Source organism: Streptomyces sp. NPDC004266 (genome assembly GCF_042874095.1).
Taxonomy (GTDB): domain Bacteria; phylum Actinomycetota; class Actinomycetes; order Streptomycetales; family Streptomycetaceae; genus Streptomyces.
Genome location: NZ_JBIAMM010000009.1, coordinates 282,502 through 338,665 on the forward strand (window position 1 = coordinate 282,502; position 56,164 = coordinate 338,665).

48 protein-coding genes, 5 pseudogenes and 1 riboswitch (1 of these 54 cut by a window edge) are annotated in these 56,164 nt (G+C 72.6%); of the genes and pseudogenes, 29 read left to right on the top strand and 24 right to left on the bottom strand.

The window, feature by feature from the left end; all coding sequences use genetic code 11:
• Positions 1-252 precede the first annotated feature (252 nt).
• Complete coding sequence (locus ACFYUZ_RS23020; protein ID WP_389312069.1) at positions 253-1,227, top strand: hypothetical protein; 975 nt, start codon at positions 253-255, stop codon at positions 1,225-1,227.
• Positions 1,228-1,289: 62 nt separating this feature from the next.
• Complete coding sequence (locus ACFYUZ_RS23025; protein WP_389312071.1) at positions 1,290-2,819, top strand: amino acid permease; 1,530 nt, start codon at positions 1,290-1,292, stop codon at positions 2,817-2,819.
• Positions 2,820-2,902: 83 nt separating this feature from the next.
• Here ACFYUZ_RS23025 and ACFYUZ_RS23030 read toward each other — a convergent pair whose 3' ends face one another.
• The gene (locus ACFYUZ_RS23030) at positions 2,903-3,655 is read right to left on the bottom strand and encodes a GntR family transcriptional regulator (RefSeq protein WP_389312072.1); all 753 of its coding nucleotides are present in this window, start codon (positions 3,653-3,655) and stop codon (positions 2,903-2,905) included.
• A gap of 182 nt (positions 3,656-3,837) precedes the next feature.
• On the opposite strand from ACFYUZ_RS23030, the gene ACFYUZ_RS23035 reads away from it, so the two are divergent.
• The 3 genes from ACFYUZ_RS23035 to ACFYUZ_RS23045 all read left to right on the top strand — a co-directional run bounded on the left by ACFYUZ_RS23035 (position 3,838) and on the right by ACFYUZ_RS23045 (position 8,567).
• A complete protein-coding gene (locus ACFYUZ_RS23035; protein ID WP_389312074.1) occupies positions 3,838-5,178 on the top strand; it encodes a DUF2252 domain-containing protein in 1,341 nt (446 codons plus the stop codon).
• A gap of 437 nt (positions 5,179-5,615) precedes the next feature.
• Positions 5,616-6,953: an alpha/beta fold hydrolase gene (locus ACFYUZ_RS23040; RefSeq protein WP_389312075.1), complete on the top strand. Its 1,338-nt coding sequence runs from the start codon at positions 5,616-5,618 to the stop codon at positions 6,951-6,953.
• A gap of 15 nt (positions 6,954-6,968) precedes the next feature.
• On the top strand, positions 6,969-8,567 hold the full coding sequence (locus ACFYUZ_RS23045) for an alpha/beta fold hydrolase (RefSeq protein ID WP_389312077.1): 1,599 nt from the start codon (positions 6,969-6,971) through the stop codon (positions 8,565-8,567).
• A gap of 45 nt (positions 8,568-8,612) precedes the next feature.
• Here ACFYUZ_RS23045 and ACFYUZ_RS23050 read toward each other — a convergent pair whose 3' ends face one another.
• Both ACFYUZ_RS23050 and ACFYUZ_RS23055 read right to left on the bottom strand, forming a co-directional pair.
• Positions 8,613-10,010, bottom strand: a complete 1,398-nt coding sequence (locus ACFYUZ_RS23050; protein ID WP_389312079.1) for an NAD(P)/FAD-dependent oxidoreductase — start codon at positions 10,008-10,010, stop codon at positions 8,613-8,615.
• A gap of 23 nt (positions 10,011-10,033) precedes the next feature.
• Positions 10,034-10,411 carry an ArsR/SmtB family transcription factor gene (locus ACFYUZ_RS23055; protein WP_389312081.1) on the bottom strand — a complete coding sequence of 126 codons (378 nt, stop codon included), beginning with the start codon at positions 10,409-10,411 and terminating at the stop codon, positions 10,034-10,036.
• A gap of 130 nt (positions 10,412-10,541) precedes the next feature.
• Between ACFYUZ_RS23055 and ACFYUZ_RS23060 the strand changes: the two genes are divergently transcribed.
• Positions 10,542-12,446, top strand: a complete 1,905-nt coding sequence (locus ACFYUZ_RS23060) for a heavy metal translocating P-type ATPase (RefSeq protein WP_389312083.1) — start codon at positions 10,542-10,544, stop codon at positions 12,444-12,446.
• A gap of 192 nt (positions 12,447-12,638) precedes the next feature.
• Here ACFYUZ_RS23060 and ACFYUZ_RS23065 read toward each other — a convergent pair whose 3' ends face one another.
• From ACFYUZ_RS23065 to ACFYUZ_RS23110, 10 genes and pseudogenes are all read right to left on the bottom strand, one after another.
• Positions 12,639-13,178 (bottom strand): PadR family transcriptional regulator, encoded by a 540-nt coding sequence (locus ACFYUZ_RS23065; RefSeq protein WP_389312085.1) that lies wholly within the window; start codon positions 13,176-13,178, stop codon positions 12,639-12,641.
• A 46-nt stretch (positions 13,179-13,224) separates the two neighbouring features.
• Positions 13,225-15,240, bottom strand: a complete 2,016-nt coding sequence (locus tag ACFYUZ_RS23070; RefSeq protein WP_389312087.1) for an FAD-dependent oxidoreductase — start codon at positions 15,238-15,240, stop codon at positions 13,225-13,227.
• Positions 15,241-15,369: 129 nt separating this feature from the next.
• Entirely contained in the window at positions 15,370-16,242 is an 873-nt protein-coding gene (locus ACFYUZ_RS23075; protein ID WP_389312089.1) for an ATP-binding cassette domain-containing protein, read from the bottom strand.
• On the bottom strand, positions 16,239-16,988 hold the full coding sequence (gene cbiQ, locus ACFYUZ_RS23080) for a cobalt ECF transporter T component CbiQ (protein WP_389312091.1): 750 nt from the start codon (positions 16,986-16,988) through the stop codon (positions 16,239-16,241). Before cbiQ ends, ACFYUZ_RS23075 begins: the two co-directional genes overlap by 4 nt.
• Positions 16,989-16,993: 5 nt before the next feature.
• Positions 16,994-17,638 (bottom strand): energy-coupling factor ABC transporter substrate-binding protein, encoded by a 645-nt coding sequence (locus ACFYUZ_RS23085; protein WP_389312093.1) that lies wholly within the window; start codon positions 17,636-17,638, stop codon positions 16,994-16,996.
• A complete protein-coding gene (locus ACFYUZ_RS23090) occupies positions 17,635-18,333 on the bottom strand; it encodes an energy-coupling factor ABC transporter permease (RefSeq protein ID WP_389312095.1) in 699 nt (232 codons plus the stop codon). Before ACFYUZ_RS23090 ends, ACFYUZ_RS23085 begins: the two co-directional genes overlap by 4 nt.
• A 28-nt stretch (positions 18,334-18,361) precedes the next feature.
• Positions 18,362-18,567: riboswitch (cobalamin riboswitch) on the bottom strand.
• Positions 18,568-18,645: 78 nt separating this feature from the next.
• On the bottom strand, positions 18,646-19,086 hold the full coding sequence (locus ACFYUZ_RS23095) for a PTS-dependent dihydroxyacetone kinase phosphotransferase subunit DhaM (protein WP_389312097.1): 441 nt from the start codon (positions 19,084-19,086) through the stop codon (positions 18,646-18,648).
• The gene (gene dhaL, locus ACFYUZ_RS23100) at positions 19,083-19,703 is read right to left on the bottom strand and encodes a dihydroxyacetone kinase subunit DhaL (protein ID WP_389312099.1); all 621 of its coding nucleotides are present in this window, start codon (positions 19,701-19,703) and stop codon (positions 19,083-19,085) included. The genes ACFYUZ_RS23095 and dhaL overlap by 4 nt, the downstream gene beginning before the upstream one ends.
• Positions 19,704-19,729: 26 nt before the next feature.
• Positions 19,730-20,722: a dihydroxyacetone kinase subunit DhaK gene (gene dhaK, locus ACFYUZ_RS23105; protein WP_389312100.1), complete on the bottom strand. Its 993-nt coding sequence runs from the start codon at positions 20,720-20,722 to the stop codon at positions 19,730-19,732.
• A 657-nt stretch (positions 20,723-21,379) separates the two neighbouring features.
• Positions 21,380-22,179 (bottom strand): annotated as a pseudogene (locus tag ACFYUZ_RS23110) (DeoR/GlpR family DNA-binding transcription regulator).
• A gap of 518 nt (positions 22,180-22,697) precedes the next feature.
• On the opposite strand from ACFYUZ_RS23110, the gene ACFYUZ_RS23115 reads away from it, so the two are divergent.
• The 9 genes and pseudogenes from ACFYUZ_RS23115 (at position 22,698) to ACFYUZ_RS23155 (ending at position 33,320) form a co-directional block, all read left to right on the top strand.
• Entirely contained in the window at positions 22,698-24,143 is a 1,446-nt protein-coding gene (locus ACFYUZ_RS23115) for a Gfo/Idh/MocA family protein (protein ID WP_389312102.1), read from the top strand.
• Between the two features lie 77 nt (positions 24,144-24,220).
• Positions 24,221-25,219: an NEW3 domain-containing protein gene (locus ACFYUZ_RS23120; protein WP_389312104.1), complete on the top strand. Its 999-nt coding sequence runs from the start codon at positions 24,221-24,223 to the stop codon at positions 25,217-25,219.
• Positions 25,220-25,423: 204 nt separating this feature from the next.
• Positions 25,424-25,582: pseudogene (locus ACFYUZ_RS23125) on the top strand (pirin family protein); the annotation flags it as partial.
• Between the two features lie 374 nt (positions 25,583-25,956).
• The gene (locus ACFYUZ_RS23130; protein WP_389312106.1) at positions 25,957-26,616 is read left to right on the top strand and encodes a choice-of-anchor M domain-containing protein; all 660 of its coding nucleotides are present in this window, start codon (positions 25,957-25,959) and stop codon (positions 26,614-26,616) included.
• Positions 26,617-26,692: 76 nt separating this feature from the next.
• A complete protein-coding gene (locus ACFYUZ_RS23135; RefSeq protein ID WP_389312108.1) occupies positions 26,693-28,408 on the top strand; it encodes a choice-of-anchor M domain-containing protein in 1,716 nt (571 codons plus the stop codon).
• A 76-nt stretch (positions 28,409-28,484) separates the two neighbouring features.
• Positions 28,485-30,029 (top strand): anchored repeat ABC transporter, substrate-binding protein, encoded by a 1,545-nt coding sequence (locus ACFYUZ_RS23140; RefSeq protein WP_389312109.1) that lies wholly within the window; start codon positions 28,485-28,487, stop codon positions 30,027-30,029.
• Positions 30,026-31,669, top strand: a complete 1,644-nt coding sequence (locus ACFYUZ_RS23145) for a choice-of-anchor M domain-containing protein (RefSeq protein WP_389312111.1) — start codon at positions 30,026-30,028, stop codon at positions 31,667-31,669. The genes ACFYUZ_RS23140 and ACFYUZ_RS23145 overlap by 4 nt, the downstream gene beginning before the upstream one ends.
• Positions 31,666-32,445: an anchored repeat-type ABC transporter ATP-binding subunit gene (locus ACFYUZ_RS23150; protein ID WP_389312113.1), complete on the top strand. Its 780-nt coding sequence runs from the start codon at positions 31,666-31,668 to the stop codon at positions 32,443-32,445. The genes ACFYUZ_RS23145 and ACFYUZ_RS23150 overlap by 4 nt, the downstream gene beginning before the upstream one ends.
• Positions 32,442-33,320 (top strand): anchored repeat-type ABC transporter permease subunit, encoded by an 879-nt coding sequence (locus ACFYUZ_RS23155; RefSeq protein WP_389312115.1) that lies wholly within the window; start codon positions 32,442-32,444, stop codon positions 33,318-33,320. Before ACFYUZ_RS23150 ends, ACFYUZ_RS23155 begins: the two co-directional genes overlap by 4 nt.
• A 133-nt stretch (positions 33,321-33,453) precedes the next feature.
• Here ACFYUZ_RS23155 and ACFYUZ_RS23160 read toward each other — a convergent pair.
• The 3 genes and pseudogenes from ACFYUZ_RS23160 to rpmB all read right to left on the bottom strand — a co-directional run bounded on the left by ACFYUZ_RS23160 (position 33,454) and on the right by rpmB (position 35,588).
• Positions 33,454-34,609: pseudogene (locus ACFYUZ_RS23160) on the bottom strand (GTP-binding protein).
• Between the two features lie 437 nt (positions 34,610-35,046).
• Positions 35,047-35,352 carry a 30S ribosomal protein S14 gene (rpsN, locus tag ACFYUZ_RS23165; protein WP_389312117.1) on the bottom strand — a complete coding sequence of 102 codons (306 nt, stop codon included), beginning with the start codon at positions 35,350-35,352 and terminating at the stop codon, positions 35,047-35,049.
• Complete coding sequence (gene rpmB / locus ACFYUZ_RS23170; protein ID WP_389312119.1) at positions 35,352-35,588, bottom strand: 50S ribosomal protein L28; 237 nt, start codon at positions 35,586-35,588, stop codon at positions 35,352-35,354. The genes rpsN and rpmB overlap by 1 nt, the downstream gene beginning before the upstream one ends.
• 86 nt (positions 35,589-35,674) lie before the next feature.
• Between rpmB and rpmG the strand changes: the two genes are divergently transcribed.
• The 5 genes from rpmG to ACFYUZ_RS23195 all read left to right on the top strand — a co-directional run bounded on the left by rpmG (position 35,675) and on the right by ACFYUZ_RS23195 (position 38,542).
• On the top strand, positions 35,675-35,839 hold the full coding sequence (gene rpmG, locus ACFYUZ_RS23175; protein ID WP_376630849.1) for a 50S ribosomal protein L33: 165 nt from the start codon (positions 35,675-35,677) through the stop codon (positions 35,837-35,839).
• Positions 35,840-35,895: 56 nt separating this feature from the next.
• Positions 35,896-36,141 (top strand): type B 50S ribosomal protein L31, encoded by a 246-nt coding sequence (locus tag ACFYUZ_RS23180; protein ID WP_376630847.1) that lies wholly within the window; start codon positions 35,896-35,898, stop codon positions 36,139-36,141.
• A complete protein-coding gene (locus ACFYUZ_RS23185) occupies positions 36,141-37,292 on the top strand; it encodes a CobW family GTP-binding protein (protein ID WP_389312121.1) in 1,152 nt (383 codons plus the stop codon). Before ACFYUZ_RS23180 ends, ACFYUZ_RS23185 begins: the two co-directional genes overlap by 1 nt.
• 44 nt (positions 37,293-37,336) lie before the next feature.
• The gene (rpsR, locus tag ACFYUZ_RS23190; RefSeq protein ID WP_389312123.1) at positions 37,337-37,573 is read left to right on the top strand and encodes a 30S ribosomal protein S18; all 237 of its coding nucleotides are present in this window, start codon (positions 37,337-37,339) and stop codon (positions 37,571-37,573) included.
• 288 nt (positions 37,574-37,861) lie between these two features.
• Positions 37,862-38,542, top strand: a complete 681-nt coding sequence (locus ACFYUZ_RS23195; RefSeq protein ID WP_389312125.1) for a DUF6445 family protein — start codon at positions 37,862-37,864, stop codon at positions 38,540-38,542.
• Positions 38,543-38,651: 109 nt separating this feature from the next.
• Here ACFYUZ_RS23195 and ACFYUZ_RS23200 read toward each other — a convergent pair whose 3' ends face one another.
• Positions 38,652-38,873: a hypothetical protein gene (locus ACFYUZ_RS23200; RefSeq protein WP_389312127.1), complete on the bottom strand. Its 222-nt coding sequence runs from the start codon at positions 38,871-38,873 to the stop codon at positions 38,652-38,654.
• Positions 38,874-39,155: 282 nt separating this feature from the next.
• Between ACFYUZ_RS23200 and ACFYUZ_RS23205 the strand changes: the two genes are divergently transcribed.
• The 4 genes from ACFYUZ_RS23205 (at position 39,156) to ctaD (ending at position 43,600) form a co-directional block, all read left to right on the top strand.
• Positions 39,156-39,437 carry a hypothetical protein gene (locus ACFYUZ_RS23205; RefSeq protein ID WP_389312129.1) on the top strand — a complete coding sequence of 94 codons (282 nt, stop codon included), beginning with the start codon at positions 39,156-39,158 and terminating at the stop codon, positions 39,435-39,437.
• A gap of 102 nt (positions 39,438-39,539) precedes the next feature.
• Positions 39,540-40,016: an SPW repeat protein gene (locus ACFYUZ_RS23210; protein ID WP_389312130.1), complete on the top strand. Its 477-nt coding sequence runs from the start codon at positions 39,540-39,542 to the stop codon at positions 40,014-40,016.
• An 872-nt stretch (positions 40,017-40,888) separates the two neighbouring features.
• On the top strand, positions 40,889-41,233 hold the full coding sequence (locus ACFYUZ_RS23215; protein WP_389312132.1) for a hypothetical protein: 345 nt from the start codon (positions 40,889-40,891) through the stop codon (positions 41,231-41,233).
• Between the two features lie 645 nt (positions 41,234-41,878).
• Positions 41,879-43,600 (top strand): cytochrome c oxidase subunit I, encoded by a 1,722-nt coding sequence (gene ctaD, locus ACFYUZ_RS23220; protein WP_389312134.1) that lies wholly within the window; start codon positions 41,879-41,881, stop codon positions 43,598-43,600.
• Between the two features lie 395 nt (positions 43,601-43,995).
• Here the strand turns inward: ctaD and ACFYUZ_RS23225 are convergent, their stop codons facing one another.
• The 6 genes and pseudogenes from ACFYUZ_RS23225 to ACFYUZ_RS23250 form a co-directional block, all read right to left on the bottom strand.
• Positions 43,996-45,144: a PP2C family protein-serine/threonine phosphatase gene (locus ACFYUZ_RS23225; RefSeq protein ID WP_389312136.1), complete on the bottom strand. Its 1,149-nt coding sequence runs from the start codon at positions 45,142-45,144 to the stop codon at positions 43,996-43,998.
• Between the two features lie 167 nt (positions 45,145-45,311).
• The gene (locus tag ACFYUZ_RS23230) at positions 45,312-45,593 is read right to left on the bottom strand and encodes an SCO0607 family lipoprotein (protein ID WP_389312137.1); all 282 of its coding nucleotides are present in this window, start codon (positions 45,591-45,593) and stop codon (positions 45,312-45,314) included.
• Positions 45,594-45,941: 348 nt separating this feature from the next.
• Positions 45,942-46,144 (bottom strand): annotated as a pseudogene (locus ACFYUZ_RS23235) (transposase); the annotation flags it as partial.
• Between the two features lie 254 nt (positions 46,145-46,398).
• A pseudogene (locus ACFYUZ_RS23240) lies at positions 46,399-46,626 on the bottom strand (transposase); the annotation flags it as partial.
• Between the two features lie 263 nt (positions 46,627-46,889).
• Positions 46,890-47,288: an ATP-binding protein gene (locus ACFYUZ_RS23245; RefSeq protein ID WP_389312139.1), complete on the bottom strand. Its 399-nt coding sequence runs from the start codon at positions 47,286-47,288 to the stop codon at positions 46,890-46,892.
• Between the two features lie 940 nt (positions 47,289-48,228).
• On the bottom strand, positions 48,229-49,410 hold the full coding sequence (locus ACFYUZ_RS23250) for a PP2C family protein-serine/threonine phosphatase (RefSeq protein ID WP_389312140.1): 1,182 nt from the start codon (positions 49,408-49,410) through the stop codon (positions 48,229-48,231).
• Positions 49,411-50,129: 719 nt separating this feature from the next.
• Between ACFYUZ_RS23250 and ACFYUZ_RS23255 the strand changes: the two genes are divergently transcribed.
• Both ACFYUZ_RS23255 and ACFYUZ_RS23260 read left to right on the top strand, forming a co-directional pair.
• On the top strand, positions 50,130-50,441 hold the full coding sequence (locus tag ACFYUZ_RS23255) for a hypothetical protein (RefSeq protein ID WP_389312142.1): 312 nt from the start codon (positions 50,130-50,132) through the stop codon (positions 50,439-50,441).
• A 42-nt stretch (positions 50,442-50,483) separates the two neighbouring features.
• Positions 50,484-50,918 (top strand): hypothetical protein, encoded by a 435-nt coding sequence (locus ACFYUZ_RS23260; RefSeq protein ID WP_389312144.1) that lies wholly within the window; start codon positions 50,484-50,486, stop codon positions 50,916-50,918.
• A gap of 167 nt (positions 50,919-51,085) precedes the next feature.
• On the opposite strand, the gene ACFYUZ_RS23265 is transcribed toward ACFYUZ_RS23260, so the two are convergent.
• Positions 51,086-53,356, bottom strand: a complete 2,271-nt coding sequence (locus ACFYUZ_RS23265) for an MMPL family transporter (protein WP_389312146.1) — start codon at positions 53,354-53,356, stop codon at positions 51,086-51,088.
• 175 nt (positions 53,357-53,531) lie between these two features.
• Between ACFYUZ_RS23265 and ACFYUZ_RS23270 the strand changes: the two genes are divergently transcribed.
• The 3 genes from ACFYUZ_RS23270 to ACFYUZ_RS23280 form a co-directional block, all read left to right on the top strand.
• The gene (locus tag ACFYUZ_RS23270; RefSeq protein WP_389312148.1) at positions 53,532-54,704 is read left to right on the top strand and encodes a sensor histidine kinase; all 1,173 of its coding nucleotides are present in this window, start codon (positions 53,532-53,534) and stop codon (positions 54,702-54,704) included.
• On the top strand, positions 54,679-55,341 hold the full coding sequence (locus ACFYUZ_RS23275; protein WP_389312150.1) for a response regulator: 663 nt from the start codon (positions 54,679-54,681) through the stop codon (positions 55,339-55,341). The genes ACFYUZ_RS23270 and ACFYUZ_RS23275 overlap by 26 nt, the downstream gene beginning before the upstream one ends.
• Before the next feature lie 656 nt (positions 55,342-55,997).
• Positions 55,998-56,164: the beginning of a vanadium-dependent haloperoxidase gene (locus ACFYUZ_RS23280; protein WP_389312152.1), read on the top strand. It continues 1,297 nt past the right edge of the window; only the first 167 of its 1,464 coding nucleotides appear in the window; its start codon is at positions 55,998-56,000; its stop codon lies beyond the right edge, outside the window.

Here is a 56,164-nt window from a genome sequence, read left to right on the forward strand (position 1 = left end):
GGGTCAGGGTGCCGCCGCCGGAGGCCTTCGTCAAGGCGCGCCGGTCGAAGACGTCAGGTCGCCACGCATACCTGACAGTAAGTCAAATTCAGTCGTTGGCTTGATGATTACTGTCGCGAAAGAAAGTGGACCGGTCGCGTCCAGAGCCCTCTATAGTGATCGCCGATCAACGGCCGGGACGCCCGCCGGGGGACTGACCACCCCCTCCATCCACCGAGGACCCATGTCACCCACACCACCCCCCACCTCCTGATGGCCGGACACGGATTCCGCCCCGTCTACCACCCCGCCGGCCACGACCACGCCCTGCGCAACGCCGTCCAGGACCTGCGCACGGGCCGCTGGGTGTCCATGGCCCGTCTCCTCGACGAGACCTCCGACTGGGAGGCCTGGACCCGGCGCACCCAGGTCCTCGCCACCGTCGCCGCGGGCAGCGACGTCGTCCCCATCTGGCGCGCCGAGCAGCCCGAGAGCCTCGCCGCCGCCGTGATGCACAGCCGGGTCGCCGTCGAGCGCGCCGTCCGCGCCCACCGGGCCGGCCACACCCGGACCCGTGAGCTCTGGCAGGAGGCCCTGACCGCCTGCCACGAAGCCTCCGACCGGTCGCCCGCCGACCCCGTGCCCTGGATCGGTCTGATCGCCCTCGCCGCCCTCGACGGCCGCCGGCGCATGGCCGAGCACCGGCTCACCCCACCGGCGCCCATGCTGCCGCCCGGCCCCTGGGGCCTGCTCGCCGAGGTGGAGAAGCGGGACCCGCACAACCGCGAGGCCCACCACCGCATGCTGCAGTTCGTCTACGCCCGGCAGTCCGGCCCCCTCTCCGAGGCCGTCAACTACTCGCACTGGGCGGCCAGTTCCGCCCCCGTCGGCTCCGCCCTGCACGCCCTCCCGCTCTACGTCCGCGTCGAGCGCTACCGGCGCGAGCGCGGCCACGAGCGCGCCCTGGACCTCCACTGGGTCGCCGAGGACGCCGTCCGCGACGCCCAGCGCGCCCTCGACACCTGGTTCCTCTTCTGCGCCACCGACGAGGCCTCGCTGCTCGACCTCAACCACCTGGCGCACGCCCTCTTCGGCGCCCTCCGCTTCGCCGACGCGGCCCGGGTCTTCCAGGCCCTCGGCCCGTACTACACGACCCTCCCGTGGGCCTACCGCACCGCTCACCCGGACGACCGGGCCCTCGCCGAGGAGGTCTTCCTGCGCGCCCGGGCCCGCTGTCTCGGCGGCTGACGCGCCACCGCGCCCCCTCTGCTTCCCCCCCACCCCCGCTTCCCCCGTCCCCCGGAGGTCCCATGTCCCGCACCGCCCCCACCGACGCGATACGCAAGCCACCACCGGCGCAGGACGAGGAGGCGAGACTCAGAGAGCTCGGCTACCAGCCCGTCCTCGCCCGCCGCATGGACGGCTTCGGCAACTTCGCGATCAGCTTCTCCGTCATCTCCGTCCTCTCCGGCTGCATGACCCTCTACGGCTTCGGCCTGGGCACCGGCGGCCCCTCCGTCATGCTGTGGGGCTGGGTCGGCGTCGGCCTCTTCGTCCTGTGCGTGGGCCTCGCCCTCGCCGAGGTCACCAGCGCCTACCCCACCTCCGGCGCCCTCTACTACATGGCCGACCGCCTCGGCGGACGCCGCTGGGGCTGGTACACCGGCTGGCTGAACCTGCTCGGCCTGCTCGGCGCCATCGCCGGCATCGACTACGGCGCCGCCCTCTTCACCGGGGCCTTCCTCAACCTCCAGTGGGGCTTCGTGCCCACCCCGGGCTCCACCTTCCTCATCTTCCTCGCCATCCTGCTGCTCCACGCCGGACTCAACCTCTTCGGCGTCCGCCTCGTCAGCGTCCTCAACTCGGTCAGCGTCTGGTGGCACCTGATCGGCGTCGCGGTCATCGTCGGCGCGCTCGCCTTCGTCCCCGACCGGCACCAGTCCGTCGAGTTCGTCTTCACCGAGTTCGTCAACGACACCGGCTGGGCCAACCCGTTCTACGTCGCCGCGATCGGCCTGCTCCTCGCCCAGTACACCTTCTCCGGCTACGACGCCTCGGCCCACCTGTCGGAGGAGACCTCCAACGCCTCCGTCACCGCCGCCAAGGGCATCGTCCGGGCCATCTGGGTCTCCTGGCTCGCCGGCTTCGCGCTCCTCGCCGGACTCACCTTCGCGATCCAGGACTACGCGGCCACGCAGAACAGCGCCACCGGCGTCCCGCCCGCCCAGATCTTCCTGGACGCGCTCGGCTCCGGCGGAGCCGCCGCCCTGCTGCTCGTCGTGATCGTCGCCCAGCTCTTCTGCGGCAACGCCGAGGTGGCCGCCGCCAGCCGCATGGTCTTCGCCTTCAGCCGCGACAACGCCCTTCCCGGCTCGGCGCTCTGGCGCAAGGTCAGCGGCAGCACCCAGACCCCCGTCCCCGCCGTCTGGCTCGCGGTCGTCGTGGCCGCGCTGCTCGCCGTCCCCTCGCTGTACTCGGCCACGGCCTACGGCGCCGTCACCGCCATCAACGTCATCGGCATCACCCCCGCCTACGCCATCCCCATCTACCTGCGGCTGCGCGCCGGGAACCGCTTCGTCCCCGGCCCGTGGAGCCTCGGCCGCTGGAGCAGGCCCATCGGCTGGATCGCCGTCGTCTGGGTGGCCTTCGTGACCGTCCTCTTCTGCCTGCCGCAGAAGTCCCCGGTGAACGTCGACACCATGAACTACGCCGCGATCGCGCTCGTCGTCGTCCTGGTCCTCGCCAGCGTCTGGTGGTACGTCGCCCGCCGCTCGTACGGCACGCCGACCGCGTACGGAACCGCCCGCGAAGAGGCCGAGATCGCCGAGGGCATCGTCTGACGCCGGAGCCCGGCCCCCGGGGGGCGTGTCCGATCCGATCGGACACGCCCCCGTCCGCGTACCGCGGACCGGACGGGGCGGGGTCAGGCGCTGAACTCGTAGGTCCAGGCGGCCGACTGGGCCGAGAAGTCGATGTCCGTGATCTCCAGGGCGTGTCCGTGCTGGTCGCTGACGACCCGGTGGACGACCAGCCGCGCCGCGCCGCCGGCCGTGGCCGGACCGGGCGGGACGCCGACCGACTCGCGGTGGGTGACCCGCAGTCCCGCCTGGTGCATCCAGTGGTAGAGGAGCCGCAGGTCGGGCCGGCGGCGGCAGTCGCCGCCCCGGCGGTAGCGGGAGAGCTGGGGGATCTCGGCGAGGGCCGGCCGGGAGAACCACGAGACCGCCCGCTGGAGCGCCGCCCCGTGCGGTCCGAGGACCGTGTGCCGGTGGACGAGGGTCGGTTCCCCCGGGGTGAGCAGGAGCCGTGACGCCAGGGGAGCGGGCGGCGGCTCCCAGGTGAGCGAGGCCCGGACGAGCGCCTCGGCCGCCCGCGGCCCGCCGGGGAACGTCGGCCGGCGGGCGACGAGGACGGGACCGGCCGGCTCGGGTCCGGTCCCGTCGACGGCCGCGAAGGTGCCGCGCCGGTCGGTGACCACGAGCCTTTCGTCCCTGAGGAGTTGGAGCGCGCTGCGGACGGTCTGCCGGTTGACGTCGTAGCGCTGGGACAGCGCTCGTTCCGACGGGAGCCGGCTGCCGGGGGAGATGCGCCGCTGGGCGAGGTCCTCGCGCAGGGCGGCGGCGACCCGGAGATAGAGCGGCGTTTCCGCCACCGCCTCGGAATCGGGCTCGACCATGATCAACCCTCTCTTTGCTCAGCGTGACGGCGTGGACCGTGTGGGTGATCAATTCCTATCATTGGTCTAAACCATTTATCCAGAGCGGTCCGGCAGAGTGGCCGAAACGGGCGAGGCGCCTTGTAATGAGGTTCAGGTGACCGGGCCGAGAACACATCGGCGGGAAGAGGCGGTGAGGCCGGATGACGACACCGTCGGAACGTGCCGCTCTGGGGAAGGCGGCCCGCAAACGCGTCCCCCGCGCCTCCCACGGACGCTGGATACCCAGGTCGCAGCGCCCCGACCCGTTGGTGACCCTGGAGCGGGAGTCCCTGGACCGGCTGCCCGACCTCGTTCCCCTCCGGTACGCGAGGATGGCGGTCTCCCCCTTCGCCTTCCTGCGCGGCGCCGCCGGCGTCATGGCCGCCGACCTCGGAGCCGAGCGCCACACCGGGCTCACCGTCCAGCTCTGCGGCGACGCCCACCTGCTCAACTTCGGTGTCTACGCCTCACCCGAACGGACGCTCCTCTTCGACGTGAACGACTTCGACGAGACCCTCCCGGGTCCCTTCGAATGGGACGTGAAGAGGCTCGCGGCCAGCATCACCGTCGCCTCCCTCCAGAACGGCAGCGCCAAGCCCAAGGCCCACCGCGCCGCGCTCGTCGCCGTGGAGTCGTACCGCGCGACCATGCGCCGCCTCGCCGGCCTCGGCGAGCTCGACGTCTGGTACGAGCGGATCTCCGCCGACGACATCCTCCGCGTGGTGCGCGGCGAGGACCGCGCCCGCCTCACGAAACGGCTCGCCGGTGCCCGCCGGCGCACCAGCCTCCAGGCCCTGGAGAAGCTCACCGAGAAGGACTCCGAGGGCAACCGGCACATCGTCGACGACCCGCCGCTCCTCGAACGCGCCACGGACGTCGACCGGATCACCCTCGGGAAGATCTTCAGCGACTACCGCAGCTCCCTCGCCGAGGAGCGCCGCATCCTCCTCGACCGCTACCGCTTCGTCGACGCCGCCCGCAAGGTCGTCGGAGTCGGCAGCGTCGGCACCCGCTGCTTCGTCCTCCTCCTCGAAGGACGGGACGAGAGCGACCCGCTCATCCTCCAGATCAAGGAGGCCGGACGGTCCGTCCTGGAGCAGTACCTGCCACCGACCGCCTACCCCCACCAGGGCCGCCGCGTCGTCTACGGCCAGCGGCTCACCCAGGCCGCCAGCGACATCTTCCTCGGCTGGATGACCGGACCCGAGCAACGCCACTTCTACTGGCGGCAGTTGCGCGACATGAAGGGCTCCGCGGAGGTGGAGACCATGTCCCCGGCCACCCTGCGGGACTACGCGCGGCTCTGCGGCCGGGCCCTGGCCCGCGCCCACGCCCGCTCCGGCGACCGGATCGCCATCGCCGCCTACCTCGGCGGCTCGGACGTCTTCGACCGCGCCGTGGCCGATTTCGCGCTCGCCTACGCCGCGCAGAACGCCGACGACTACGCGGCCCTCGGCGCGGCCATCGCCGCCGGCATGGTGACGGCGGCCCCCGGCGCCTGAACTGCTCCGAGTGGAGTCCACGAGTGGTGGGGCGCCCACCCCCGCCGCAGGCTGATGAGCACAGCGCCCGCCCGGACCACGCCGTGGCGGGCCCAGCCACGCGGTGTCGTCCCGGCCCGGGGCGACCGTGGTCCACAGAGAGACCCGAGCACATGACGGAACAAGGCACCGTACGAGCGCGCGCCCGGCGCCCGTACGGTCGACGGCACCCCCGAGGCGCGCGCACCGGTCTCGCGCTCTTCACGGCCGGGCTCGCCCTTCTGGGCGCGGCCGGTCCGGCCGCGGCACGCCCCCCGACGACGGGGAGCACCTCGACACCGGGTGACGCGGCGTCAGCGCCCGCCCGCGGGCCCCACCCGGGAGGCCCGGCGCGGTTCGTGCCCGCCCCCTGCCCGCCGACGCCCGAGCCCGTCCCCGGGCGGTGCGGATTCCTGGAGGTGCCCGAGAACCGCTCCCACCGCGGCGGCCGGACCATCCGGCTGGCCGTCGCGATCGTCCCGGCCGCCTCGGCCGAACCGGCCGAGGAACCGGTGGTGTTCATGGAAGGGGGACCCGGCGGCGACGCCTTCGACAGCATCCCCTTCCTCGTCTCCTCCGGGGTGAACCGGGACCACGACCTGATCGTGATGGCCCAGCGCGGCACGCGCTATTCGCAGCCGAACCTCGCCTGCCCGGAGATCGACCGCTTCAACGTGAAGGCCGTGGGGCTGCGCTACGACTCCCCCGCCACCGGGCGGCTCCTCGTGCGCGCGGCCAAGGAGTGCCGTGACCGCCTCACGCGCGACGGAATCCGGCTGAGCTCCTACAACACCACCGAGAACGCGGCGGACTTCGCCGACCTGCGCACGGCCCTCGGCATCGACCGGTGGAACGTCTACGGCTACTCGTACGGCACCAACCTCGCCCTCACCTACCTGCGCCGCCACCCCCAGGGCATCCGCTCGGTGGCGATCGACTCGGTCGCGCCCCCCACGGTCGTGAACCTGCCGTGGACCTGGGACAGCTTCGCCGAGGGGATCGACGAGATCTTCGCGGCGTGCGAGGCCCAGCCCCGGTGCAAGAGCCGCTACCCGCACCTCCGGCGCACGCTGGACGAGCAGGTCCGCCGTCTCGAGGCGCACCCGCTGAGACTCATGGCGCAGCCGCCCGGAGGCGGGGACCCGGTCGAGGTCGACCTCGACGGGGGCGCGCTGGTCAACATCCTCGTCGCCAACACCGTCAAGGCCGTCGACGTCCCCGCGGCGCTCGACGAACTCGCGCACGGAAACCCGGAGCGCTTCGCGCGAGCCCGAGCGGTCGACGTGGGGACCGTCATCGGCGGATTCGCCCACGGCATGACGCAGTCGGTGGCCTGCGCCGAGTGGGCGCCCGGCTTCTCGGAGCACGACGTGCTGAAGGCGGGACGCCGGAACTTCCCGGGGTGGCCGGACACGGTCCTGGCCCAGCCCCCGCAACTGCCCTTCGAGCACGCCCTGTGCCGGACCTGGAACGTCCCGGACCGCACCGAGATCCAGCGGGTGCCCACCTTCAGCAAGGTGCCGACGCTGCTCCTCGCCGGAAGCTTCGACATGAAGACCGGGGCGAGCTGGGCCCGGGTCGCGGCCCGCACCCTGCCCCGCTCGACCTCGGTCGTGATCCCCGGCATCGGCCACTGGGTGGTCCCCCAGTCGCCCTGCGCGGCGAGCGTCCTCGGCTCCTTCCTCGCCCGTCCGACCGCGCCCGACACCGGCTGCGTGGCCGGACTCAGGCCCGCACCGTTCACCCTCACCCCCTGACACGGAGGCCGAATGATGTCCCTTCCACCAGCCCACCACCGGCGCACCGCGCGACGCCTCCCGGCCGCGCTGGCCGGGGCCACCGCCGGCGTCCTCGCCGCCGGCCTCGTCACGGCACCCGCCCACGCCGAGTCCGGCCCCTCGGCCCCGCTCGGCACGGTGGCCGGGACGGCGGGTCACGCCCGCTTCGAGCCGGGACCCTGCCCGAGGACCGCGGACCCGATTCCCGCCCTGAAGGACGCCCACTGCGGGACGCTCACCGTCCCCGAGAAGCGTGACCGGCACGGCAGGGGGTGGGGGCGCAGGATCACCCTCGCCGTGGCGATCGTCCCGGCGGCCGCGAAGAGGCACGCGGGCGACCCGATCGTGTGGCTCGCCGGCGGACCCGGCGACGACGCGGTGTCGGAGATCCCGATGGCGCTCGCCGGCGGCCTCAACCGCGACCGGGACGTGATCTTCATGTCCCAGCGCGGCACCTACTCGGCCGACCCGCAGCTCACCTGCCCGAACGTCGACGAGTTCGCCGCGGACTCCCTCGGCCTCGTCTTCGGCGCGCCGTCCACCGGGCGCCTCCACGTCGAGGAGACGCGGAGGTGCCGCGACCGGGTGGTGAGCCGCGGGGCCGACCCCAGCGCCTACTACGGCCCCGAGAGCGCCGCCGACTACGACGACCTGCGCAAGGCGCTGGGCATCGGGAAATGGAACGTGTTCGGCATCTCGTACGGCACCGACCTGGCGCTCCACTACATGCGCCTGCACCCGGAGGGCATCCGGTCGGTCGGCATCGACGGCGTCCTGCCGCCGGCCCTGGCCGGCGGGGCCGTGACCTGGAAGGCCGCACGAGAAGGTTTCGACGGCCTGTTCAGGGCCTGTGAGCAGCAGCCCGCCTGCAACACCCGCTATCCGCGCCTCAAGGCCACGTTCGAGCGCCTCGTCGGTCAGGTCGAGAAGCGACCGGTCACCACCACCGTCACCGTCCCGGGCCGGCCCCGGCCGGTGAAGGTCGTGCTGGACGGCGGCGTCCTGGTGAACTGGCTGGCCTCCGCCACCCACGTGGCCGCCGGAGTGCCCCGCTCCATCGACGAACTGGCCCACGGCAACCCGCGGCGGATCGCCGAGCAGTGGGCGGGCGGCAAGCTCAGCCCGCAGGCCATCGGGAGGACCGGGCACGGGCTCGCCTACGGCGTCTTCTGCCGGGAGTGGACACCGTACGAGAGCGAGGCCGACGTGGTCCGGGCGGGGCGGCGCCTGTTCCCCTCGTTCCCCCGCTCGGTGCTGGTCAACGCTCCCTTCCTCGCCTGGCTCCACCCGGACTGCCGCGCCTGGGACGTCCCCCCGGCGGACCCCTCGGTCCGGCGGCGGACGTACAGCGACATCCCGACCCTCGTCCTGTCCGGCGGCTTCGACGCCCAGACCGCGCCGAGCAGCGGGCCGTACGCCGCCCGCACGCTGAGCCGGTCCATCGCCGTCACGGTGCCCTACGTGGCCCACGTGGTGTTCGCCGACTCGAAGTGCGCGCAGACGATGACCGTCTCGTTCTTCGACCGCCCGGACGCTCCGGACACCAGCTGTCTCGCGGGCCTCGAGCCGCCCGCGTTCGAGATCGGCGCGTGAGCCGGGGCGAGGGGCGGTGACGATCCACCACCGCCCCTCGCCCCGCTAGGGCCTGTCCTTACGGCGCAGCGGCGGCTCGGCCGGTGTCGCGTGGACCGGGCCGAAGAGCACCGCCCGTGCCACGGCGGGGGCGAACAGGACCGTCATCGGGGCGGTGAGGGTGATCGCCTTGCGGAAGGCCGCGCCGACGACCGGGTCGCCCGCCGCCCGCTCCTGCAGCCGGCTCATGTACCAGCCGACCGCCTTGTCCAGCACGCCAGGGGCGTCCGTGCCGCCGACGGCGCCGGGCATCTTCTTGTCGGCGCCCGTCGAGACGTCCCACGCCTGCCGGGAGGCGTCGAGGAGGGCGCGCTGCACCTGCCGGGTGGTCGGGGTGCGCTTCGGGTCGGAGAGCGCCCGGCGCAGGGCGACGGCGGAGATCGCCGCCACCGCCATGCCCTGTCCGTAGACCGGGTTGAAGGCGCAGAGCGCGTCGCCGGTGGCGAGGAAACCGGCCGGGCGGCGGCCCGGACGGTCGTACCGGCGCCGGATGTTGGCGGTCTTGCGGAAGCCGTACACCGGGGACACCGGCTCCGCCCCCGCCAGCCACTCGCTGATCAGCGGGTGCGGCATCCGCTTCGCGAACTCCTCGAACGCCCCCTCCTCCGTGGGCGGTTCGTTGCCCCGGAGCCCCGAGAGGGTCACCAGGTGCGTCCCGTCTCCGACGGGCAGCACGACGGCCCCGTACTCCTGCTCGGGGTTGGGCACGATGAAGTAGCCCATGGCGTCGCTGTCCAGCGCCCCGGCGGGGGCGCGGTAGACCCGGGTGCTGTAGGCGAGACCGGTGTCGATGGTCTCCTCGTGCGGTGCCTCGGCACCGATCGCGGCCAGCCAGTCCGCCGCCTTCGTCGACCTGCCGGAGGCGTCGACGACCAGATCGGCCTCCAGGACGCGGATCTCCTTCTCGGCTCCCGCGCCGCGCTCGCGCAGCCGGACGCCGCGGACGCGCGAGGAGTCGCCGGCCAGACCCACCACCTCGTGGCCCCCGACCAGTTCGATCCTGGGGTCGGCCGACACGCGCTGCCGCACGAGCCACTCGAGCTGCGGGCGGGGGCCCGAGTAGAAGTGGACGGTGGCGGGCAGCCGGTGCATCCATCGGCCGTTCTGCCACTGCACCATGTCCTCGGGCACGCCCACCTTGGGCGCGCCGAGCTCGCGCAGCTCCTCCATGAACCCCGGGAGCAGCTCGTCGAACGCCTCCTGCCCGCCCGCGATGAGCACGTGCAGGTGCCGGCCCTGCGGAACGCCCGGCCGGGCGTCGGGCCCTTCGGGGTAGCGGTCGCGCTCGACGACCGTCACCTTCTCGGCGTGCTCGGCGAGCACCCGAGCGGCAAGCAGTCCAGCGAGACTTCCCCCGATGACCACCGCGTGACGCGTCGCGCGGTGCCCCAAGTCGTCGGCCATACCCGCCCTTTCGTTTCGTGGAACTACGACTGACCAGTATCCACGTCGGTGCGGGCACCGTCGCGTGCCCCGAGCCTCAGGTGCTCGATGTGGTAGACGGCCTCGTCGAGGAGCTGGGCGACGTGGTTGTCGTAGAGGCTGTACTCGATGCGGCGCCCCTGGCGGACGCCGGTGACCAGGCCGAGCGCGCGGAGCAGCCGGAGCTGGTGGGAGACGGCGGACTGCTCCATGTCGACGGCGGAGGCCAGTTCGGTGACGCCGCACGGGCCCTGGCGGAGCGTGGTGAGGATCATCAGCCGGGACGGGGTGGCGAGGGCCTGGAGGGTGGCGGCGATGGTGGCCGCGGACTCGGCGTCCAGGTGGGGTGCGGGGGTGGTCCTGCCGTTCGCTCCGTGTCCCATGCGCTCATCGTAGCGGCGCTCGTATGTCAATACGTGAAGACCTCTTCATGTATTCGGGTATGGTGGTTCTCCTCCCCGCCACCGCCGCGTGGCCGTCCCTCCCCGCCATCCTCGAAAGAGGTGTCCTCCCATGGCCCTCCCGGAGCTCGTCACCCCGCAGGCCCCCGCCCCCTCACGCCCGCCCGCGCCGCCGCGCCGCACCCGGGCCACGGCCCTGCCCGAGGTGCGCTGGGCCGCGCTCGCCGCCCTCGCCTTCCTCGTCGCCCTCCCGCTCGACCTGGCCGGCGCCCCGGCCTGGCTCTGGGGCCCGCTCTACGCGGTCTGCTACGCCGCCGGAGGCTGGGAACCCGGGCGGGCGGGACTCCAGGCGCTGAAGGAGCGCTCCCTCGACGTCGACCTGCTCATGGTGGTCGCCGCGCTCGGCGCCGCGGCCATCGGCCAGTACCTCGACGGCGGGCTCCTCATCGTCATCTTCGCCGTCTCCGGCGCCCTGGAGGCCCTCGCCACCCGCCGCACCGCCGACTCCGTCCGCGGCCTGCTCGACCTCGCCCCCGCCACCGCCGTCCGGCTCACGGCCGGGAGCCCCGACCACGAGGAGACCGTCGCGGCGGCCGCCCTCGCGATCGGCGACACCGTCCTCGTACGGCCCGGGGAACGCCTCCCCGCCGACGGCACCGTCCTGCGCGGCACGAGCGACGTCGACCAGGCGGGCATCACCGGCGAACCGCTCCCCGTCCCCAGGACGGCGGGCGACACGGTCTTCGCCGGCACCCTCAACGGCTCCGGGGCGCTCCGCGTCCGCGTCGACAAGGACGCGGCCGACTCCGTCATCGCCCGGATCGTCGCCCTCGTCGAGGAGGCGAGCGCGACCAAGGCGCCCACCCAGCTCTTCGTGGAGAAGATCGAACAGCGCTACTCGATCGGCGTCGTCGTCGCCACCCTGGCCCTCTTCGGCCTGCCCGTCGCCCTCGGCACCGACGTCACCGAGGCCCTGCTCCGGGCGATGACCTTCATGATCGTCGCCTCGCCCTGCGCGGTGGTCCTCGCCACCATGCCGCCACTGCTCTCCGCGATCGCCACGGCCGGACGCCACGGAGTCCTCGTCAAGTCGGCGGTCGTCATGGAGCGGCTCGGCGCGGTCGACCGGGTCGCCCTCGACAAGACCGGCACCCTCACCGAGGGGACGCCGAAGGTGACCGCCGTCGACGGAGACGCCTCCGCCCTCGCCCTCGCCGCGGCCGCCGAACTGTCCAGCGAGCACCCGCTGGCCCGCGCCGTGGTGGCCGAGGCCCGTGCCCGCGGCCTGGACGTCCCCGAGGCGAGCGACTTCACCGCCGAGCCGGGACGGGGCGTACGTGCGGTGGCCGGCGGCCACGAGGTGCGGGTCCGCCGGGCGGTGGGCGGCCACGCCGACACCGCCGTCGAGGTCCTCGTCGACGGGGCCCCCGCCGCCGTCCTCCACTTCTCCGACCGGCTCCGGGAGGGCGCCCCCGAGGCCGTCGCCGCCCTCGCCCGGCTCACCGGGACCGTTCCGGCGCTGCTGACGGGCGACAACGCGGGCGCGGCCGCCCGGATCGCCGCCGAGGCCGGACTCACCGACGTCCGCGCCGGACTCCTCCCGCACGAGAAGGCCGAGACCGTACGGGAGTGGGAGCGGGCGGGCGCCAAGGTGCTGCTCGTCGGCGACGGCGTCAACGACGCCCCGGCCCTCGCGGCCGCCCACGCCGGCATCGCCATGGGCCGGGCCGGTTCCGACCTGGCCCTGGAGACCGCCGACGCGGTCGTGGTCCGCGACGAACTCCGCGCGATCCCGGCGGTCGTGGCGCTCTCGCGCCGGGCGCGGCGCCTGGTCGTCCAGAACCTGGTGATCGCGGGCGTCTGCATCGGCGCCCTCGTCACCTGGGACCTCGTCGGCCACCTGCCGCTCCCGCTGGGCGTCGCGGGCCACGAGGGCTCGACGGTCCTGGTGGGCCTGAACGGCTTGCGGCTGCTTCGGGAGGCGGCGTGGCGGAGGGCGTCGAAGGGGGAACGATGAGCCCGCCCCACGCCCACCGGTGCGGCGCCCCCACCCCGTTGCGGGCTGCGCCCGCGGGGACGGTGTCCACCCCGTTGTGGGCAGTCGTTCCGCTGGGGCGACTGCCCACAACGGCGGTGGGCCGGGGCGCCGCCCCGCAAGGGCGCGGGTCACGCCGGGGCGGCGGAAGCGCGCCGCCCCGCCACGCGCGGGTTACTCCTCCGGCCCCAGTTCCGAGAGCGCGCTCGTCAGCCACTCCACCCAGAACCGCTCCAGCTCCACCCCGCCCCGCAGGACCAGGTGCCGCAGCCGGTCCGGCTCGGTGCGGCGGCGCTCCGCCGGGAAGTCGCGGGCCTCGATGACGAGGTACTCGTCCAACTGGGCCCGGTGCAGGGCGAGGTGTCGCCGGAGCTCGGCCCGCAGCCCCGCCGCCCCCACCATCGCCGCCGCCCGCATCCGCAGCAGCAGCGACGACCGGAGCGGCTTCGGGTCCTCCGCCTTGCCCACCCAGTCGCTCAGCTCCGCCCGGCCGGCGGGCAGCACCTCGTACTCCTTCTTCTGCCCCCGCGCGGGCACCGGAGCGGGCAGGGCGCGGATGTGCCCCGCCTGCTCCAGCTTCCCGAGCTCGCGGTAGATCTGCTGGTGCGTGGCCGACCAGAAGTAGCCGATCGACTTGTCGAAGCGGCGCGTCAGTTCGAGGCCGGAGGACGGCTTTTCGAGCAGCGCGGTGAGGATCGCGTGCGGGAGGGACATGCTCGCATCCTAGGTTCGGCCGGCCACGGCGATCACGGCGCGGCCGTCACAGGGTGGCGGCGAGCCGGGTGCCCTGGTCGATGGCCCGCTTCGCGTCCAGCTCGGCGGCGACGTCCGCGCCGCCGATGAGGTGCGCCGAACGGCCCGCGGCGAGCAGCTCCTCGTACAGGTCGCGGCGCGGCTCCTGACCCGCGCAGAGCACGATCGTGTCGACGGGCAGCAGCTGCGGCTCGCCGTCGATCGTGACGTGCAGGCCGGCGTCGTCGATCCGCTCGTACGACACGCCCGCCACCATGGTGACGCCCCGGTGCTTGAGTTCGGTGCGGTGGATCCAGCCGGTCGTCTTGCCGAGGCCCGCGCCGACCTTGGTGGTCTTGCGCTGGAGCAGGTGCACCTGGCGCGGCGGCGCGTTCCGCTCGGGCGCGCGCAGTCCGCCGCGGTTCTCGTAGGAGGTGTCGACGCCCCACTGGCGGAAGTACGTCTCGGGGTCCTGGCTCGCGCCCTCGCCGCCGTCCGTGAGGAACTCGGCGACGTCGAAGCCGATGCCGCCCGCGCCGATGATCGCGACCCGGTCCCCGACGGGCGCGCCGTCCCGCAGCACGTCGAGGTAGCTGAGGACGCTCGGGTGGTCCTCGCCCGCGATGCCGGGCGTGCGGGGGGTGACGCCGGTCGCGACGACGACCTCGTCGTAGTCCTCCAGGTCGGCCGCGGACGCGTACGTGTTCAGGCGGACGTCGATGCCGCGTTCGGCGAGCTGGACGCGGAAGTAGCGCAGCGTCTCGTCGAACTCCTCCTTGCCCGGCACCCGCTTGGCGATGTTCAGCTGGCCGCCGATCTCGGCGGCGCCGTCGAAGAGGGTGACGGAGTGGCCGCGTTCGGCCGCCGCCACCGCGCAGGAGAGTCCGGCCGGGCCCGCGCCGACGACCGCGACGCGCTTGGCGAGGCGGGTGGGGGAGAGGACCAGCTCGGTCTCGTGGCAGGCGCGCGGGTTGACCAGGCAGGAGGTGATCTTCAGGTTGAAGGTGTGGTCGAGGCAGGCCTGGTTGCAGCCGATGCAGGTGTTGATGGTGTCGGCGCGGCCGGCCGTCGCCTTGGCGACGAAGGAGGGGTCGGCGAGGAACGGGCGGGCCAGCGAGACCAGGTCGGCGCGGCCGTCGGCGAGGATCTCCTCGGCGACCTCGGGGGTGTTGATGCGGTTGGAGGTGACGAGCGGCACGGAGACCGCGCCCATCAGCTTCTTGGTCACCCAGGTGTAGGCGCCGCGCGGCACGGAGGTGGCGATGGTGGGGATGCGCGCCTCGTGCCAGCCGATGCCGGTGTTGATGATGGTGGCGCCGGCGGCCTCGATCTCCTTGGCGAGGGAGACCACCTCGTCGAGGGTGGAGCCGCCGGGGACGAGGTCCAGCATGGAGAGGCGGTAGACGAGGATGAAGTCCTCGCCGACGCGCTCGCGGATCCGGCGGACGATCTCCAGCGGGAAGCGGACCCGGTTCTCGTACGAGCCGCCCCAGCGGTCGGTGCGCCGGTTGGTGGCGGAGGCGATGAACTCGTTGATGAGGTAGCCCTCGGAGCCCATCACCTCGACGCCGTCGTACCCGGCCTCCTTGGCCAGCTCGGCGCAGCGCGCGTAGTCCTCGACGGTCTGCTCGACCTCGGCGTCGGTCAGCTCGTTCGGCACGAAGGGGCTGATGGGCGCCTTGATCGGGCTGGGGCCGACGAGGCCGGGGTGGTAGGCGTAGCGGCCGAAGTGCAGGATCTGCATGGCGATCCGGCCGCCCTCGGCGTGCACGGCGTCGGTGATCAGCCGGTGCTCGGCGACCTCCTCGGCGGTGGTCAGCTTGGCTCCGCCGTCCCAGGGCCGGCCGGCCTCGTTGGGGGCGATGCCGCCGGTGACGATGAGCCCCACGCCGCCCCGGGCGCGCTCGGCGTAGAAGGCGGCCATGCGCTCGAAGCCGTGCTCGGTCTCCTCCAGGCCGACGTGCATCGACCCCATGATCACCCGGTTGGGCAGGGTGGTGAACCCGAGGTCGAGCGGGCTCAGCAGGTGCGGGTACGGGGTCATGGGGGCGTCTCCTCGCGCAGGGGTCGTCGACCTCAGTTCTAGGCGACCCCGCGCGCCTTCTGCAACTAGTTGCAGAAGAATGAGGGGGTGATCTCCACTACTCGGCGGCGCGGGTCCCGGGAGGGCGGCTCAGGAGGAGCGGCGGGGCCCGGCCGCCTCGGCCGCCGTCCACGCCTCCAGGTCCTCCGGCGTCCGGGGCTCCACCCCGTCCGCGCCCAGCAGGCCGTGGGCCCGCAGGAGGCGGGCCACCGACGTGCCCCACGGCCGGCGCAGCCGGGCCGCGGCCAGCAGATCGTCGTCCGCGAGGAGCTCGGCGACCGGACCGGTGCGCAGACCGGCGGGCGAGAGCACCGCGGCCTCGTCGGCCCAGCGCAGCGCCAGGTCCACGTCGTGCGTCGCCATCACCACCGTCGTCCCCGCCTCCCGCAGGCGTCCGAGGGCGTCCAGCAGCCGCTCCTGCCCGTGCGGGTCGAGCCCGGCCGTCGGCTCGTCCATGATCAGCACCCGGGGCCGCATCGCCACGGCGCCCGCGATCGCGGCCCGCTTCCGCTGCCCGTAGGACAGCAGATGCGTCGGCCGGTCCTCCAGGGCCACGATGTCCAGCGCCTCCAGGGCCTCCCGCACCCGGAGCCGCACCTCCTCCTCCGGCAGCCCCAGGTTCATCGGACCGAACGACACATCCTGACCGACCGAGGCCGCGAACAACTGGTCGTCCGGATCCTGCACGACCAGCTGCACGGTGGTCCGCAGCCGGGTCAGCCCCTTCCGGTCGTACGCCACCTCGGCCCCGTCCAGGAGCAGCGTCCCGCTCCCGCACCGCAGCCCCCCGCTGAGCAGCCGCAGCAGCGTCGTCTTGCCGCTGCCGTTGCGGCCGAGGAGCGCGATCGCGCGCCCCTCCGCCACCGGGAAGTCCACGTCCGACAGGACCGCGGGCCCGTCCTCGTAGGCGAAACCCGCCTTCACCAGCTCCACGACGGGGTGCGTCGGCGTCGGAGACGTCACGGAAGGAACCTTTCCAGTACGAGGGTGAGGGCGACGAGCCCCGCGAGGAGCGCGCCCGTCGCCGTGAGGAACCGCCGGGAGACCGCGCAGGCCGGCACCAGGACCCGCAGCGTGCCGTCGTAACCGCGCCCGGCGAGCCCCGACTGCAGGCGCTGCGCCCGGTCGAAGGCCCGCACGAACGTGGTCGCGCCGAGCCCGGCGAGCGAACGCCAGGTCGCCGCCCGGGTGGTGTGCCCGAGCCGGGCCGCCTGGGCCTGCCGGATCTTCGCCAGCGAGTCGAGCAGCAGGAAGATGATCCGGTACATCACGAGCGCCACGTCCACCACGGGTGCCGGGACGCCCGCCCGGACGAGCCGGGGCAGCACGTCGGACACCGGCGTGGTGAAGGCGAAGAGCAGCACCCCCAGCGAGGCCGAGGCGGTTCGCAGCAGCAGCTCGCCCGCGTGCGCGGGGCCGCCGGGCGCGAGGGCCACGAGCCCGCGCGCACCTCCCACCTCGAAGAGCAGCGGAACGGCTCCCGTGACACAGAAACCGAGCGGGATGCGGAACGCCCGCCACAGCTGACGGCCCGGCACACCGGCCGGACCGAGGAGCACCGCGAGCGTGGCCGCCGCCACGAGCACGGCGCCCGGCCACGGCGGCAGGGAGACGGCGCACAGCGTCAGGCCGAAGCCGAGGGCGGCCTTCTCCACGGGATGGCGGCGGCGCCAGCGACTGCTGTGCGCCGCCGCGTCGATCGGCAGCATCGGCGCTACGCGCCCGTACCGTCGAACGGCACGGAACCGTCGGCCTCGGGAGCCTCCGCCCCACCGCCGCCGGACCCGGACCCGTGGCCCAGGGCGCTGAGGTCGGCGGCCCCGGCCCCGGCCCCGGCCCCGGCCCCGGCCCCGGCCCCTGCCCCGGCACGGGCACTGGCTGCGACCCCGGCCCCGGCCCCGGCGGCACGGGGGCCCGGGCCGGAGCGTGCGGCACCGCCGCTCGCGGTACCGGAATCGGGCCCACCCCGTACCCCGGCGGACCCGCCGTCCCCGACGGGGTCGCCCTCCGCCGCCGCGCCCTCGGTCCCCGCCGCCTCGGCGGCTGCCGCGGCCACGGCGCGGGCCGCGCCCTGCCGACGGCCGCGCCGCAGGCCGAAGTAGTACGCCAGGACACCGGCGCCGATCGCCGCCTGGAGGGCGAAGAGCGCCGACTCGATCTCGCCGGACGGCGGCTCGTACAGCGGGCTGAACCACGGCTCGTAGTCCGGCCGGAGCTCCGTGATCGCGGTCTCCGCCTCGCTGTCGGACCCGCTGAACGGCTGCTCCTTGTGGTCGCCGAGGCCCAGCGCGAGCGGCAGGACCGCGAGCGCGGCGACGAGGAGCAGCAGCAGCGTGTTGACCTTCGCGTTCCGGCTCATCGCGCGGCCACCTCCTCGGGCCGCTCCGCCCGCGGCCGGTCGAGGACGCCGAGGCGCGTCAGCTCGCCCTTGCTGGACTGGGTGAGCAGCCTCATCACGAGCACCGTGAGCAGGCCCTCGCTCACCGCCAGCGGAATCTGGGTCACGGCGAAGATCCCGCCGAACTTGGCCAGCGCGCCGGGCACGCCGCTGCCGGGGTCGGGGAACGCCAGGGCCAGCTGCACGCTGGTGACGCAGTACGTGGACAGGTCGGCGACGAACGCGCCGAAGAAGACGGCCACCATCAGGGGCGCGCCGAACCGCCGAAGCAGCCGGTACGTCCCGTAGCCCGCCCAGGGGCCGACGATCGCCATGGAGAAGGCGTTCGCGCCGAGCGTGGTCAGCCCGCCGTGCGCGAGCAGCAGGGCCTGGAAGAGCAGGGTGATCGTCCCGAGGACCGCCATGATCGGCGGCCGGAACAGAACGGCGCCGAGCCCCGTACCGGTCGGATGCGAGCAACTGCCGGTGACCGAGGGCAACTTGAGCGCCGACAGGACGAAGGTGAAGGCACCGGAGGCGCCGAGCAGCAGAGTGGATTCGGGGTTCGACCGCACCTCGCGGGTCAGCGCGCGCACCCCGTGGACGACGAACGGAGCGGCCGCGACGCCCCAGGCGGCGGCGTGCGCAGGGGGCAGATACCCCTCGGCTATATGCATGATCGGGAGACCCTCTCCAGCACCTCGTGGATGGACAACGCACCCTGGCCGGTCTCCTGGCTGACGGTCATACGGCCCGACTCCGCCTTCCCACACCGTCGCGGTCTCCCGCGACGGTCCAGTGGCTTCCCCGAGGTGTTCCCCCGGGGGTGGAGCCGGACCTCCCGATCACAGTGGCGAGGGCCGCACCGGTACTGCACCGGTTTCCCGTACACCAAGGCCCTGCGACATTAGTGGGTTGACCTGCTGGATCACAACACGGCCACCACGCGGCGCGTCCCTCCGGTCACTCCACGCACTCGGCCCCCGTGGTCACTCCTTGCGGTAGGAGTACGCCTCCGAGGCCGCTGCCGCCACCGCGTCGAGGTCCCCGCCGGCGCTCGCCGTCACCAGCGCGGCCACCGCGCCCTCGACGAACGGCGCGTCCACCAGGCGGGAGCCCTCGGGCAGTTCGTCGCCCTCGGCGAGCAGCGCCTTCACGGTGAGGACCGCGCTGCCCAGGTCGACGAGGAGCGCGACCCCGGCCCCCCGGTCGACGGCCTTCGCGGCCTCCCAGATCAGCTCGGAACTCGTCCCGAGGCCACCGTCCGGCGTCCCGCCCGCGGGCAGGACCGGCGCGAGGTCACCGCCGCCCGCGAGGCCGCGGGCCAGTTCGGCGACCGCCGTCGCGACCGCCGCGCTGTGCGAGACGAGCACGATGCCGACGACCGCCGGGGCCGAACCCTCCGGGACCGGACGACCCGCCGGGCTCATCGCGCGCCCTCCGCCCCGGCGGTGTCGGCGAGGGCCGCGAAGAGCAGCGCCGACGACGTCGCCCCCGGATCCTGGTGCCCGACCGACCGCTCCCCGAGATAACTGGCCCTGCCCTTGCGCGCCCGGAGGGGCACCGTCGCCAGGGCGCCCCCCTCGGCGGCGGCGCGGGCCGCCTCGTACGAGCTCCGCAGTCCCTCCACGCCCGGCACGAGCGCGTCCAGCATCGTCTTGTCGCCCACCTGGGCACCGCCCAGCTGCGACACGGCGGCCACACCGGCGCCGAGCGCCTCCGCCAGCCGCTCCCGGGTGACCTCCCCGTCCTCGCCCAGGGCCTTCCCCGCGCGCCGCAGCAGCGTCCCGTACAGCGGCCCCGAAGCGCCGCCGACGGTGGAGATGAGCTGCCGTCCGGCGGCGGTGAGCACCGCGCCCGGGCTCGCGGGCGGCTCCTTCGCCAGGGTCTCCGCCACGGCGGCGAACCCCCGCTTGAGATTGGCTCCGTGATCGGCGTCGCCGATGGCCGAATCCAGCTCGGTGAGCCGGTCCGCCTCCCGGGCGACGTCCTCGGCCGCCGCGGCCAGCCAGCGCACCAGGAACCCGGCGCCGAAGGTCTCCGTCATCTCGCTCCCCCTTCCCGTCCCGGGACTCACCGGCCCCAGCGCAGCGCGGGCGTCCGCACCGGCGCGTCCCACAGGCGCAGCAGCTCCTCGTCGACCTCGCACAGGGTCACCGAGCACCCCGCCATGTCGAGCGAGGTCACGTAGTTCCCGACCAGTGTCCGGGCCACCGGCACCTTCCGCTCGGCGAGCACCCGCTGCACCTCGGCGTTGAACCCGTACAGCTCCAGGAGCGGCGTCCCGCCCATCCCGTTCACCAGGGCGATGACCGGCCCGGACGGGCTCAGGTCCTCCACGACGGCGTCCACGGCGAAGTCCGCGATCTCCCGCGAGGTCATCATGGCCCGCCGCTCCCGGCCGGGCTCGCCGTGGATGCCGATGCCCAACTCCAGCTCCCCTTCCGGGAGGTCGAAGGTCGGGCCGCCCTTGGCGGGGGTGGTGCAGGCGCTCAGGGCCACCCCGAAGGACCGGCACCGCCCGTTCACCCGGCGGGCGATCGACTCCACCCGCTCCAGCGGGGCGCCCTCCTCGGCGGCCGCGCCCGCGATCTTCTCCACGAACAGCGTGCCGCCGGTGCCGCGCCGGCCCGCCGTGTACAGGCTGTCCGTCACCGCCACGTCGTCGTCGACGAGGACCTTGGCGACCTGGATGCCCTCGTCCTCGGCGAGTTCGGCGGCCATCTCGAAGTTCAGCACGTCACCGGTGTAGTTCTTGATGACGAACAGCACCCCGGCGCCGCTGTCGACCGCGGCGGCGGCCCGCACCATCTGATCGGGCACGGGCGAGGTGAACACCTCGCCCGGACACGCGGCCGCCAGCATGCCGGGGCCCACGAACCCCCCGTGCAGCGGCTCGTGCCCGGACCCGCCGCCGGACACCAGCGCCACCTGCCCCGCCACGGGCGCGTCCCGCCGCACCACCACGCGCCGCTCCACGTCCACGGTCAGCTCGGGATGCGCCGCGGCCATCCCCCGCAGCGCGTCGGCGACGACGGTCTCCGGAACGTTGATCAGCATCCTCACGGGTACCTCCTGTAGAGACTGGCCGGCATGTGACTGAACAGGCTTTTCACAGGTCAGAAAGGGTGAGGCGGGTTATCGGTCTTGGCGGTTCGCGGCTCCCAGGGTCGGTTGCGCGCGGTACGGATGCCGACCTGTCGCCGCCTTTCCTGGCCACCCGTCAGGGTCGGCTCGTGCTGCGTGCTCTTTGCATGTGTGCATGATGGCGCAATTATCGGCGTGGGGGGTGGGGTCGCGCACCGGTGCGTCGCGGCCGGAAGCGGCCGATTCCCTGCCGGCAGGCTTTGTGCGGCGCCTTGGGGTTCGGCGGCGACGGACTGGACGGCGAGTCTCCGCAGGGAACCGTCAGACAGCTGAGTGGATGCCTGGACGACAGCCTCCGCAAGTGGCTCACCGGATCGGGGATCCGCCACCCCTTGCTCTCTCTTGACGGAGTCAGGCCCCGGCAGCCGGCCGGGGACAGCAGTACGCTCCATGCCCTGGCGGATACCGAGGACGGGTTCCTGCGGCGCGTGCGGAAGCCGTTCGGGTCGTGGCCGTAGGTGAGGGCGTACGGGGTGAGTGGCACGACCAGCGGGGCGGGAACGACTGTCGGTGCGGCGGGCCGTCAGGGGGCCGACCCCGTGCGGGAGACCGTGCGGACCTCCCGGGGCGTGGCGCTCAGGCGGTGATCACCTTGACGCCCGCCTCCACCAGGCGCGCGGACATGTCGTCCGGCACCCTGGTGTCGGTCACGAGGGCGTCGATGCGGTCCAGGCCGCAGATCCGGGCGAAGGCGCGATGCCCCAGCTTGGACGAGTCGGTGACGACGATCACGCGGTGTGCGCGCTCGGTGAGCAGCCTGCTGATGCCGGCCTCGTCCTCGTGGTGTGCCGTGATCCCCATCCGGGGATCGACTCCGTCCACGCCCAGGATCGCCACGTCCAGCACGACCTCGTTGAGGACGCCCATGGTGAGCGGGCCGACGAGCTCGAACGTCTGCGGGCGGGCCACGCCCCCGTGGTCACGATTTTGATCTGGGGGCGTACCGCGAGCTCGACGGCGATGTTGAGCGCGTTGGTCACCACGGTCAGGACGGGTGCGGGGGCGCTCCCGGGGGCCGTGCGCTGATTGCCGCTGGTCCGCAGCGCGAGTGCGCGGGCAACCTCCGTGGTGGTCGTGCCGCCGTTGAGCCCCAGCACCTCGCCGTCGGCTACGAGGTCGGCGGCCGCGGCGGCGATTCTCTGCTTCTCCGGTGTGTTGCGCGAGGACTTGTAGCGCAGCGGAAGCTCGTAGGAGATCCCGTGAGCGAGGGCACCGCCCCGGGTGCGGACGAGCATCTGTTGTTCTGCCAGCTCGTCGAGGTCCCTGCGGATGGTCGCGTGGGAGACCTCCAGCGCGGTCGCGGCTCCCTCGATCTCCAGCCGACCCTCGGCGGCCAGCAGTTCGAGCAATGCGCCCCAACGCTCTTGCTTGGACATCGTCGGACTCCTTGTCGGCCGGGCTCGTCGTCAGGACGGAGTGCGCTGCTTCCCCGGCTGATCGTGCGCACTGTGATCGTATGCGGGTCCGATGCGCAGGTGACGGCTACCGTCACGGAATTTGCGCTTGGCCATGCTCGAAAAGAGCTTGAATCAAGCAACTCTTGTCATTCTTGATGTCTGTGGCGGCGTGAGTGGCGCAAGCGTCTCGTGCAAGGGTCACGATCGGCGCGTCTCCCGAGGTCCCCGACCCGCGCGAGTGCCTCGGTCCGGCCCGGCCCGCGCGGCCGTCGAGGCCGAGGGGGCCGGGCCGCTCGGATTGCCCGCCGTCGGCTGGGGGAGCCCCGCCCTTCACCGCGGCCCGCCTCGCTGTGCACGAATGTGCAGCAAAGTGCAGTCCGTGATGTTCATTTTTGCGCGCAGGAGCGATTTTTCAATCATGTATTGACATGCAGATGTCATGCCCGTCACAGTCGTCCCGCCAGCCATGCCGACCATGCCGAATCTGGAGTCACGTCATGTCTGAAGTCCCCGCAGTCTCGCGGCGTTCGGTTCTCGGAGGGGCGGTGGCCACGGGCGCGATGGCCGTCGGCTTCGGGGCGGCCGCGTCCGCCCCCGCGGTCGCCGCACCCGGCGCTGCCGGGGAGGTCACGGCCTCCGGACCGCGCCGCCCCGCCGGCCAGACCTCCATGATCAACGTGCCGTACGAGACGCATCGGACCGTCCGGGTCGCCACCGTCGGCCTCGGCAACCGCGGCAACGGCATGACCAGGGGCTGGTCCGTCGTGCCCGGCTGTCAGGTCACCGCCGTCTGCGACATCCGTGCGGACCGCGCCAAGCGCGTCGCGGACGACCTGGTCAAGGCGGGCAAGCCGCGCCCCGCCGAGTTCGGCGGCTCCGCCGACTCGTACGCCGAGATGCTCAAGCGGGACGACATCGACCTCGTCTACATCGCCACGCCCTGGGAGTTCCACTACGAGCAGGGCAAGGCCGCGCTGCTGGCCGGCAAGCACGTCATCGTCGAACTTCCCATCGCCACCCGGCTCGACGAGCTGTGGGACCTGGTCGACACCTGCGAGCGGACCCGGCGGCACCTGATGCTCGCCGAGAACTGCTCGTACGGCCGCAACGAGCTGGCCATGCTCAAGATGGCACACGACGGGGTGTTCGGCGACGTCACGAACGGCCACGGCGGATACCTGCACGACCTGCGCGCGCTGCTGTTCTCGGACACCTACTACACGGACTCCTGGCGCCGTCTGTGGCACACCCGCAGCATCGCGTCCTTCTACCCGATGCACGGTCTCGCCCCGGTCGCCGCGGCGATGGACATCAACCGCGGCGACCGGATGACCACGCTGCGTGCCACCGCGACCGCCCCGAAGGGCCTCGCCGACTACCGCGAGCGCTTCGTCCCCGAGGGACATCCGTCGTGGAACGAGACCTACGTCAACGGCGACCTCGTCACCTGCATGATCGAGACCGCGAACGGCCGGACGATCCGTGCCGAGCACAACGTCAGCTCCCCCCGCCCGTACAGCCGGATCAACAGCATCGCGGGCAGCCGCGGCATCTTCGAGGACTACGCCGGAACCTCCTCCACCGGCGCCCGGGTCTACTTCGAGCCCGACCACGGCGACGACGCCTGGCGGGACTTCGAGTCGTACCGCAAGGAGTACGACCACTGGCTCTGGAAGAAGATCGGCGACGACGCGGCGAACAACGGCGGCCACGGCGGCATGGACTACGTCCTGCAGTGGCGCACCGTGCAGCTGATGCGCGCCGGCCTCGTGCCCGACATCGACGTGTACGACTCGGCGGCCTGGTGCGCGCCGGTGCCGCTGAGCGTCGTGTCCCTGGAGCGCAAGGGCAAGCCCGTGGAGATCCCGGACTTCACCCGCGGCGCGTGGGTGAACCTCCGTCCCGGCCTCGACTCGCGCACGACGGAGATGCCGCCCGTGTGACTCCGGCCCACGTCCGGTCCTGCCCTTTGAGCCCCGGGCGAGCACTGCCCGAACCGTGAGAGAAGGAGCGAGCATCCATGCCCGTACAAGTGACCGCAGCCCGAAGAGCCGTGGCGGCGCTGGCGGTGGCGGCAGCGGCGTTCACGTCCACCCCCGCGGTCGCCGCGCCGCAGGACCCGGCCGCGCCCGAGGCGCGCACCCAGGTGACGATCGACCCCATCGACCTGAACGGCCCCGCCATCTCGGAGGTGAAGGTCACCGTCACCAACGCGGGACCCGAGCGCCTGAACCGGCTCGACGTCACGTTCAACGGCCCCGTCGGCTGGGCCGTGCAGCCCGCGGTGGTCAGCGTCGACGGCACGTACAAGCCGGGTGCCGCGGCCACGGCGGAGTTCCGGATCCAGGTGCCCGAACAGCGCGGGGGCTTCACCATGCGCACGTTCACGGCCACCGCCACCTACAAGGGAGGCGACGGCCGGGGCACCGCCACGGGCACGCGGGTCGAGCGTTCCGGCCCCGTGCTGGCCCGCCTTTCCGACGCGTACAACAAGGTCGCCGTCACCGACGAGAACGACACCCGGGCCGGTGAGTTCGACGGCGAGGGCAACAGCTTCTCCGCGCAGAAGCTCGCCGCGGTCGGACTGACGCCCGGAGCGTCGGTCAGCGCCCTCGGCGCCCAGCTGACCTGGCCTGCCGCGGCCCCCGGCACCAAGAACAGCGTGTCGAGCACCGGACAGGCCGTGAAGGTCGCCGGAAAGGGCAGCAAGCTGGTCTTCCTCGGCTCCGGCGTCGGCTTCGGGGCGGCCGGCACGACGACGGTGTTCTACGCCGACGGGTCGAGCACCACGGGGTCGATCGGCTTCCCCAACTGGTCGTTCCAGGAGCCGACGGCACACGGCGCGACGCTCGTGAAGTCGACGGACGGCCGCAACCGTCCCTATGGGTACGGCAACGCCGGCATCGACTATCGGGTCTTCGCCCACTCCGTCGCCCTGGACCCGGCCAAGGAGGTCGAACTCGTGGTCCTCCCGGCCAATGCCGCCGTCCACGTCTTCGACATCGCGGTGGCTCCGTAAGACCCGCGGACACCACGTGCGCCGGCCGGCGGAGGACCCGTCCTCCGCCGGCCGGCGGCGTCGTCCGGCGCTGTTGTCGACCAACTGCGCGCCGGACTTCGCGCCATGGGACGCGCATGGCCGGAGGCGCTCCGATGCCGTCTCCTGCTCACCTCGATGGACCAGAATGTCTCTGAACCGCGGAACCTTCGGCGGATGAAGTGGTGGTGGAACTTCATCGGCCGCAGCCACGAGGACAACCCCGAGGCCCGCGAGGAGTGGGAGAAGGCCTCCGACCGCTTCGGCGAGGTCGAGGGCTGTCCCGGCGACCGCCTCCCCGCCCTCCCCACCGCCCGGATCGCGCCGCGCAAGAACCCGGCACGCAGCCGGCCTGGGGTTTTCTCAGCTCCTTCCGCAGTCGCGCGGCCGGCGGGTGTGCTTCCCGTGAGCCGCCCGTCCGTCTCGTCGCGTACGACGTCGACCTGGCCGTCGGTCTCCAGGCCGCACGTGTGCTCGTGACCGAACGGTGCTGCCGGGTCATCCGGCCACCCCTGCGCATCACCCCTCATGGCTCGTGCGGAGTCGCCCTCACACTAGATGAACATGAAATCCAAGTCCATCTAGCCCGTCGGCGTGCGCCGTCCCTAGATGGGGTGAGGGTGTGCGCGTCCGACGAGACGGGGTTGCGGCCGGTTAATGAAAATGATTATCGTCCCGGTGTTCATGAGAGCCATGGACATGACCCGTGGGGGGTTCCTTTGCATACCCGTAAGCGCCTGATGACCGTCACCGGCGTCGCCGCCACCGTGCTCGCCGTGGCCGGGCTCAACGGCTCCGCGGTCGCCGCGACCACGCTTTCCACCGGTCACGTCGACCTCGTGGACGCGGACTGGGACGGGGCCGCGCTCACGCTGCACGTGCACGACGAGACGAACGCGGTCGAGCACAACCCGGCCGACGCGGTGCTCTCCGTGCCGGCCGCCGCCAAGATCGCGCGCCCGACCGGCACGCAGTACGCCTTCCTCGGCACCGGCGCCCAGGTCTGGGTCCTGCCGCAGGACCAGGCCGCGGCGACCGCCAAGAACATCCTGTGGCCCGGCATCTCCACCGAGCACCTGGCCACCGGCGTGTTCGCCGGCAACACCGTGCAGTACAAGCTCGGCACGGTGACCCGCGACGGCGCCGCCACCGACGACTTCAGCGTCTACAAGGTCAACGGCTCGACCGTGGACCGCTACTACGACAGCGGCACCGCCACCTCGTACAAGACCAAGACGTTCGCCGTCGGCGCGCACGACCACGCCAACTGGGCCTTCGAGGAGCCCGGCACCTACAAGGTGACCTTCACCGTCACCGGCACCGTGGGCGGCGTCACCAAGACGGCCACCGACACGTACACCGTCACCGTCACCGACTGACCGGCGACCAGACCGCGGTGACCCGCCCGTGCCCGCCGCGCGGACGGGTCACCGCCTCGGCAAGGAAGGCAGGACCATGCGCGTCCTGACACACGGCCGGCGCGCCGTCGCGGCGACCGCCGCCACCCTGGCCGCCGCGCTGCTCGCCGCAGCCGCCGGGCTGGTCGCCGCGGGCAGCGGGACCGCCCACGCCGGAAGCGGGGCCGTCGTGCTGGCCCAGGGCGACGTCGACTTCGCACCGCGGCTCGCCGAGGGCCGGCTCGACCTGCGGATCGCCGACCGGACCGGCAACGGCACGGTCATGCGTGAACCCTCGGAGGTGGTGCTGCGCGTGGGGCCCGAGACGAAGGAGTCGATCCTCTCGCCGGTCAACCCGGTCCTGGGCGACGGACTGTACGGGTGGTTCCTGAACGGCCGGCACGCGCAGGACGTCTTCGCCCTGACACCCGGCTGGACGGGGCTCAGCGGGGCGCAGTCGGTCGAGGTCGCGCTCGACCGCGCCCAGGGGGAGGGGCGCTTCGCGCTCTACACCTTCACCGAAGAGATGGAGTGGTCCGACCGGGAACCCGTCCAGCACCTCAACAGCGACGATCCCGACCACCGTTCCTTCGCGCTGCCCCGGGGAACGGAACGGTTCGCCCCCACGTGGGGATTCGCCGCCGAGGGCGTCCACCGGCTCACCCTCACCGTCAGCGCGACCCTGGCCGACGGCAGCGAGGTCAGCGACACCGAGACCCTCGCCGTCGCCGTCGGTGCCACGGATCCCACCCGGGTACGGCCGGGGGACGGCAGCACCCCGACGGCCACGCCCACGCCGACTCCCACGCCGACGTCCCCCCTTCCGACCCCGACGGCGCCCGCCGCGCACATCATCGACGACGGGCACATCGACCTGGCCGCGCGTCCGGCGGGGGCCGGGAAGCTCGCCCTCCAGATCAAGGACGGCACGCTCCAGAGCCCCCGCCGGCACGAGCCCGACGCCGTCGTCATCCACGTCAGACCCGCCGCCAAGCGTCGTATCAGCGAGGCCTACGCCTTCCTCGGCACCCCCGGAGACCCCGTCTGGTGGCTCCCGTCCAGCCGGCTCGCCGGACTCGTCTGGCCCGGCTGGAACACCGAGGAACTCCCCGCGACCCAGGTCAGGGGAAGGATCACCTACCGGCTCGACTCCCTCCGGGGCCCCGGCACCCTCGCCGTCATCAACGACAACTCGATGGACAGCACCGTCCTCCTCGACAGCGGCGACGGACTGCCCGACGCGATCGAGCACACCGCCGGCAGCCACTCCCACTCCGCCTGGGCCTTCACGAAGGAAGGCGTCTACCGCACGACCTTCACCGTCGCAGCCACCCTCACCGACGGAACGAAGGTCAGCGACACGGCGACGATCGCCTGGGCGGTCGGGGCCGTCGACCCCACGACGGTGAAGCCGGGGCAGGGCACCGAGCCCACCGCCCCCACGGCCGCCCCACCGACCAGGACGCCGTCCACCACACCGACCGCCCCACCGACCGCCCCGCCCAGCACCACCCCGACGACCGACCCGGAGCCCTCCCCGTCCGCGTCCGCGTCGTCACCCGGCGGTCCGCACCACCCCCAGGGCACGGACACCCCGCGGGCGGACGACGGCGGCACCGGGAACGGCGGGCAGGCCACCGGCGGCCGCCTGGCCTCCACCGGAGCCACAGCCCTCCTGCCGACCGGCCTGGCGGTCGCCGCGGTCTGCGCAGGAGCGGTGGCCTTCCTGGCCGCACGCCGTCGACACGAGGACCCGTCCGACACCGCCCACTGACCACCGGCTCCGGGGGCCACAGCCGTCCCTCCCACCCCCGGAGCCGGTCCTCCCCACCCACCAAGGAGTTTCCGTCGTGCGCACCACCGCACCACGAAGAACCGCCCTCGCACTGGCCGGTGCCCTGCTGCTGGCCGGCTGCTCCGGCCCCGGCCCCGGTGCCTCCGACGCCGCCCTGACGGTCTCGACGACCACCGGCATCATCGCCGACCTGGTGCGCCAGGTCGGCGGCGAACGCGTCGACGTCACCTCGATCGTCCCGCACCACGGCGACCCGCACTCCTACGAACCCAGCCCCGGCGACACGGCCGGGGTCGCCCGGGCCGACCTCGTCTTCTCCAACGGGCTGCTCCTGGAAGAGCCCGGGATCATCAAGATGATCCACAACAACGCCCGCAAGGGCGCGCCGAAGGTCGAGATCGCCGACGAACTGGAGCAGTTCGGCGGCCGCGTCATGAAACTGGAGGAGGACCTCGGACTCGACGTGCTGTGGCTCGGCTGGGCCGTGGAGGGCGAGGTCGCCGGCGAGGGGGCCCGTGTCCGCACCAGCGCCGTGAAGCTCACCGGCCCGGGAGACCTGCACGTCTACCTCACCGACACCCTCGGCAACCCCACCAGCTACGTCGACTCGACCGACGGACTCGACGCGAAGGACTCCTTCACCCTGCCGCCCGAGGCGCACACCCACGTCAACTGGGTCTTCACGAAGCCGGGTACGTACGAGCTGACCGTACGCGGCCGGGTCGAGGCCCTGGACGGAACGACCACCGACGCGGGGCAGGGCACCGTCACCTTCACCGTCGGCGGCGCCGCACACGACAAGGCGGCCCAGGGCCGCAGGACCCTCGACGGCGGACACGCCGACCTCGCCCTCGACGCCCGGCAGAAGTCCGTCTACGTACGGACCGACGACGAGGCCACCGGCGAGCGGGTGCGCATACCCGGCGCGGCCGTCGTGCTGAACGTCCCCGACCGGGCGAAGCGGAAGGTGCCCGAGGAGGAGCAGTACCGCTTCCTCGGTGCTGCCGGCCGGGACATCTGGGTCCTGCCACAGGCCGTCATCGGCAAGCACGTCCACGGCGACACGGACCCGCACGCCTGGGGCGACGTCTCCAACGCCGAGGCGTACGTCCGCCGCATCGAGACCGAACTCGCCAAGGCCGACCCCGCGGGCAGGGCCGTCTACGAGCGCAACGCCGAGGCGTACCTGCGCACGCTCGCCGACCTCCACAAGAACGTCGCCACCACCCTGGCGACCGTCCCCGCGGCACACCGCAAGCTCATCACCACGCACGACGCGTTCGGCTACCTCGCCCAGGCGTACGGGATGGAGGTCGCCGGCTTCGTCGTCCCCGTTCCCGGCCAGGAACCGAGCGCGTCGGAGGTCGAACGGCTGCGCCGCACCATCCGGGAGAAGAAGGTCCCGGCCGTCTTCCTCGAACCCAACCTCGCCGCACGCGCCGACATCCTGCGCCGCGTGGCCCGGGACGAGGGCGTGGGCCTGTGCACGATCTACGGCGACTCCTTCGACGACGAGGTCCACGACTACGTCGGGATGATGCGCCACAACGCCGACGAACTCGCCCGCTGCCTGGGCGGAAAGGGAAGCACGACCCGATGACGAGCACACGGAAGAAGGCGACATCCGGCCGGATCGCGCTGGGCTGCGCGCTCTGTACGGCCCTGGTCCTGGCCCCCGCCGCAGCGGCCGTCGCGGCACCCGACCAGCCCGGCACGGCCGCGGCGGGGGCGCGGGAAGCCCCTGCCACCTCGCCCGGACACGGCACCGTTCTGTCGGTCGACATCGACGACACCCACGTGACGGTCGTACCGGACGACGCTGCCCACGCGTTCCTCGGCGAGCCGGGAGCGGAGACATGGGACATCGAGGAGCCCGCCGACACCGCCGGACTGACTCTCACGGGCGTCGACGGGCCCGGCGCCCTCGTCATCCACCGTGCGGGGGAGGGGGCGGCCCCCGAGCTGCTGGCGCACAGCGGCGGCATCGACGGGTTGCCCGAGGACGGTTACCCGATACCGCCTCGTCCAGCCGGCACCACGCTGCCGTCCGTGGCCCGCTGGGCGTTCACCGCCCCGGGGACGTACCTGCTCACCCTCACCCCCACCGCGGCGGAGACCGCCCCGGTCCGCCGGACGACCACGCTGACGGTACGCGTCGGCGACGACGCCCTCTCCACGCCCCCTGCTTCCTCCCCGCCCACGGCCGGGCCGACGCCGCCCGTCGAGGACGGTTCCGGCGCCGCCCCCGGGCGGTTCCGGACCGTCACCCCGCCCTCCGCCGGGCGTGCCCCGGCCCTGGGCGCCGCACAGTCGGGCAGGGAGCCGGTGGGCGCCGTGACGACGGCGGAGACACCCGATACGACGAAAGCCGCCACGGAGAAGAAGGTGCTCGGGGAAGGACACGTCGACATCGCCGCCCGGGTCGTCGACGGGAAGCTGCAGATCCAGGTCAAGGACGGCACGGTCGCCGGGAGGACCACCTGGCGCGAGCCGTCCTCGGTGGAGCTCCGTGTGGGGGCGGCCGCGAAGAAGCGGATTCCGTCCGGGAACGCCTTCTCCTTCCTGGGCGAGGCCGGCGCACCGGTCTGGCTGCTCGACCAGGTCCAGCAGGAGGGCCTGCTGTGGCCGGGCTGGTCCACCGACAACGTCGAGGCAGGCGCCCTCAAGGGCGGCGTGAAGTTCGCCCTGGCGAAGGCCGAGGGACCCGGCGGCTTCACCCTGTACACGTACGACGGGCTGTCGGGTGCGAACGTCCTGTTCAACAGCAAGGACGGGGTGCCGGACGCCGTCGACGTCCCGGCCGGCACCCACGCCCACGGCGGTTGGGCCTTCGGCGGCGAAGGCGTCCACCGACTCACCGTCTCCATGACCGGGACCCTGGCGAACGGCTCGACCTCGACCGACACGGAGACGCTCACGTTTGTGGTCGGCGACGAGACGGACCCGGGTTCCGCCGACCCGCCGGGCGCCGGGTCCGGCAGTGGGTCCGTCGGCGGGTCCGGGACCGGGGGGTCTTCCTCGGGTACGGGCGGCCGGCCGGGCGCCGGAGGCGGCACGACCGTGTCCGGTGGGAGCGGGAACGGCGCGGAGGGCGGCGAAGGGTCCTCGGGCTCCATGGCCGACACCGGTGCGGGAGACGTCGCACTCGCGGGCGCCGGTGCCGTGGCGCTCGCCGCCGCCGGTGCCGCTCTCGTCGTGTTCGACCGCCGCCGGGACCAGCGGAACGGGACAAGGGCATGAGCGACGGCGATCCCGTACTGCGGGCCGATGGGGTCACCGTCGCCCTCGGCGGCCGCATCGCGCTCCAGGACGCGCGTCTCTCCGTCGGCGGCGGCGAACTGGTCGGGCTGATCGGACCCAACGGCGCCGGCAAGACGACCCTGCTGCGCGCCGTCCTCGGCCTCACCCCCCTGTCGGCCGGCCGCGTCCTGGTGGCCGGGCGGCCCGTGTCGGAGGCCCGACGCCTCATCGGCTACGTCCCCCAGCGCCACGAGTTCGCCTGGGACTTCCCCGTCGATATCGCCGGCGCCGTCCTGTCCGGCCGAACGCGGCACACGGGCTGGCTGCGCAGACCGACGACGGCGGACCATGCCGCCGTGGACCGGGCGCTGGAACTCAGCGGCCTCACGGACCTGCGGCGCAGGCCCATCGGCGAGCTGTCCGGAGGGCAGCGTCAGCGCGTCCTCGTGGCCCGCGCCCTGGCCGCCGAGCCGCACATCCTGCTTCTGGACGAGCCGTTCACCGGCGTCGACGTCCCCACGCAGGAGCTCCTGAACGACCTGTTCGGCCGGCTGGCCGAGGACGGAACGGCCCTGCTCATGACCACACACGATCTGGCGGCCGCCGCCCGCACCTGCACCCGCGTCGTCCTGCTCAACCGGACGGTGGTCGCGGAGGGCGGCCCGGAGCTGCTTTCCGACCCGGACCGCATGCTCCAGGCCTTCGGCCTGGACCGGGCGGGCGCGGCGCAGCGGCCCACGGCGGATGCGGATGCGGACGCGGAGGCGGCGGCGTGACCGACTTCCTCCTCGCTCCCTGGGAACTCCCCTTCATGCAGCGTGCCTTCGCGGTGGCCGCGGTCGTCGGCCTCGTCTGCGGGGTCGTCGGCGTCTTCGTCGTCCTGCGGGGCATGGCCTTCATCGGCGACGCCGTGGCCCACTCCGCGTTCCCCGGCGTCGCGCTCGCGTACGCCCTGGAGGGCAACCTGCTGCTCGGCGGCGCCGCCGCCGGCATCACCACCGCCGTCCTCATCGCCTTCGTCTCCCAGAACAGGCGGCTGAAGGAGGACACCGTCATCGGGGTGTTCTTCGCGTTCGCCTTCGGCCTCGGCATCGTCCTCGTGTCCACCCGGGACAGCTGGACGACCGACCTGTCCTCCTTCCTGTTCGGCCAGGTCCTTGCCGTCGGCCCGGAGGACGTGTGGACGGTGGCGGGACTCGGAGCCGTACTCGTCTCCGTCGTCCTTCTCCTGCGCAGGGAACTCGTCGCCGTGACCCTGGACCGCGAGACGGCCCGCGCCGCAGGCCTGCCGGTCCTCGGCCTCGACCTGCTCCTCCACACCGTGGTGACGACGACGATCGTCATGTCGCTGGAGGCGGTCGGCAACATCCTCGTCCTCGCGCTGCTCATCACCCCCGCCGCGACCGCGCGCATGCTCACCGACCGGCTCGGTGTCATGACGCTGCTGGCGTCCGGCATCGGCTGCGGCGGCACTCTGGGCGGGCTGTACGCCTCGTACGCGTACGACCTGGCGGCCGGCGGCTCCATCGTCGTCGTGCTCACCGGGCTCTTCGCCCTCACCTGGTGCCTCGCCCCGAAGCACGGCCTCCTGGCCCGCGCCCGCCGCCGGGCGGTGCCGACAGGGCGGCCCTCGCCGGAGCCGGCCGGGTAGGCGACGGACGGGAAAGGAAACGAAGACCGGGGCGCCGCGAGATCTCGCGGCGCCCCACAAGCATGGAAAAGCCGGGCCGGACGGTGCCGTGGCTGCGACCACCGTCCGGCCCGGAGCATGCCGGGCAGGTGTGTCAGGCCGCCTGCTCGTGCTCGCGGGCGCCCTCGATGCCGTACGTCTCCCACGCGGGGAAGTCGTCGTCGGCGGGACGGCCTCGCCCGGCGCCGGCAGGCAGGCTTCCAGCGCCGCGTGCAGGGCGTCGACGCGCAGGCCGGTGCCGAGGAAGACGAGTTCCTGGCCCTGCGTGGTCTCCGGGTCGCGGGCGCCGGACGGTTCGAACCGGGCGACGGCGCCGGCCTGGGACCACAGGCCCGTCACCCGGGGCCGGCCGGCCGGAAGAATCCCTTGGAGCGCAGGACCCGCCCGAAGGCGCCGCTGTCCAGGCCCTCGGTGACGAAGGCCCACAGACGCCCGGGAGGGAAGGGCAGGCCGGCACGGAACACGAGCGAGGAGATGCCGTACTGCTCGGTCTCCGGTACGTGGTCGCCGTTGAGCTCCTTCACCCGGCCGGGGGCCTGCTGCGCCCGCTCGGCGTCGAACAGACCGGTCCCCAGGACGTGTTCGAGGGGTACCCGTCCGCGGACGGCCGGGACGATCCGCGCCTCCGGGCTGAGCCGGGACAGCGTCGCGCGCAGCCGGCGCGCCTCCTCCGGGCCGACCAGGTCGAGCTTGTTGAGGACGATGACGTCCGCGAACTCGACCTGATCCCTCAGGAGATCGCTCACCGTGCGTTCGTCGTCCTCGTACTGATCCAGGCCGCGGGTCACGAGTTCGTCGCCGCCGTCGAGCTCCGGCAGGAAGCCCGCGGCGTCCACGACGGTCACCATCGTGTCCAGGCGGGCGAGGTCGCCGAGGGGCGCCCCGTCGTCGCGGGGGAAGGAGAACGTCGCGGCCACGGGCATCGGCTCGGAGATGCCGCTCGACTCGACGAGCAGACAGCCGAGGCGTCCTTCCCGGGCGAGCCGGTCGACCTCCTCCGGCAGGTCGTCGCGCAAGGTGCAGCAGATGCACCCGTTGGTCATCTCGACCAGACGCTCCTGGGTGCGGGACAGGGCCGCCTCACCGCCGCGCACGAGCGCGGCGTCGATGTTGACCTCGCTCGTGTCGTTGACGATGACCGCGACCCGCAGTCCTTCGCGGTTGCGGAGCACGTGGTTGAGCAGGGTGGTCTTCCCGGCCCCGAGAAACCCGGACAACACGGTCACGGGAAGCCGGTCGGCGGGCGTCATGAGCGCTCGGCCCTCCGGCTGGACGAGGCCGTGCTCGTACGCCTTCACCAGACGCTGCGGGACCCGGGGGGACGACGCCGTCCATATGGTCCCGTAGGGCTGACGAGGGTGATCCGACCGACGGGGCCGACTCGTGCGGCCCGGCGAAAGTTCGGTGTCGGTGACCGAGGCGGCACCCGGAGCGTCGCCGATGCGGTCGACGTCGAGGTGCGGGCCGGTCGGCCGCCGATGGGCGGGCGCCGGTCGGCCGCCCCGGAGGGCGACGGAGAGGCTGACGCCTCGACTTCTCGGATGTCCGCGTGCGGCCCTCGGGTCCCCTCGCGGCCCCGCAGGTCCACACGCGGACGTGGACGACCCTAAACGCTCATGGCATCCATTTTCAATGGATGGCTATGCCGCTGCCGGCCGGTGGGCCGAAAGTGCCGTCAAGCCCGCCTTCACCAGGAGGACTTGGTCACTCCCGGAAGGAAGCCGGCGTGTGCCTGTCGGCGCGCCCGCACGCGGGAGAGGCCGAACTTGCGCAGGTAGCCGCGGGGGCGGCCGTCCGTGCTGTCGCGGTTGCGTACGCGCGTGGCGCTGGCGTCGCGCGGCTGTCGGCGCAACTCCGCCAGGGCGGCGTCCCGTTCGGCCCCCGTGGAGGACGGGCGGCGGATGATCTCCTTGAGTTCGGCTCGCCGGACGGCGTACCGCTCGACGGTCCGCTTGCGCTTCTCGTTCTTCGCGATCTTGCTTCGCTTCGCCATCAGACCTTCCCCCCTCGGGCACGGATGCGCGCCACGGCGGCTTCGACGCCGATCGCGTCCACCGTCCTGATCGCCTTGGCGCTCAGGGTGAGCCGGACGTGCCGTCCCTCGCTGGGCAGCCAGTAGCGCTTGCGCTGGACGTTCGGGTCGAAACGGCGTGAGGTGCGCCGGTGGGAGTGGGAGATCGCGTTGCCGAAGCCCGGCTTGGCGCCGGTCAGTTGGCAGTGAGCTGACATGGGTGGTGCCGCCTTTCCTGCTGGCTGGGGTGAGGGGCCCACTGTAGCGGTATCGGAAATGAAAATCGTTCCCATATACTCGCGGCATGGCACGCAACGAGATCCGCCCGGTCGTCAAGCTCCGCTCCACGGCGGGCACCGGGTTCACGTACGTCACGCGCAAGAACCGCCGCAACGACCCCGACCGCCTCGTGCTGCGCAAGTACGACCCCGTCGTCGGCCGACACGTCGACTTCCGCGAGGAGCGCTGACCACTCCGCCCGACTCCGCACCCCCGCCAGACCCCCGACCATCGAAAGGTCCCGCCATGAAGCCCGGAATCCACCCCGCCTACGAGCCCGTCGTCTTCCGCGACTCCGCCTCCGGCACCGCTTTTCTCACCCGGTCGACGATGACCGGCGACAAGACCGTCGAGTGGGAGGACGGCAACACCTACCCGGTCGTCGACGTGGAGATCTCCTCCGCGAGCCACCCCTTCTACACGGGTACGGCGCGCGTCCTCGACACCGCCGGTCGCGTCGAGAAGTTCCAGCGCCGCTACGGAGCCCGTTGATGGACCAGGGACACCGGATGCCCGTCGTGATCGTCGCCGGACTGCACGCCGAGGCGCGAAAGGAGGTCGTCGACAGCCTCCTGCGGACCGTTCCGGGCAGCGTCGCGCTGCACCACGACCTCGCCGGAGCGCCCGACGGCACGGTGCTGCGTCTCGTCCGCGACGCCTCGGGCCCCGTCTCCTCCGGCGAGGCGCCCCTGGTCGACGACTGCGCCTGCTGCGCGCTGCGCGAGGACCTCGTCCCGGAGCTGGCACGGATGGCGGACGGCGGTCCGACCCGCCTCGCCGTGGTCGAGTTGTGGGACTCGGTCGAACCGAAGACCATGGCGGAGGTCATCGCCGCACACGGCGGAGACCGCCTCGCCGTGACGAACGTGATCACCGCCGTGGACCCGGCGCTCGTCCTGCCGTACCTCGGCAACGGCGACGACCTGGCCGAAGCCGGCCTCGCGGCCGCCCCCACCGACCGGCGGACCGTCGGCGACACCTGGGCCCGGCAGCTGGAGTACGCACCCGTCCTCGCCGTCGTCGACAGCGGAGAGGCCGACGACGAGGACCGCGCGCTCCTCGCTCAGCTGCACCCCACCGCGCGCCGGGTGGCGGCGCCTTCCGGCGAACTCGTCGAAGCCGCGTTCGCCGGCTTCGACGTCGAGGCCGCCGCGGCCGCCCAGCACCCCGCGTGCGCGCTGCTGCCCCAGGACGCCGACGAGGCCGGCGTCACCACCTTCGTCTGGCGCCGCCACCGGCCGTTCCATCCGGAACGGCTGTACGAGGCGCTCGAGGACCTGTGCTGCGCGGCGGCCCGCAGCCGAGGCCGCTTCTGGCTGGCCGACCGTCCCGACACGCTCCTCGCCTGGGACGCCGCAGGCGGAGCGCTGTGCGTGGAGAGCGCCGGCCCCTGGCTGGCGTCACTGCCCGACGCCGCCTGGGAGATGGTCCCGCCCGTGCGCCGCGCGGCCGCCGCGCTCGACTGGCACCCCGAGCACGGCGACCGCTGCCAGCACCTCGTCTTCACCTCGCCCGGTCTCGACCGGGGCGGGCTCGAACGACTCCTCGACTCCTGCCTGCTGACGGACGACGAGTACCGGGCGGGACGCGAGGCGTGGACGCGCCTGCCCGCCGCCTTCGACTCCCTCCTCGACGCCGCCTGACCTCGTACGACCCCACCGAAACGCTCGACCGAAGGAGCCGCGACATGGCCCGACGCCCCGACCCCCGCAAGCCCGTGAAGCCCCGCCCCAACCCGCTCGACGCGGCCGGAATCACGTACATCGACTACAAGGACACCGACCTGCTGCGGAGGTTCATCTCCGACCGGGGCAAGATCCGCAGCCGCCGCGTCACCCGCGTGACCGCCCGGCAGCAGCGGGCCCTCGCCACCGCGATCAAGAACGCCCGGGAGGCGGCCCTGCTGCCGTACGCCGGTCGCTGACCGTCGTCCGCTCGATGCCGTTGCGGCGTTCGTGGTTCTCGCCGTCCGCAGCCGGGGCGGGCCGGCCCGCCCCGGCTGCCGACGGGTCGCGGTCGGCCGCACGCTTCGACGGCCCGGGCGGCCCGTGAGCGCGCCCGGGTGAGGGCGGCGAGCCGGGCGGCGAGTCGCCGGTCGCTGGGGCCTTCTTTCCCTCCGGATTGCCTGCATGGTGAGGTCTTGCCGCAGTCTTGGCGGCGCTTTGGCGGCGCCTTGGCGGGACCCATCCTTCCTCGCACTAGCGTTCCCGCCATGCCGTCATACCCCCCACGCCCCGGCGCGCTTCAGGTCCTGCCGTACCGCAGACCCACCCGCGGTCGGGACTACTGGCTCCTGGACGACGTCCTGCCCGACCCCGACGCCGTACGGGCCCGCATGCTCGAACGGGACGACTGGGTGGAGGGCTACCCCCACAAGCCCGAGCCGTGGCCGGGACTGCGCACGATGCCCGGCCTCGAACCGGCGGAGCTCGCGCACGTGGAGAAGCTGGTGCGCAGGACCGTCGGGGTCCCGAGGCTCTGGACCGTGGACCCCGCCGGCGGCGGCACCTTCAACCACAACTGCGTCCAGGTCGTCGGCGAGGGCGAATGCGCACCGCGCCCGCACACCGACTCCCGCAGCCTGTGCCGCTACGCGGCGGTGCTCTATCTCAGCCCGGACCTGCCCGAGGACTGCGGCACCAGCTTCTACCGCCAGAACCTGCCCGGCGGTGTGCTCGGCGGGAACCAGGTGCTCGCCCCGCACGACAATCTGGTCGACGCGCTGGGCACTCGCTTCGTGCCGGAGGACTCCTTCACCGAGGACCTGCGCGTCCCGCCCCGCTACAACCGCCTGCTGCTGTACGCGGCCAACCTCATCCACACCGCGACGGCTTACACCGGCACCACCCTGGAGGACAAGCGGATGACAGCCGTCTTCTTCTGGATGGCCTAGCCGGCGCCGGGCGGGAACGGCCGGGAACGCGGTGGCCGTTCCCGGCCCACCGGCGAACCGTCCGTGTCGGGGTCCGGAGGTCTTCGTCGGAGTCGTGCGCTGTTCGCGGTCACCATTCGGGATGGACATCGTGACTGTCGTGGCGGGAGCCGGCCGCGGTGATCCACGGCCTGAAACGGCCGGGTCCGGAATCCTCGTACGCGTAGGTCACCGGTTCCTCCGTCTCGTCGGTGACGATGACGGCTCCCGCCTTCTGCGCGCAGCGCAGGGCGTGCGTCCAGTGCCGGCCGCGGTGGTCGGTGCGGTAGTCGGGGATCTTGCATTGAGCCATCGCTCTCACCGCCATGTCCTGACGTCGCCTGCCCGCCCGTGAGGAACGGGTGGACGTTCGACCGATGCCGAACATGCGGAAATACCCCATTTGCGCATTTCTGAACATCTCGATTCCGGGGCGGCGCGACAGGCGCCGACCCCGGGCGCGGGTCCGCTCCCGACGCCCCGCCGGTCACGTTCGTCGAGTGCGCGATCCTTCCCGCGATCCTGCGGGCCCGGGAGGCGGGCCGCCTCGACGCCTGCGTACTGGGCGGCGGGGCACCCCCTGGGCGGCACGGGCGTGCGCCGGGAGATCGAGGACGAGGCCTTCCGGTGCCCTCCGGCCCTGCTCCTGATCGGCCGACCGCGGGACGGCCGGTCGGCCGCCTGGAGCCGCGCCGGCGCCGCGATCGCCCTGTCGGTGGGGTCGATGGGGTCCGCCGCAGCCCTCGACTCGCTGCCGCGCGCCACGCCGGACAGGCCCCTGCGCCCGGCCGCGCGCGCCGACGGCTCGCGCCACACGGCCGGAGCGGCGGGCGCCCCCGACCCCGTCCGCGCGACCCGGGCGGCTCACGAGCCATGACCTCAGAGGGTCCCCGCACGCCGCAGCACAATATTCGTCCGTTTCATCCGTTTATGCGTAATTTATGGGTAGGCGGTGGGTGAACTTCTCTCGGAGGTCATCATGGCGTCAACTCATCGCGCACCGATCGAAGAACACCCCGACCTGATGGAACTGCGCGCCCGGCACGACAGGGCCGCCGCCACCCCACGAGCCCAGATGATCGAGGCCCTCGCCCTGATCACCGGCCTCTTCCTCGCCGCGTCCCCCTGGATAGTGGGCTTCAACGGCTTCACCACCCTGGCCGTCACCAACCTCATCGCCGGACTCGCCTACATGCTGCTCCTCGGCGGCCTCGGCACCTCCTACGAACGCACCCACTCCATGGCCTGGGCCGCCGCCGTCATCGGCATCTGGACCTGCGTCGCCCCGTGGGTCGTCGCGGGCGACGTCGCCCACACCCGCTCCATCACCAGCAACCTCATCACGGGAGCCATCGCCACCCTCCTGGCCCTCGCCGCCGCGTCCGCGGCCCGCGACCGCGCCGACACCCGGGGCGGCTCCCGCGACCGACGCCACCCCATGGCAGGAGACCACTGATTCCTGACGGGAGCCCGGACCCGGCCCGTCACCGACGCCGGGTCCGGACCCGTGTCCCTCCGCAAGCTCCTGTCGAACGCGTCCACGGCGTCCGGGGCTGTGACGCCGGGGCGCTCCGGTGCCGTACGGGGTCGAGTCGGCAGACGGCGAGGGCGGAGGGCAGACCGGCGGTCATGACGCATGACGTGGGCCTGCACCACCGCGTGGAGGAGCGGCCGGTGCCGAGCCGCTGCGAACAGCGGCGTGCGGTGCAGGAACCACAGGCCGTCGGCGTCGAGGGGGCGGCGCCGCAGCGCTTGAGCCGACCGCCGTTCGGTACCTGGCGAAGCCCGGGGGCGCGCCCACCGCGATCGACCGGCGGTCCTCGCGGCCGGGACCGGCTGCCTCCTTCGCCCCTCGCTACACCACGGCCCGCGTTGCCCCGCTGCCCGCACGCGGTGGGACGGGTCCGTGGTCTGCCCGCACGACGACTTCCCGGTACGTACTGCGCCACGCTCCACCTCCTGCTTCCCTCCCGCACAGCATCGGGTCGCCTGCGTACCGCCCGGCTCGCGGCGCGGCGCCCAGGCGGGCTTCGCCGTCGTACGAAGATCCCTGCGGCGGGGACACACCTCCCGCGAGGGTGCTCGCACGTGGAAAGCCGTTCGACATGGTCGATTCCCACCCCAGGAGGTCCACCTGGCAGGAGGGGGAGATCGCGCTGCTCCGCTTGGGGGGTGCGGGCGTGGGCAGTCGCCCCTCTGTCGATCGCCTGTCCGGTCGGGTCGCAACGGTGCTCGGCCGGTGCACAGGTGGGCAAGGGATCGGTGGGCAAGATGATGACTCCTCCGGCTGTCGCCCGAGCGCACGGCTGGTTCCACCTCGTGAGCGGCATGTGGCCTCTGATCCACAGACGCAGCTTCGAGGGGATCACCGGCCCGAAGGCCGACGTGTGGCTGCTGCAGACCGTCTCCGGGCTGCTCGTCGCCATCGGATGGGCTCAAATCCGCGGAGCCGGAACGGCAGCGGGAACGGCGGGCGCACGCCGGCTGGGCACCGGCACGGCCGTCACCCTGCTCATGGTGGACGTCGGGTACGCCACCTCCGGCCGCATCCGGCGGGTCTATCTCCTTGACGCCGCCTTCCAGGCGCTCTGGCTGAACGCCTGGTTCCGCAGCAGCCCGCAGTGGTCGTCCGCACCCGGCCCCGACGGGAGCGCTCGCCTCTCCCCGATCTGAGGTGCCCTTCGCCCCGGCATGGCCCACTCGGGTCCGCGCCGTCCGGCGGCTTCCGCCCGGTCCGCGCCCTCTTACGGCTGACCGACGACCAGGTCCTGGAGAACGCCACCGGTGCCGGAGCGTCGCCGCAGACCTGGCCGCGCAAGGAACTGCTGGTGGACCTGCTCCACAAGACGGTGTACGCCCCCGTCCCACAGGAACCGCCGCTGAGTAGGCCCTGTGGCGGCGGGCGCGCCACGCACGGTGAGGCCCTTGTCGACGGCCGCGCCGAGGATGAACGCGGGCCGGCCTTGGGGCAGGCAGGCCGTGACCAGCCGGCGGTCAGGTTCTTCCCCGCCAGGTCGGTGTCGGGGGACCGACGCAGCGGCGGCGCACTCACGCTCACGTTCACATTCACGAGAAGCATGCGATACGCCCGCTTCACCTCTGCCTCCCGGGCGAGTCGGGTCGTACCGTCGCACGGGCCCACGCACGCCCGCCGTACGGATGATCGTCGCCGCGCGAAGGGTGGAGATCCGCAGGTCAGCGCCTCTGCGATGCCTCCCCGGTTTCCAGGCATGCGTGTCCTGGCGGGTGTCGACGGTGGCCTGCGCCTACGGTGACCCTGCCCAAGCGCGTTTCTCTACGCCCCTCGCCGGAGTCCCCATGGTCACCTCCACGGAGCCGCCCACCCTCGTGTCCGTCCGGAAGAGGCGCAGGGGAGGCATCGTCGTGGACTGGCTGACGACGACGGACCACAAGAAGATCGGGCATCTCTACCTGATCACGTCGTTCGTCTTCTTCCTGCTCGGTGGAATGCTCGCCCTGGTGATCCGCGCGGAACTGGCGCGGCCGGGTCTGCAGCTCGTCTCTCCCGAGCAGTACAACCAGGCGTTCACCCTCCACGGCACGGTGATGCTGCTGCTGTTCGCCACCCCCACTTTCGCCGGCTTCGCCAACGCGATCATGCCGTTGCAGATCGGCTCGCCCGACGTCGCCTTCCCGCGGCTGAACATGCTGTCGTACTGGCTGTTCCTCTTCGGCGGGCTGATCGCCTTCTGCGGCATCTTCACCAGCCAGGGCACCGCGGACTTCGGATGGACCGCCTACACGCCGCTCAGCGGCGGAGAACGCACCCCGTACGTCGGCGGCGACATGTGGATCATGGGGCTCGCGCTCGGCGGCTTCGGGACGATCCTCGGTGCGGTCAACTTCATCACCACGATCATCTGCATGCGCGCCCCGGGCATGACGATGTTCCGGATGCCGATCTTCACCTGGAACGTGCTGCTGACCTCGGTGCTCGTGCTGTTCGCGTTCCCCGTCCTGGCGGCGGCGCTGTTCGCGCTCGAGGCGGACCGGCAGTTCGGCGCGCACGTCTACGACCCGGCCAACGGCGGAGCCCTGCTGTGGCAGCACCTGTTCTGGTTCTTCGGGCATCCCGAGGTCTACATCATCGCGCTGCCCTTCTTCGGCATCGTCACGGAGATCCTGCCGGTCTTCTCCCGCAAGCCGATCTTCGGCTACGTGGGGCTCATCGGCGCCACGATCGCCATCGCAGGCCTGTCGGTGACGGTGTGGGCGCACCACATGTTCGCCACCGGTGCGGTCCTGCTGCCGTTCTTCTCCTTCATGACCTTCCTGATCGCGGTCCCCACGGGGGTGAAGTTCTTCAACTGGATCGGCACGATGTGGAACGGGTCGCTCTCGTTCGAGACTCCGATGCTGTGGTCCATCGGATTCCTCGTCACCTTCCTGTTCGGCGGTCTGACCGGGATCATCCTGGCCTCGCCGCCCATGGACTTCCACGTGACCGACAGCTATTTCGTCGTCGCCCACTTCCACTACGTGGTCTTCGGGACGGTCGTCTTCGCGATGTTCGCCGGTTTCTACTTCTGGTGGCCCAAGATGACCGGGACCATGCTCGACGAAAGGCTCGGCAAGATCCATTTCTGGACGCTCTTCGTCGGTTTCCACACCACGTTCCTCGTCCAGCACTGGCTCGGGGCCGAGGGAATGCCCCGCCGCTACGCCGACTACCTGCAGGCCGACGGATTCACGACGCTGAACACCGTCTCCTCCATCGGCGCGTTCCTGCTGGGCATGTCGACCCTGCCGTTCTTCTACAACGTCTGGAAGACGGCCAAGACCGCCCCGCGGGTCACCGTGGACGACCCGTGGGGCTTCGGCCGCTCCCTGGAATGGGCGACCTCCTGCCCGCCGCCCCGCCACAACTTCCCCGCCATTCCGCGCATCCGCTCCGAATCCCCGGCCTTCGACCTCAACTTCCCCAGCCTCGCGGCCCTCGACTACGACCGGACGCACAAGCGGGACGTCATCGACGACCCCGGCGCCAGACAGAGCCCTCGGCACGGCGGTGAAGCATGACCACGCCCGATTGTCGGGAACCGCGGGGCATAGGCTCCGTGGGCGACGGGGGCGGTGGCTCTCCATGGCTTTCCGGGGGTCGTGAGCGCGGCCCGCACGCCCTCGCCACGGAGGTGACCGCAGGCATCGCCCGGCTGGAGGGCTACCTGCTCGCACAGCACGCCAGGACCGAGGCCGCCGCGGCGGGCATTGCCCTCGCCCGCCGGTTCCCCTGGCTCGGGCCCCGAGAGAAGAGGGAAGCAGCCCGCCTGTCTGAGCGGCGCCCCGGCGGTCGAGCTGGTGGTCGCCCTGGCGGTCGCGGGGCGCGGTGCCGAGGAGACCGTAACGGACCAAGTGGCATGTTCCGGGTCCAGGCTGCCGTGCCGGTCGCCGGGGCGAAGACGACCCGCCTCTGTTCACCGGGCCGGGTCGGGTGGCGGAGGGGGGACCGCCAGGCGGCGGATGGCGACGACGGCCGCGTCGTCGTCGAGGTGTCCGTGGACGTGGGCCAGCAGGTCGGTCTCGAGATGGTCGAGGAGTTCGTCGGGGTCGTCCGTGGTCCACTGCGGCGCCCGTTCGGTGAACGGGTAGAAGTGGCCGTCGGTGTCGCGTGCCTCGATGACGCCGTCGGTGTAGAGGAGCAGCAGGTCGCCGGCTTCGAAGGGGAAGGTCTGGACGGTGTAGTCGGCGATGCCGAAAGTCCCGCCGAGTCCGATGGGGAGGTGGCTCGCCTCCGCCACGAGCGGGATGAGCCGGTTTCCGCGGAGGATGAGCGGCGGTGGGTGTCCGCAGCTGATGAGGTGGACCACCGGGTCGTGGTCGGGGATGTCGACCAGCGCGGCGGTGGCGAAGTCCTCGGTGGCCTCCTGACCCGTCGGTGATCGCCATTGGCAGGCGTCCCAGCGGAACGCGGCGTCCAGGTGGACGGCGAGGCGGGGCAGGGTGGCCTGCCGGTGGGCGGCGGCCCGGAAGGCGCCGAGCAACAGGGCGGTGTTGCCGATGGCGCCCAGGCCGCTGCCGCGCACGTCGCCGATGAGGAACCGGGTGCTGTGGTGGGCGGTGCGGGCGGCCGCGTACAGGTCTCCGCCCAGCTCGGCCTCCTCCTCGGCGGGGATGTAGAGGCCGGCGATCCGCAGCGGGCCGGCGCGCGGGGGCAGTGGCCGCAGCAGCACGCTCTGGGCTGCCTCGGCCACCGAGCGCACCCGGTGCAGCTGCCGCTCGTGCCGGTCCCGCACCAGGCAGACGGTGACACAGACGGCCGAGACGACGACCAGGGCGGCGATCTGGGCCTGGACGTTGGCGGTGTCCGAGACCCCTCTGAGTGCGCCGATCAGCACCTGGGCCGCTACCGCGAGAGCCCCCATGACCGCCGTCATGCGGGCGCCGGCGAACGCCACCGTGATCGCGGGCGCCGCCACGAGCAGGGGGCCGAGGTGGATGCGCGGCGGCGACAGCACGTCCACCACACAGACCGTGACGATCAGCACCAGCGGGATCACCAGCAGCGCGGGGGCGTGACCCGGCTCCCAGGAACGCCGGGCGTCCCACCATGCTCGAAGGGGCATATCCCAAGCCTTCCACCTGCCTGCGCAAAGCGGGATGCGCCGCTCCGGGTGCCGGGACCCGTCGCCGTGCGAGACCGGACAGGAACCCGAGGAGGGCCCGATCACCTGGCCCGGCGGCTGAAGCCCCGACCGCTGACGGGCGAGCCGGCCGAATCAGTCTTTCCGGGTCAGCCCGCGTCCGGGGCGTCGATGATGTGGCCGTCCTTGTCGAGCGTGTGGGTGTCCCAGTACACGTCCCACTTGTCGCCGACCTGCTGCGGCACCTTGCCCTGCGGGTACCGCACGAAACCGGCCGGGGGCTCCTGGTCATCCGAGACACAGGCGGACCCGGTACCGCCCACGGACATGACGGGGTACTCGCCGCTGCTGCAGACGTCCTCCTCGTACTCGAAGCCGGCGCATCCGGTGAGGGCCACGGCTGCGGCCGCGCTCGCGAGAACAGCAGCCATGAGGCGGGCCTTTCGGCGACGCGTGGCAGTGGCGGAGGGACTCGTCTTTCGGGGCGTGTGCACGGCGGTCTCCATTTCGTTCGGTCTGGCACAACTCTCTCCACCGGAGGGCCGCCGTGCCGTGAGTACGCGTACTCAAAGGCGGGCGGCTGGATGCTCAACCGGCCGCAGCCCAAGGAGATGCGTCACCGTTGCCGGTACCCGGTACGCCGAGCGGCTGCGGGCCTTGTCAGCGGGCCGGGTGGCCGTGAGGCGGGGTGCCGGGGACGTCGCCGGCCGTGCTGGTTGGTGTCGCGGCGCCGGACGTTGCCGGACCTGATCCCCATGCCCCCACGTGCCGTCCGCCTACCGCCTTCGACGACGATCGTGAACCGTCTTCCAAGTGCCGAAGCGGGACGGCAGGCCCCGCGAGGGGAGACCGGTCCGCTGCCGGAACAGAGTTCCGTTGATCACACGACGGTGGCATTGCCGGCGTCCCCCCGCCCGCGATTCGTAGGCAAGGGCGGCTCCCGCCGAGCCCACTCTTCGTCCGAAAGATCTCCCTGCCCCACGCCCCCCAGAACGAGCCCCCAGTAAGAGCGTCGCACGACCCGTCGGACACGATTTAGTGCCGCATCAGGCAACCTTCGGCCCGCGAGTCGTTCCGATGCGGCAGGGTGGAAGACGACGCCGTGAGTTTCGATCTTGCGGTTCTGGCGATGGACGAATCGGCTGACGCCGCGGCGGCGCGTGCGATGTTCGACCGGTGCACCTCCGACCACCACGATGAGGGTGAGTCGGATGAGCGTGTGGTCGGGCTCTATGAGCGGCTGATCACGCTGCCCTGCTCCCTGTGGCTGGCATGATCGGTGCCGTCGAGCGTGAAGCAGCGCATGGCGGTGAACCGGGCCTCGATCCGGTTCAGCCATGATCTGTTGGCCGGGGTAGGAGCGCTCTCCACGTTGCGCACCCCGGCCCAGGCCGCCACCCGGCGGCACCGCTTGGTGGTCAGGTGCGGGGAGTAGTGGTCGCAGATGATCGCGATGCGCACATCCAGCCGGGTGAACGTTCTCGGCCGTCCGCCGGAGTATTTCGGGTGGAGCGAGTCGAAGCCCTCGGCGTCGGGGTGGTGGACCACGTCCCGTACCGGGCTGCCCGGAGACGACGGCTACGACCGAGTGCTCCTGCGGCAGGATCATCTGCGAACCCCTGCCCGGTGGAGTGACCGTGCGGGGGCATCTCGGTGCCGGTGCCGGTGCCGGGTGGAGCGCGAGGGCGCTTCGGATGCGGCTGGTGTGCACCCCGCACCGGGCGGGGTCAGTGAGCCTGGTCGATGTGGGCGTGTACGGTCTTGCCGCGCCCATCACCCTGCACGCTCAGTTCGCTGGTCAGGCGGGCGACGATGCCCCAGCCCCGGCCGCCTTCGCTGGTCGTGTCGGTCGCCCTCGGGCGGGGCGTTTCGGGACTGGAATCGCTGACGTCGATGTCGAGGCCGTCCGGCTCGAGCGACAGGTCCAGGGAACACACACCGCCGGCGTGCCGCACGGCGTTGCCGACCAGCTCGCTCACCACGAGAGCTGCGTCGTCCTCCACCGCCTGGTCCACCAGGCCGCCGGCGAGCAGCGCCTCCTGGACCAGACGGTGGACCTCCGCTCTGGCCCGGGCCGCCGCATACGGGCCGTGAATATCGCAGTGCCGCCTGATGGGGGCCGCCATGATCGATCCTCCTGCCCGCGCGGTCTCCGAAACGGCCCCTGCCCAACGCCGCCACCGGCCATGCACACGGTGTAGCTGTCTCCCCCGAAATGTGGCCCGTCCCGCCGACGTGCAGCTCCTGTCGGAGGACGCTCCACTCGGAAGCACGACAAGAGGGGTGATGCCCTTATTCACCCATTTGTATGCGAAAGGGGAATTCCTTCTGAGGTCGCGGCTGCTTCGGTGCACCCATGCGCCGCCGTGGGGAGCGGACCGGGAGCGAGACCAGCTGCCTTGTCCGTTGGTGAAAGCCGGGCGCATTCGTACGGGTGTGATCCGTGGTTTCGCGGAGGACGGGGCCCGTGGGACCTCCTGGCGAGGGGGTCCCACGCCTACGGATCGCCGAACGGCGTCGCGGTGATCACGCGCGAGCCCACCGCTTCCGCCGGGACGTGGCTGCTCAGCCCCCGGGGAGAATCCGACCGACCAGCCAGATCGGACGACTGCTGGAGCTGACCGGCACGGGCCGCGTCGTCGACCTCGCCGAAGACCGAAGACCGAAGGCCGCCACAGCGAAGGCCTCGCGTGACTCGACCCTCGCACCGCCCGGCGCGTCCGACGTCACCGCCCCACGGCCTCGGGAAGCAGGTACAAGCTCGCAGTCCAGTGGCCGGGGGAGAAGTGCCGAACCCTGTGCTGAGAGGCCCCGGCGAAGACCCGCCGCCACATTCGAAGCACCCCGGGCGTAGTCCCCCGAGCTCATGGCCCGGGCCGCCGACGAGCCGGCCTGCCGGCGCCCGACGACCCCCGGCATCGACGGCCTCGTCAAAGCCGTCGGACTCGGCGCACTCGCCGACGGATGCCGCGCCGTCGGACCGACCACCACGGTGGACCGACCGTCCGTGAAGCCGCCGGCGATCGCTCACGGGGCATGGGGGCCGGGGGAGGCCCTTGCTTCGCATCAGGGTCTGTCGGGGCCGGGGTGCCACTCGGCCAGCACGATGGTGGCGTCGTCCCGGAGGTGTTGGTCCTGATGGTTCAAGAGCTCCTGCAGCAGGCGGCGCAGGGCTTCCGGGGCCGGATCGCCCGCGGCCATCGCACGGATGACGGTGTCGGCGAGCCGCTCCTCGCCGAAGAGGTCCCCCTGGGTGGAGCGGGCCTCGGTGACGCCGTCGCTGTAGAGCAGGACCCGGTCGCCGGGCTGCAGACGCGTGCGGTGCACCGTCGGCGGGGAGGCGGTGTGGAAGGCCCACCCGAGGGGCAGATCGGGCTCCCGTTCGAGCATGCGCGGCAGCACCCGGCCGTCGCGGATCAGCAGCGGCGGCGGATGGGCGCAGTTGACCCAGGTGAACGTGCCGTCGAGGACGTTCAGGTTGGCGATGACCGCGGTCATGAGCCGGTCGGTGAACCACTCGCTCAAGATGGTGTCGATCGCCGGAACGATGTCCGCGAGGGTGCCGCCGGAGCGGCGTGTGGCCCGGCAGGCGGCGAGGCCGGCCGCGCTCGCGCCGCCGGACGCGAGGTCGTGGCCCATGGAGTCCAGCAGCGTCAGGTGCAGCGCGTCCTCGGTGAGGCTGTGGTCGAACGCGTCCCCGCCGATGTCGTACGCGGGCTCCAGCACCGCGGACGACGTCACGCGCGCGGTCCCGATCGTGCGCGGCGGCAGGAACGCCCACACCAGCTCGCCCTGCACCGTCATCCTCCGGCGCCGCTCCATCTCGGTCAGCAGGTCGTTGTGCGACGACTTCGACACCAGCAGCAGAGCCGCCACACTCGCCAGCGCCTCGCACCACCCGATCAGGCTCTCGTCAAGATCTGGTGCGGTGGCCTTCAGTACGCCGAGGCGCTCGATGCCGTCGATCATCGGCACCCAGACGGTGCCGCCGTCCCGCGAACGCTGTATCCGCTCCGTGCGGTAGGCCAGGCCCGCCAGCGAGCCGTCGATGTCCAGCGTCTGCGTCTCGGCTGTCGCCGGCTGCGGCAGCGCCACCAGGCTGGTCTGCTGCAGGTCGGTCACGTACATGCAGGTGCCGTCCAGGCCCATGAGCCGACCCGACCGGGACACGAGCCCGGCAAGGTCCCGCCCCGTCACCAGGCGGGAATCGGCAATCAGGTCCGCCAGCACCTTCTCGCGCGACTCCATGGCAAAGCCCTTCCGCCGGCGCACAGGGCACGGCCCACCAGGTACCGAGCGTAGCGGCCCAAGCGGACGCCGACCCGGTTACGCGCCCGGTCGGCAAGTCACCCGGCTCCTCGAGGCCGGCGAAGCCGCCCCACCGTTCCGCGTGTACCCGGCCCTTACCGCGGGGATCAAACCGCTACCCCTCGCTCGGCGGCTCCGGCAAGACGATCACGCCATGAACCGCTTTTCCCGCGTGGCCCCGGCAGGCGGAGGAACCCGGTCCTGTCGGCCTCCACGCCTGCACCACTCCCGTGCATCCCGATCTCCTTGTCCGACAGAAATCAGAAGACGATGAATTCGCTGCCCTCTGCCGTGCTGCTCCGCAGAGCGCCCTGCGACATGGAGCCGTGCCCTCTGCAAGCGGGAGGAGACATGCCCGTCGGGTACGCCGCCGATGAAGGGGCCCTCCACCCGACGCTTCCGGGGGACCTCGACAGGCCAGAGGGGGCGACGGCCGCCCGGCAGGCCGAGACACTCCTGTTCACCCACCGCTCCCAGCAGATGCCGGTCCGGCGGAACCGGCCGGCCCGGCGTCGGCATCTCGCAGCGCCCTCGTCCTCGCCCGGGCCCGGCGCCTGTGCGCAAGCCTCCGGCTCCCGCCGGCCGCCCCCGGCTCCGCTGTGCCGGGGCTGCTCCTCCGGCCGGCGGCAGCGCGCCCCGCTTTCACCGGAAGAGGCGCCGTGGCCCTCGAACTGACCGCTGCCGTCCGATCCGTCCTGGCCGCCGCCGGGTACGACACCGATAACGGTCTGGACCTCCACGAGCACGTCTACGGCGTAGTCGTCACCTGGCCCGCCGGTAGCCCGGCCGGAGCCGCCCTCGGCGCTCCCCCGGTCGATGCCGATCGCGCTGCCCGACCAGAGGTCTCCGGTGGCCGGGCCGGCACGGCCGGCGCTCTTGTGGCGGTCCTCAAAGAGGCAGGTTTCAGGGCCGTCGCCCATCCGGAGGGCTTCATCCTCGTCACCCGCTCTCCCCGGCCGGGCGGCGCGTAGCCGTCGGCCCGGCATGCGCGCCGCAGGAAAGCGCGGTGGAGCGTGTCGCGGATCGTCACGATCGAGCGGTACGTCGTCGACCACCGGCGCTCGCCGGACATCGTCGAGGGTCTCGACGATGTCAGCGCCGACCTCTGCGAGATCGGGGCCGCCCTGTACGGCCCCGAGCCGAGCCGGGACACCGCAGGACGGCTCGTACGAGGATCTCGCTCTCCCGGGCAGGACAAGGACACCGCCGTGCCTCCGCCCGGCCCCTGGGGGGATGGGAGGAACCGGACGAGGCGGTCCTCGCGGCGGCTCGCGCGCCCCGGCCGCGCGTGGTCGTGCCTCGGATCCGAGCACTGGGGGGACGGATCCTCGACCCTGGCGTGCGGACGCTCCACGACGCACTCCGACGGGAACGGCAGCGCCTCCGGAACCACAGGTGGAACGCCCACCTTCACCGACGCCGCAACCAGGGCGCGCATCGAGTCGTGAGCAAGGGGTGGGACGTGCCTTCGTGGCACGGTCCGGTGCGATGGACGGCCTTACGTGACGCGAGTGCAACTGACCGATCCGGAGGGGGAGTTTCCGGTGATCACGACTCGACGTGCCCCTGGGTGACGCGCTGCGGCGCCGCACGCCGAGGGCGGGCAGGAGCCGGGTCAACGGTCGACCAGCAGCGGAGGCGGGGTCTCACCCGTGGATTCCGCGTCGGTGTCGTCGGTGCCGACCGGGCCGCGGGGGAGCATCCGGTCCAGCCACTTCGGCAGCCACCAGTTGGCCCGGCCGAGGAGCGTCATGGTCGCCGGTACCAGCACCATGCGTACGACCGTGGCGTCGATGAGGATCGCGGTGGCCAGGCCGAGCCCGAACATTTTGGTGGAGGGGTCCTCGGGGACGGCGAAGGACAGGAAGACCGCCACCATGATGAGGGCGGCCGAGGTGATGATCCGGGCGGTGCCCGAGATGCCCTCGACGATCGCCGTGCCGTTGTCGCCGGTGCGCAGGTACTCCTCGCGTACGCGGGAGAGGAGGAACACCTCGTAGTCCATCGACAGGCCGAACAGGATGGCGAAGAGGAACATCGGGATGAACGACACGATCGGGACCGTCGCTTCCAGCCCGATGAGCGCGCCTCCCCAGCCCCACTGGAAGACCGCGACCATGATGCCGTAGGCCGCGCCGATGCTGAGCAGATTCAGCAGTACCGCCTTGAGCGGTACGAGTACCGAGCGGAAGACCAGCATCAGCAGCAGGAACGACATCGCCAGCACGGCGGCGACGAGCACCGGCAGGCGCCGGCTGGTGCGTCGGCCCACATCGGACAGGCTCGCGGCGGCGCCGCCGACGTGGGCCCTGGCCGGGCCGTGCCCGATCGCCGTGGGCAGCACGTCGGTGCGCAGCCGGGCGATGGTGTCGGCCGTGGCCTCGTCCTGAGGGCTGGTGGTGGGGAACACCACGAGGGTCGCGATGCCGGTGGCCCGGTCGATGTGCGGCGGCGCGACGGACGCGATGCCCGGATCCGCCGCGACCGCCCCGACGAGTCGGTCCAGCACGCCCGGATCACCGGTGGGGTCCGCGGCGATGACGAGGGGACCGTTGGTGCCCGGGCCGAACCCCTCGGCGACGAGATCGTAGGCCCGGCGCTCGGTACGGCTGTGGGGCAGTGAGCCGTCGTCGGGCAGGCCGACGCGCAGGCCGAGCACGGGCAGCGCCGCGGTCAGCAGCAGTCCCGCCGCGCCGACCGCGTACGGCACCGGGTGCCGGCTGACGTGCCCGATCCAGCGACGCCACCCGGCGGCGCGGGCGGCGCCCGCCGCCGGGTCCCGCCGCCGTGCGGGTCGGCCCGGCTTCCCGGTCCGCAGAGCCCGGCCGATCCGGCCGGCCCGGGCCAGGCGCGGGCCGGCGGCGCCCAGGAAGGCCGGCAGCAGCGTCACCGACGCGACCACCATGGTCAGAACGACGATCGAGACGGCGAGCCCGCCCACCGTCATGAACGGCACGTTCGCGACCGCCAGGCCGAGGATCGACACGACGACGGTGCCGCCGGCGAAGACCACGGGCCTCCCCGCCGTGGCCACCGCTCGCCCCGCCGCCTCGCGGGGATCGAGCCCGCGCCCGAGGTACTCCCGGTGCCGGGCGAGCACGAACAGCGCGTAGTCGATGCCCACTCCGAGCCCGACCATGCTGCCCAGGACGGGGGCGAAGGTCGGGACGTCCGTCACCCCCGCCACCACCGTCATCGTGGCGACCCCGACGGTCAGCCCGAAGACCGCCATGCCGATCGGCAGCGCGGCGGCGACGAGCGAACCGAACGCCAGGAACAGGATCGTGGCCGCGGCGAGGAGGCCGATCAGCTCGCTCGCGCCGCCGTCGGGGTCGGAGAAGGCGTAGAAGAGGTTCCCTCCCATCTCGATGCGCAGGGGCAGTTCGGCCCGCAGCCGGTCGCCGAGGTCGACGAGGGCGTCGAGGTCTTCGGCCGACAGCCGGCTCTGGTCGGGGTACTGCACCCGGACGACCGCGATCCGCCCGTCGGCCGAGACGAGGCCGCCGCGCACGGCGGTGTCCCCGCCCGCGTCGAGCGCCCCCGCCGGGTCGCTCGTGCCGAGCACGTGCGACAGCCGCTGCACCTCGGCCCGCAGCCGCGTGAGAGCGGTGCGCGCGCCGTCGTCGTCGAAGAACGTCGCAGCGTCGTCGAGGGGGGTGACGACCACTTGGGCGGTCATCCCCTCCTGGCCGGTGCCCGCCCGCTCGATCAGTTCCGCGGCCCGCTGGGAGTCCAGTCCCGGAGCGGTCATCGAGTCCGCGGTCCGCCCGCCGAAGGCGACGGCTGCGAGGACGGCGAGCGTGGCGGCGATCAGCCATGCCGCGATCACCCGCCAGGGACGGCGGGCGGCGCTTGCGCCCAGGCGCAACAGGGCTTTCGAAAGCATCGGTTCCTCCAACCGCCTCGTCGGCCGTCCTTGTACGGCCGCCGATGCCGAGGCTCGTCGCCACGGCGCTCCGCGGCATCGGCCCCCGGGCCGCGGATCCGTCGGCCCCGGGGCGGAGTGACGACCCGTCCTTTCGGCCGATGCGCGGCACGCCGCGGCCCCTAGGCTGAGAACCGTGCTCCGAGACGACCTGCGAACCCTGTGGACCGAACCCCGGCCGCCCGACGCGCCCGCCCGGGTGTGGCGGGACTGGGCGCTGCTCGGCGCGGGCCTTGCCGGTGTGGCGCTGGAGGCCACCCTGCGCGAGGACGTCGTGTGGCGGCCGGTGGTGGTGGTGATCGCCGTATGGCTGTGCCTGCTGCTCCTGTGGCGCCGGACCCGCCCGCTGGCGACGGTGGCGCTGGCGTTCGGCTCGGTGGTCCTGCTTCCGGTGGCCTCGCTCGTCACCGCACCGCGCGAGGACGTCGGCCTGTACACCGGCGCGGTCGTGCTCGTGCTGGTGTACGCGCTGCCCCGGTGGGGATCGGGACGCGAGATCGTGCTGGGCGGCGCGGTGGTCCTCGCGGCCGGCGCGCTGTGTGTCGCCACGGACGAGACCTCGGTCGTCGAAAAGATCGTGGGCCTCGCCTTCCTGCTGCTGCCCGGCGTGGTCGGGGCCGCCGTGCGGTTCCGGGTGACCGCTCGCGAGCGGCAGTTGGAGCAGGTGCGCTCCCGCGAGCGCGAGCAGCTCGCCCGGGAACTGCACGACACGGTGGCCCACCACGTGTCGGCCATGGTGATCATCGCCCAGGCGGGCCGGGTGCTCGCGGGCATCGACCCGTCCGCCGCCGTCGAGGCGCTGGAGGGGGTCGAGGAGGAAGGGGCGCGCACGCTGGAGGAGATGCGCGCCATGGTCGCCGCGCTGCGCGACCGCGGGCTCGGCGCCGAGCTGGCGCCCCCTGCCGGAGTCGCGGATCTGGAGCGCCTGGTGCGCACCCCGGGTGGTCGCCTCAGGGTCGACCTGGGGCTCGACGGCGAACTGGACGCGCTGCCCCCGGCCGTGGACGCGGCCGTCTACCGGATCGTGCAGGAGTCGGTGACCAACGCGCTGCGCCATGCGGTCGACGCGACCGAGCTCGTCGTCCGGGTCGCCGCGGAACGGCACGCGGTACGGGTGAGCGTGCGCGACAACGGCCGGCGCACCGGCCGGGGGCGCGACGGATACGGACTCACCGGACTGCGCGAGCGCGCGACCCTGCTCGGCGGCACACTACGAGCCGGCCCGGGTGCCGACCGGGGCTGGCATGTCGAAGCCGAACTGCCGAGAGCGAGGAGCGAGAGCGGTGTCCATTCGCGTCCTCGTCGCTGACGACCAGACGATCATCCGCACCGGGTTGCGGATCATGCTGAACGCCCAGCCCGGCATCGAGGTGGTCGGCGAGGCCGCCGACGGGCGGGAAGCGGTACGTCTGGCCCGCGAACTACGCCCCGACGTCTGCCTGTTCGACATTCGCATGCCCGTACTCGACGGGCTCGAGGCCACCCGGCTGGTCGCCGGCCCGGGCGTCGCCGACCCGCTGGCCGTGGTCGTCATCACCACGTTCGACCTCGACGAGTACGTCTACGGCTCACTGCGTGCCGGCGCCCGCGGATTCCTCCTCAAGGACACGGGACCGGACCTTCTGGCGCAGGCCGTACGGTCGGCGTCCGACGGTGAGGCGCTCATCGCGCCCAGCGTCACCGTCCGTCTGCTCCAGGCGTTCGCGGACCTGCCCGCCGGCCGGCCCGTGGCCCAGCCGATCTCCCCCGTCACCGCCCGCGAGGAGCAGGTGCTCCTCGCCGTCGCTCGCGGGCTGACCAACACCGAGGTCGCCGACGCACTGCACATCAGCCTCAGCACGGTGAAGACGCATCTGGCCAGCCTCATGGCCAAACTCGGCGCCCGCAACCGGGTCGAGATCGCGATGTGGGCCTACGAGACGCGCCGCATCCTCCCCGGAACCTGAGCCGGGTGCCGGGCCCTGTCCCGTGAGTCCCCGCCCGGACAACAGGGCACCGGTCGGCTCGCGTCGGCTCCACGTGCCTCACCCGCCCCAGAGCGTGACGTACCAGGAGGCCGGAACTGGGACGGCGAGACCCCCGATGCGACAAGACTCCCGACAGCCACCCCGCCGGGCCGGGCGGCCGGCGACGAACTCCTGATCTCCCGTCGTCGCGTCCGACGTCCCTGCCGGGGCCTCTTGCGGTCCCGGCCGTGTGCGTGTCATCGCTGTGCCGGGGCCGGTGGTGTGGCACGGTGAGGTCGGAGCGGTTCCACGGCTCCCGCGATCACCCCGTCGGGCAGGCCGCCGCACACCTCGACCGGAGGATCACCGCGTGTGTCTTCCTCTCGTATGTCCGGCATGCCCCTTGAGGGGCTGTACGTCTGCCGTGACGAGGGTGCGGACGGTCTCGCCCGGCCGCTGACCGGGCGGGCGGGCGAGCTGCTGGTATGTCCGGTCGCCCGTGTGGGGGGGAGAAGCCTCGAAACCGGCCTGCCGCGTCCACAGGAGAGACGACCCGTGCAAGGGGATCCCAGGAAAGTCGATGGGCAATGAAAAGGTTCCGCTCCGCCGGCGTCTTCCCCGTGGTCGTTCTCGTCCTGTTGAGTTCGTTGCTCCCCGTGCGAGCGGCGAGCGCGAGTTCCGGTCTGCCCGGCAACGTGGTGCTCCAGTGGAATGCCGCCGTCCTGCGAGCGGTACGGAACTCTGCGCTGGGACCACCCATGGTCGCCCGGGCCCTGGCCGTCGTACACACGTGCGTGTACGACGCGTGGGCCGCCTACGACAG

What these genes read in the sequence shown, in the direction of transcription:
- ACFYUZ_RS23020 (WP_389312069.1), top strand. Translation starts at nt 253, where the DNA reads ATGGCCGGACACGGATTCCGCCCCGTCTACCACCCCGCCGGCCACGAC.
- ACFYUZ_RS23025 (WP_389312071.1), top strand. Translation starts at nt 1,290, where the DNA reads ATGTCCCGCACCGCCCCCACCGACGCGATACGCAAGCCACCACCGGCG.
- ACFYUZ_RS23030 (WP_389312072.1), bottom strand. Translation starts at nt 3,655, where the DNA reads ATGGTCGAGCCCGATTCCGAGGCGGTGGCGGAAACGCCGCTCTATCTC.
- ACFYUZ_RS23035 (WP_389312074.1), top strand. Translation starts at nt 3,838, where the DNA reads ATGACGACACCGTCGGAACGTGCCGCTCTGGGGAAGGCGGCCCGCAAA.
- ACFYUZ_RS23045 (WP_389312077.1), top strand. Translation starts at nt 6,969, where the DNA reads ATGTCCCTTCCACCAGCCCACCACCGGCGCACCGCGCGACGCCTCCCG.
- ACFYUZ_RS23050 (WP_389312079.1), bottom strand. Translation starts at nt 10,010, where the DNA reads ATGGCCGACGACTTGGGGCACCGCGCGACGCGTCACGCGGTGGTCATC.
- ACFYUZ_RS23055 (WP_389312081.1), bottom strand. Translation starts at nt 10,411, where the DNA reads ATGGGACACGGAGCGAACGGCAGGACCACCCCCGCACCCCACCTGGAC.
- ACFYUZ_RS23060 (WP_389312083.1), top strand. Translation starts at nt 10,542, where the DNA reads ATGGCCCTCCCGGAGCTCGTCACCCCGCAGGCCCCCGCCCCCTCACGC.
- ACFYUZ_RS23065 (WP_389312085.1), bottom strand. Translation starts at nt 13,178, where the DNA reads ATGTCCCTCCCGCACGCGATCCTCACCGCGCTGCTCGAAAAGCCGTCC.
- ACFYUZ_RS23070 (WP_389312087.1), bottom strand. Translation starts at nt 15,240, where the DNA reads ATGACCCCGTACCCGCACCTGCTGAGCCCGCTCGACCTCGGGTTCACC.
- cbiQ (WP_389312091.1), bottom strand. Translation starts at nt 16,988, where the DNA reads ATGCTGCCGATCGACGCGGCGGCGCACAGCAGTCGCTGGCGCCGCCGC.
- ACFYUZ_RS23085 (WP_389312093.1), bottom strand. Translation starts at nt 17,638, where the DNA reads ATGAGCCGGAACGCGAAGGTCAACACGCTGCTGCTGCTCCTCGTCGCC.
- ACFYUZ_RS23090 (WP_389312095.1), bottom strand. Translation starts at nt 18,333, where the DNA reads ATGCATATAGCCGAGGGGTATCTGCCCCCTGCGCACGCCGCCGCCTGG.
- ACFYUZ_RS23095 (WP_389312097.1), bottom strand. Translation starts at nt 19,086, where the DNA reads ATGAGCCCGGCGGGTCGTCCGGTCCCGGAGGGTTCGGCCCCGGCGGTC.
- dhaL (WP_389312099.1), bottom strand. Translation starts at nt 19,703, where the DNA reads ATGACGGAGACCTTCGGCGCCGGGTTCCTGGTGCGCTGGCTGGCCGCG.
- ACFYUZ_RS23115 (WP_389312102.1), top strand. Translation starts at nt 22,698, where the DNA reads ATGTCTGAAGTCCCCGCAGTCTCGCGGCGTTCGGTTCTCGGAGGGGCG.
- ACFYUZ_RS23120 (WP_389312104.1), top strand. Translation starts at nt 24,221, where the DNA reads ATGCCCGTACAAGTGACCGCAGCCCGAAGAGCCGTGGCGGCGCTGGCG.
- ACFYUZ_RS23135 (WP_389312108.1), top strand. Translation starts at nt 26,693, where the DNA reads ATGCGCGTCCTGACACACGGCCGGCGCGCCGTCGCGGCGACCGCCGCC.
- ACFYUZ_RS23145 (WP_389312111.1), top strand. Translation starts at nt 30,026, where the DNA reads ATGACGAGCACACGGAAGAAGGCGACATCCGGCCGGATCGCGCTGGGC.
- ACFYUZ_RS23150 (WP_389312113.1), top strand. Translation starts at nt 31,666, where the DNA reads ATGAGCGACGGCGATCCCGTACTGCGGGCCGATGGGGTCACCGTCGCC.
- rpsN (WP_389312117.1), bottom strand. Translation starts at nt 35,352, where the DNA reads ATGGCGAAGCGAAGCAAGATCGCGAAGAACGAGAAGCGCAAGCGGACC.
- rpmB (WP_389312119.1), bottom strand. Translation starts at nt 35,588, where the DNA reads ATGTCAGCTCACTGCCAACTGACCGGCGCCAAGCCGGGCTTCGGCAAC.
- rpmG (WP_376630849.1), top strand. Translation starts at nt 35,675, where the DNA reads ATGGCACGCAACGAGATCCGCCCGGTCGTCAAGCTCCGCTCCACGGCG.
- ACFYUZ_RS23180 (WP_376630847.1), top strand. Translation starts at nt 35,896, where the DNA reads ATGAAGCCCGGAATCCACCCCGCCTACGAGCCCGTCGTCTTCCGCGAC.
- ACFYUZ_RS23185 (WP_389312121.1), top strand. Translation starts at nt 36,141, where the DNA reads ATGGACCAGGGACACCGGATGCCCGTCGTGATCGTCGCCGGACTGCAC.
- rpsR (WP_389312123.1), top strand. Translation starts at nt 37,337, where the DNA reads ATGGCCCGACGCCCCGACCCCCGCAAGCCCGTGAAGCCCCGCCCCAAC.
- ACFYUZ_RS23195 (WP_389312125.1), top strand. Translation starts at nt 37,862, where the DNA reads ATGCCGTCATACCCCCCACGCCCCGGCGCGCTTCAGGTCCTGCCGTAC.
- ACFYUZ_RS23200 (WP_389312127.1), bottom strand. Translation starts at nt 38,873, where the DNA reads ATGGCTCAATGCAAGATCCCCGACTACCGCACCGACCACCGCGGCCGG.
- ACFYUZ_RS23210 (WP_389312130.1), top strand. Translation starts at nt 39,540, where the DNA reads ATGGCGTCAACTCATCGCGCACCGATCGAAGAACACCCCGACCTGATG.
- ACFYUZ_RS23215 (WP_389312132.1), top strand. Translation starts at nt 40,889, where the DNA reads ATGTGGCCTCTGATCCACAGACGCAGCTTCGAGGGGATCACCGGCCCG.
- ctaD (WP_389312134.1), top strand. Translation starts at nt 41,879, where the DNA reads ATGGTCACCTCCACGGAGCCGCCCACCCTCGTGTCCGTCCGGAAGAGG.
- ACFYUZ_RS23225 (WP_389312136.1), bottom strand. Translation starts at nt 45,144, where the DNA reads ATGCCCCTTCGAGCATGGTGGGACGCCCGGCGTTCCTGGGAGCCGGGT.
- ACFYUZ_RS23230 (WP_389312137.1), bottom strand. Translation starts at nt 45,593, where the DNA reads ATGGCTGCTGTTCTCGCGAGCGCGGCCGCAGCCGTGGCCCTCACCGGA.
- ACFYUZ_RS23245 (WP_389312139.1), bottom strand. Translation starts at nt 47,288, where the DNA reads ATGGCGGCCCCCATCAGGCGGCACTGCGATATTCACGGCCCGTATGCG.
- ACFYUZ_RS23250 (WP_389312140.1), bottom strand. Translation starts at nt 49,410, where the DNA reads ATGGAGTCGCGCGAGAAGGTGCTGGCGGACCTGATTGCCGATTCCCGC.
- ACFYUZ_RS23265 (WP_389312146.1), bottom strand. Translation starts at nt 53,356, where the DNA reads ATGCTTTCGAAAGCCCTGTTGCGCCTGGGCGCAAGCGCCGCCCGCCGT.